The sequence below is a fragment of the Bacillus cereus group sp. N11 genome (assembly GCF_016483605.1).
Classification (GTDB): domain Bacteria; phylum Bacillota; class Bacilli; order Bacillales; family Bacillaceae_G; genus Bacillus_A; species Bacillus_A toyonensis.
In genome coordinates, this window is sequence record NZ_JAEHBN010000001.1 from 230,687 (window position 1) to 288,357 (window position 57,671).

A 57,671-nucleotide genomic window follows, 5' to 3' on the forward strand; every position below is an offset into this window, starting at 1 on the left:
AATTACTAGAAAGAAAATTAAATGATGAACTACTAAATTGTTGGATAAGTAATTTTTAAATCACTCTATGTATAGTAAATACGTCCTTCGAAAGGATATTAAGAAAATAGGCTAAAAAACAAGGTACACCACCTAGTGTAAGTTCATATTTTGTTGATGTACGTATTTAGTCTGTAGCTTTGTTTCTATTTGGTTTACAAAAATATATAAACTTTTTACATTTGGGCGGAATTACTTATAAATGGAGGGGTTCGTAATGAATCAGTTTCAACAAGAACTACAATCATTAAACCTTAATGATTATCAATCTGGTAATGTAGTTTACTGGGATCAACAACAAAATCAATATCCATACTATTATATTCAAGACGATGGACGTCGTTGCGGTGGCTGCGGAGGTTGTGGTGGACGCTGTGGTGGATGTGGCGGCAGATGCGGTGGTTGTGCAGGACGTTGCGGCGGATGTGTAGGTTGCGCAGGATGTTTCAGCTGCTTTAATTGCTGGAACTGGTGGATTATTTAAGTATAGAAAATCAATAATATTTCACATGAAAGAAAGGTGTTTATAGTAATACTTTTCTTTCATGTTGTGATTTTTTATAAGTATTAGGGGGGATTTATTTGTATACATACGATAAGTTGATTTCTTGGGTAGAGAGTATAAAAAAGAAAAACGATAGTTCTGCTACAGCGCTATGTATTATAAAGGATAACAAAATTGTACTAGAGCATTATAGTGGATATCATTCAAATACATCTACTAGTAAAAAAGTAACAGCATCTTCACAGTTCAACGTCGCTTCTGCGAGAAAAAGTTATTTAGGATTCATGGTAGCGTATGCGCTTTATGATGGGAAAATAAACTCTATTGATGATGAAGCGATAAAGTATTTTAAAGACTTTGATCCTACATTACTTGATAAAACAACGATTAGGCATTTAGTAACTCATTCACACGGTCTAGGAGAAACGGATGACGGGACAATTTTCCGTGAATTTCAAGCTGGACAAGATTGGGCGTATAGAGATATTAATGTAAGAATGGTGACGCATCTCATTTATCGGCTTTATAATAAAAGTTTTCCTGAATTGTTAAAGGAGCGTGTATTTACTCCTGCTAATTTCCAAGAAACAGGATGGAGAATACAGCAAAATGAAAATTTAGTTAACGTTGTTAATAATCCAAATGAAGACGCGATCAGTGAGGTCGGTACAGTAAATGACGGTACCGAAAAAAATCTGTTTGTCTCAGCTAGAGAGTTTGCTTATTGGGGCAACCTTCATTTAAATCAAGGCATGATAAATGGTAAACAAGTTGTTCCAAAAGAAGTTATAAAAATTGCTACTAGCTTGCAGAGTCCAGCTTATAAAAATAATGAACTACCACAAAACGGGTTGTTTTGGTTCGTTCAAAATGAACCAAAACAATTAAGTGAACTTGGTGAACGTGTTCCAAAAGGTTCGTATCAAATATTAGGAATTACTGGACCAACCATTTTAGTAATTCCTGAGTATAATGTAGTTGTTGCGAAAATGTACAATAAAAGATATAACTACGGCGGTGATAATTACTTATATTATTTACGTGAATTTAGCAATTTAGTCGCCGATACATTTACTAGCTGTAATAGGGCATAATTACTCCTATAACAAAAAGGAGTGAAAGAATTTGAAAGATAAAGTGAGTAAAGATAAAAAGCAAAATATTAAAGATGTAAATACAGAGCAAAATGCGATTTTTAGCGATCCGAAAGATGCAGCTAACATGCAAACTGTACCGCAACCGAAAGATTTTGATGAAATCGAATATTAATTTCTTATCCGACTATATGACGAATAAAAAATACGTCTTAAGTCCCATCACATGTAAGAAAATATTTGATAACATATATACATAAGCACTTGAAAATGGCTTATCTTAACAAAGCTTTCTTTAAATGTATCTGATATAACCTGCGAAAAGACACTTCATAATGAAGTGTCTTTTTGTGTACATAAACTTAATTTCCATTTTCCGTACAGTATCTTGTATTTTTCAATGGATATACTAACTGTGAAAATTCATGTCAAGGTAAAAGAAGGGGACAGTTAGTATGAAACAAACTTCTATAAATCCGCTATTAATTGTTCTAGGTACAATCATTGTTCAAATTGGCCTTGGAACAATTTATACATGGAGTTTATTTAATCAACCCCTTGTAAGTAAGTTCGGATGGAATCTCAATTCAGTTGCGATAACTTTCTCCATAACAAGCTTTTCTTTATCATTTTCAACCTTGTTTGCAGCAAAGTTGCAGCGAAAATTAGGACTTCGTAAACTTATCGCTACTGCAGGAATTGTTCTAGGACTCGGTTTAATACTTAGTTCACAAGTTTCTTCCTTACCATTACTATATTTATTAGCTGGTGTTGTTGTTGGATATGCGGATGGAACAGCTTATATTACGTCACTATCTAATTTAATTAAATGGTTTCCAAATCGAAAAGGACTTATTTCTGGAATATCTGTTTCAGCATATGGAATGGGCAGTTTAATTTTTAGATATATAAACGGAAATCTTATCGATAGCCTTGGTGTATCACAAGCATTTTTGTATTGGGGCATTATCGTCTTACTTTTAGTATTAATCGGATCGTTCTTCTTACGTGAAGCGATTGTAAGTAATACGGTAACAGAAACATTTCACAATGACTATACGCCACGTGAAATGATGAGAACGAAACAAGTATATCTGTTGTTTTTCATGTTATTCACATCGTGTATGGGTGGTCTGTACTTAATTGGTATGGTAAAAGATATCGGCGTACAACTCGTTGGACTTAGTGCAGCAACCGCCGCTAACGCCGTCGCAATGATTGCAGTCTTTAATACAGTAGGTAGAATCATTCTTGGAACGTTATCAGATAAAATTGGTAGAATGAAAATTGTCTCTGCAACATTTATTATTATTGGAGTGTCCGTCTTTACTCTTAGTTTCATTCCATTAAATTACGGGGTTTATTTTGCTTGTGTAGCAAGTGTCGCCTTTTGCTTCGGCGGTAATATTACAATATTCCCAGCTATTGTCGGAGATTTCTTCGGTTTAAAAAATCATAGTACAAATTACGGGATTGTATATCAAGGTTTCGGATTTGGTGCACTTGCAGGTTCATTCATTGGAGCATTACTTGGTGGATTTCAACCAACCTTTATTACAATAGGTGTTTTATGTGCGATTTCTTTCATTATTTCTATATTAATTCGTCCACCAAATATAGAGAAGAAAAAAGAAATCAAGCAGTTACATCGAAAAATAGCTTAGTTTTAAAAAGAGTCCTTATGGTAGGGCTCTTTTTCATTACAACGTTAACTATGCTCCTTTCATTGTTTAGTAAAGACAGGACAATACAATCATGAAATGGAATAGATAAAATAAAAGGAGCGTGATATGTAAAATGAAGATAGTAAAACAATGGGTTCAAGAAGATAGTAATTACATACGAGAAAAAGTAATTGAATATAATCAAAAACATCTTTCAAATGAAGAGAAAGCTCCTTCAGAAAAGGTTAGTTTTATAGTGAAAAATGAAAAAGAGGAAATAGTAGGAGGTATAACAGCTATAACATTTTGGCACCATGTACATGTTGATTTCCTATGGGTTTCTGAAGAATGCAGACACGAAGGATACGGAAGTAAATTAATAAAACTTATCGAAGAATTTGCAATTGAAAAAGGATGTAGGCTAATCAACTTAGATACGTTTAGCTTTCAAGCTCCGGATTTTTATAAAAAACATGGATTTAAAGTAATTGGAGTGAGTGAAGATCATCCAAAAGGACATAATCATTATTATTTAGAGAAAAGGTTATAAAGTGTATGGAATTAATTAATCTCAATATATAAAATTTAATGAATTGAAAAGAACGTATTTTGAATCATCTATATCAAAATACGTTCTTTTTAATTTGTATGTATCTGGTAAAATGAAATAGAGACAGAAAATTCTTATTAATAAAGGGGTAAATATGAAAAAGGTTAATGTTACATACGCGCTTTTGTACGATAAAACGAACGAAAAAATCTTAATGGTAAAAAACAAAGGGAAAAATGGATCTTATTACACATTACCAGGTGGCGCAGTTAAATTTGGGGAAACGTTAGAAGAGGCAGTCATTCGGGAAGTAAAAGAAGAAACAGGGCTACATATAACTGTAAAGGGGATTTGTTCCATAAGCGAAGCCTTTTTCGAGGAGAGAGGCCATCATGCCATTTTCTTTAATTTTTTAGGTGAAATAATCGGCGGAGAGACATATATATCCCGTCCAAAAGAAATCGAAGAGATTACTTGGATGGAATTACATATAGCAGCACCGTATTTACGTATACCTGAACAGTTACTAGATTTTTTACAAAGGAAAGAAACAGTACCTTACTTTTTTAACGGAACAATCGTTCATCAATCTTTATAAATAAATCATTTCATTTAAGGCGGGGAAAAACATGGAGTTTATCGTTAATCACAAACATATCACTCAAGCACTTTCAGAAGTAAGTAAAGCTATATCTACAAAAGTTTTAATTCCTATATTATCTGGTATCAAAATAACAGCCGATCAATCTGGAATTACTTTAATCGCAAGTAACTCGAATGTTTTTATTAAAAAATTTATACCTAATTCAATCGAAGACGAACAGATTGCAACTATATTACAAGCAGGATCTATTGTTGTACCTGCAAAATATTTCATTGAAATTATAAAGAAAATGCCAAGTGATATAGTAATAAAAAGTAAGAATGAACAAATCATTACGATACAATCAGAAGAAATTACATTAAACTTAAATGGACTTCCAGCAAATGAGTTTCCGAATGTACCACTTATAGAGGATCATGCAGAAATACAAGTAGAAACAGAACAATTGATTGAAGTGTTTAAACAAACTGTCTTTGCAGTAGCTAAAAACGAATCCAGACCTGTTCTCACCGGAGTACATATAGAGTTAGATCATAATAAGTTAGTTTGCGCTGCTACTGACTCGCATAGACTAGCTATACGTGAAACGCTAATTTCTTCAGATGCGAAAGCAAATTGTATCGTACCAAGCGCAACCATTAGTGAACTTCTAAAATTAATGAACAGTCATACGGAATTCGTATACATATACCTTTCAGACAGTCACGTTATTTTTACATTCGGAACAACTACGTTATATTCAAGACTCATTGAAGGGAAATATCCTAATATATCTAATCTCATTCCAAATGAATTTCAAACGGTTATTAACGTAGAAAGAAAAAAGATTTTACAAGGTGTAGATCGATCGAGCTTATTAGCAAGTGAATGGGCAAATAACAACGTCAACTTAGAAATCATCAATGAATCCACAATTAAAATTTCTTCTAACGCTTCTCAGATTGGTAAAATAGCTGAAACACAACAAGTAGATGCGATTCAAGGTGAAAAACAATTAAATATATCTTTCGACGGACGATTTATGGTAGATGCTTTAAGGGCAATAACAGAAGAAATGGTTACTTTAAGTTTTGGTGGTTCAATGAGACCGATATTAATCGAAGCAGGAGAGCAAACTGCCGCAGTACATCTTATATCGCCAGTAAGAGCTTATTAGGAACAAAGGAAGGACTTACATTATGCACAAGCACACTTTATGCTTTATAAAAAGAAATGAAGAAATACTGATGCTAAATAGAGAATATGACCCTGTAAAAGGATTATGGAACGGGGTAGGAGGGAAGATAGAACCGGGAGAAACACCTTTAGCAAGTGCAATTCGTGAAATAAAAGAAGAGACTGATATAGATGTTAAGCAAAATCAAATTCAATTTAAAGGAATTGTTAAGTGGGAAGACTTTTCATACTCTGGTGGCATGTATGTTTATGTGGTAGAACTACAAAATGAAGTTACATATGATACACCTAAAAAAGTATCCGAAGGGATTTTAGATTGGAAAAGTGTGTCTTGGATATTAAGCGACTATAATTACGGTGTAGGAGAGATGTTACCTAAATTATTACCTGAAGTACTTCATAATGAATTCATATTAGAGCACAATTTTGTATTATCTAATCATAAATTAATAGATTATAGGAATGAAGAATTGGTTATGTTGGACAGCAAATTTAATAGGAAGAAGCAGATGTAATTATTTAAGAAATATTTTTAAAGAAGTAAATCTTTTAACATAAAAGAGCGGATAATTTTTAACTAATAGGTGCGCTTAAATGCAAAGAAACCTAATTACAAAAAGAGCGAATCCCTTATAAAAAGGTTCGCTCTTTTTTACATATACAATTAAACTTCGCGCCACCAAGTTGATGAAAGATAGTTTGTAGATTTTAATGTAATTGATTCACCAATTTGTGGCGTTGCAACTGTAACTCCTAAACGTTTTGCTTCTTTCGTAACGCGTTCAATTGGATCGCTCCATTCATGCAACGCTAATGTAAAAGCACCCCAATGAATCGGAAGTAGTAATTCTCCTTTAACGTCAATATGAGCTTGTACCGTCTCTTCTGGCAACATATGAATAGCAGACCAACGTGTATCATATTGCCCGCATTCCATTAAAGTAAGATCAAATGGACCGTATTTATCACCAATTTCTTTAAAGTGAGGAGCATATCCGCTATCACCACTAAAGAAGACTTTAGTTTCTTGACCAAGAATAAGCCATGAACACCATAACGAACGATCTCTATCTGTCATACTTCGTCCAGAGAAATGTCTTGCAGGAGCGCATACTAACTTAATAGTATCAAACGTAATTTCATCCCACCATTTATGCTCACTAATCTTACTAGGTGAAACACCCCATTTAATAAGATATTGTGCAACTCCCGTCGGAACGTAAAAATGCTTCGTACGATCTTTTAACTCCATAATACTTTTATAATTTAAGTGGTCATAGTGATTATGTGAAATGATAATCGCATCAATTTCTTGAAGGTCTTCACGTTCTAAAGAAAACACACCACTATACCGCTTACTATTAAAAATAGGAAATGGAGAAGATGCATCACCAAGCATAGGATCTAATAACAGCTTTTTACCTTCTACTTTTAAAAGAGACGCAGAATGGCCAAACCATGTAACACTCTCTAAAGATTCATCGTCTTTATTTGATAAAACGATAGGTAAATCCTTTATAGGACGCAGCTTTGATTTCATTTTAAAATAATCCGTCATTAAACCTATAATATCTTTCGGTTTAAAACTCATATCAGTATGAATTTGATTTGTATATTTCTTATTCATTGGTTCTCCTTTTTACGTTTAACAATATACGTATGTTGTTATTGTAGCTATTTGTATTTTAAACTATATCATTTTACCTTTCATCTTACATGCAGTACATTTCATAAATTCGTCAAATTCATTATTCGTATATATAAAATAGAATTTATTCAGCAGCAGATAAAACTAATATGAAGTAAATGTAAATTATTTTAATTTAGTAAAATTCCTCTTATAAGAATCCGAGAACATATGTTCCGTTGTATGTTATAGAAGAGAATATGTCTCTAATGAACAATAGGAAGGAGAGGATGTAGATGCAAATAGAGAGAAAAAAGAAGTCAAAATGTAAACTATCAAAATCTGAAATCATCCAGCTGTATGCAGAAGGGAAGAGTACCTCAGAAATTGCTATGCTTGCTAATGTGTCTGCAAGGTATATTCGTATGGTTCTAACAGACAACAACGTTCCTAGGCGCGCTATAGGGAGCTGGAGGAGAAAGTATGACATAATAGAAGATTATTTTAAAACGTGGTCAAATAACATGGCTTATATTTTAGGGTTTATAGCAGCAGATGGTGTAATCCAAAAAGAAAACCAATGTGTCAGTATCTCACAAAAAGAAAGTGACATTTTAGAAGATATTAAAAAAGAACTAAACACAAACCAGCCACTTTACCAAAATAAAAAAACTGGCGTATATATGCTAAACATTAATAGTAAAACAATAAAAGACGACATTATGAACATACACGGAATCATGCCGTGTAAATCATGTAACATCGAATTTCCTTTTGTACCAGAAGAATATTTACATCATTTTGTTCGTGGGTATTTTGATGGGGATGGACATGTAAACTCTCATAAATACTTTGTTAGCTTCGTTGGTGGATCATATAATTTTATGAATTCTTTTAAAGGTATACTTGAGAATAATAAATTCCAATTGAGTTTTGTTGACAAAGTAAAACAATATCGCATATACCTTAGTGGTAAAGAAAATGTTAATAAATTTTCAAAGTGGATTTATAAAGATAAAGGATTGTATTTAGAGCGTAAATACACTATTTTTCAGCAAAAAGAAGAATAATATACTAATAAGTAAGAATTCTTTTATGATATAACATATTAGAAGATTGTTTATTGCAAAAGAAATTTTTGAATCCAGAAACGATGCCAGCCACTTTTGGATATTCACATATAGTCGAGGTTAGCAACACCAAACGGACCGTATATATCTGGAAAAATCGCTATAAATACTGATGGTCGAATAGTTGGAATTAACGATTTAAGTTTACAAATAAGACAAGTATTTGAAAATATAAAGACTACTTTTGAATCTTCCGGATTAAACTTTAATGAGGTTATAAAATTAACATTTTTTCTAACAGTCATTTCAAAAATGGCGATAGATAGAGAAATATGTGATCAGTATATCAATACAAACAATCCACCAGCAAGTTCAGCTGTAGAAGTTAACAAACTAATTCACGACGAATTAGTAATTGAAATCGAAGCAATTGCTGTAGCAAACTAATAAATAAACATATATTAATCATTCTCAAAGCAACTTGTTCTTTAATTAAAAAGCATTTTCAAGAACATATAAATTATAAATGCAAAGTCAAACAAATTGCACTGATTTAAAAGTAACGAACTAATCAATCACGTACAAACAAAGAAAAGGGGAGTATAAAAAAATAATACTAATATTTAATAAGTTTATTACTTTTTATTAGTTGACATAATATATATTATAGGCAGTTATAGAAACAAAGTAATATCAGGTATCAAAAACCAAGTAAACTATACTTAATGAGACGAGACAGAGATTTTCAGTGAGATTCACATAAAATCGTATCTAAACGCATTTTTGCAGTTTTTATTGTTTATGTTGCTATAAATCCATCACAGCAAATCCTAATCAATAATTGCTTAAGATTTAACGAATCCAAATCATTTTTAATCGACAAGAAATTTTTCTGCATAAAAATTATTTCTATACAAAATATAAATTAATAATTTTATTTTATGTTTTACTTATTCAATTTATTGCTATTTACACACGTTTTACAGCTTTACTTTATTTGTTGTTATTTCTATCATTTATGCTTGACTTTTAATGCGCTTATTGTTCTATACGCTAGTTAACATAACGTTTATTTGTAACATAAAAAAATCTTCCTCACCTTCAGGAAGATTTTTTAACTTGCTATTAGATTATATATATCTTTTTAGTAGCAATCCCAATTGTAAATAACATTGGAAAAATCTAGATTTAACAAATCATCTTTCTTTATAAAGAAATTAGCAACACCAGAATCTCCCCACATAATATGTAATGAGTCGTCTGTATCGATTTGCAGCAATAAAACATCATGCTGTTTGTATTTTTCTTGCCATTTTCTTGGATCTGTCTGTGTAAAAAATGGATAACCACCAATTTTATGCCCTTGATCTTCGCATAAATCATCATACAGTTCGCCTAATTCTGTATTGTTTTCTTTATCAACGATTTCTTCCCAATCAATGTTATCGTTAAAAATCATTTCAAATCGATAATCTCTAGATGTTACTGGTTGATAATTCAATTCAAACTTTAGTTTTGCTGCTTCAGGTATGATAAAATCCTCTGAATCTAAAGTGTTTAAATAACTGAAATCAGTAATAACCTTAGTTAAATCTTCTGTAATTGTAGAATGATACATAATTCGAAAGTCTTTTTGGTCAGTTGGATGATCAAAATCTGCTCCAAAAAGCTCATCATCAGCACTTACGAAAAACTGTAACATACCATTTTGAGGCATATATTCAATATGAGGCATTTCTTCAAAGTTTAATTGAGCAAGTAGCATCATCGGTTGCCCATTTGAGTCTTTAGGATGCTCTTGATCTATAGGTAAATACGGATGACCACCAAACTTACTCTCAAAAAGAGTTGTCTCTGCTAATGTTCCAGAAACTTTAACATACGGTTTCACACTTTCTTCTAAAATACTACGATACTGTTCTAGTTCTTTCGGAATTTGAAGTTGATACGTATTCTTCATCACATTTGCCTCCCTTTAATAATGAATTGAAAATGCCTTACTTAATTATATAGTAAGAGATAGCTTCATTGAAAATTGTTAAAAGTCCGTTTTCATCCTCGTTTTTTGCGCACTTGGTGGACAAAGTAGATTATGTTCTAAAACCTTTTTATTAATAGTTCGAATTAAATCCGCTGCTTCTGCAGTATTTGTAGTTTCTTTTAGCCTTTCTTTTAAATCATCAATTTCCTTTGAAAGCTCAATCCACCTAGGTAAAACATGATTATTTTTCAAAGTTCTATACAGTTGTTTTTCAGGATTATACGAAAGATCTTTATCTAGATTTAGAGGTTTCCCTTTACCTGGCAAATTATCAAAAGACCCTTTCTTTTCTGCTTCTTTAACGATAGAACTAATATGATCCTCATACGTATAGGACCAAACTTTCTCATCTTTTACTAAAATCTCTTGCTTTTTTAGTTTTTTATCTAGTTCTTCTTGATTCATAAAATCTCTCCCTTTTATATTTTATAGTAGCGTTTTTGTAGGTTTTAATGCTTTCAACCCATCAAATAACTTTTCTCGCCACCAAACACCGTCATGACCGCCTTGAAACTCTTCATAAGTAATTTGGTATCCTTTTTCTTTTAAAGCTTTATACAGGCGTCTATTAGCTGTTAAAAGAGGTTTGTTTTCAAGTTCTCCTGCTGCTATGTAAAAATGAGGTTGACTCGTATTGAAATCTATAGATGAAATTTGATTTTCAGTCCAAGGAATTTGATTTTCATAACCATCCTTTTTCCAATGCACGGATTCAGACATTGACAACACGTTTCCGAAAACATGTGGATTTTGAAGCGCTGCATAAAAAGCTGCTAAGCCACCAAGACTGAAACCGGCAATTGTTGTATGTTTCGCTTCTTGATGCACACGATACTTAGCGTGAATCCACGAAAGTAATTCCTCCGTTAAAAATGCATTCATTTTATCGTTATAAGTTAGCTCTTCTAGTCGATCAACTGGTTCTATAGCAACAGCAATACAAGATGGGATTTCTTTTTCGTATATTAAATAATTAAGTGTTCTTGTGATTGAAAGGTTATTAACGAAAGAATTCCCATCAAACACAATGAGAAGTTCTTGAAGATGTGAAGTGTGAGAATAATCATGAGGCGTATAAATATGAATTTTACGTGTGTTATTTAAAATTGAACTATGAAAAGAATATGTTTCAATTTTTCTAGATGGATAATGGATTAAAGGAAAACGGTATCTAAGCGCCTCTCCCTCCCTTACATCATTCTATATGTACTTCTTTCTTCGTATTAGAATCCCTATATAAACAAGGTATTAAAATTGTATTTTTTATGAAAAAAAAAACGCACAAGCAGCATAATTTGTACGTTTTAATTTTTATTCAGTAAGATAATATAGTAATAGTTTTCGCGCTTTCTCATATTTCATGAAATCTCTATACAAAACGGGATACTTCACAATTTCTGTTTCTATAGAACGATATTGCGGAAACCATTCGAAAAATGATTTTCTCAGCCACTTTATTTGCTCAAACGAAATCTCCTTTTCGTTTTCATTAAGTACGTAACTCAAAGTCCCTGCTGTATGCATCCAATAATAATTTAAATCAGCGCTTATACAATCATCTTCTGTGAACATATTTTTATAATCTTTCCGTATTTTTTGAATGTCACAATTCGGAAATGGTTTATATAGAGGACTATGCATTTTTTGCAATTCATTAAACATAACTTGTTTTCCTAACTTCAAATACCCACTCCTTTATTTCTCTATCCAATTTAATAAGTTTTCATAGTGATATTGAGCATCGATATACCCAAGATTATATAGATTAACAAGCTTTTCCTTATTTCTTTCTATTCCGCTTATAGGAAGTTGTACGCTAGGCTGAATAACATAAAAATTTTCTTTTTGTTCTTTTTGATTCATATAAGATATCGTCTCATTATAAAAACGATAATGCTCTACTAAAGTCTCTGCGATTTTCGGATATTTTCTATATAAAATTTTAGCCAGGCCAGAAAATTTATTTCGCTGCTTCTCATATCCTTCTGGTTTTGTCATAATAACAACATTCTTTTCATAACCATCATTTTGCGCTTTCAAAATTGGTACAGGATCTATAATTCCTCCATCTAACAATTTTCGATTATCATATTCTACAGCAGGTGCTATAAACGGTACAGAGCTTGATGCACGAATGATTTTTAAAATATCATTTCCATGTTCCTTTTTATTATAATAAACAGCCTGTCCTGAATCGCAATCGGTCGTTCCAATTACAAACTGTTCATTTGAATGTAGGAAAGTTTGAAAATCAAAAGGTACAATCTTGTTTGGTACTTCGTCAAATAGAAAATCCATACCAAATAATTCACGTTTTCGGATTAAATTTCGATAAGATATATATCTGTGATCTGCTACTAGCTCTGTATTTACTTTCTTATTCCTTCCTTTTTGACGTGACAAATAGGTTGCTCCCATACACGCTCCAGCAGATACACCGACTACATACGGAAAGAATAAGTTTTGTTCCATGAAATATTCGAGTACTCCTGCAGTATATAAACCTTTCATTCCTCCGCCCTCTAATACTAAACCAATATTCTTCATGCTATATCCCTCTACTCCTTTTTTCTTACTTACATATTAGCACAAGATTTTAAGATGAGGTTATATAATTGAATTGCAACAATAACCAGAAACTACTAAAGTAATGTCATAATTTCTTAGTAAGTAGCATGGTACAATATAAGTAACACATCCCACATATATTAAAGGAGGAATTTCATATGGGCTTATTTAGCGGTATTTTAGGAAATGCATCGAATGCGAGTACAGAAAGTGTAGAACGTGATTTAGAGAAGATTATGCTAGACGATGAGAAAGTTGAGCATGCTTATAAATTAATTCGCGATTTAATCGTATTTACAAATCGTCGTCTTATTTTAGTAGATAAACAAGGAATATCAGGTAAAAAAACAGAGTATCATTCTATTCCTTATAAAAGTATTACACAATTTAGCATTGAAACAGCTGGGCATTTTGATTTAGATGCAGAGCTTAAAATTTGGGTGTCTAGTATGGATGATCCAATTGCAAAAGAATTTAAAGGTGACGATAGTATTTTAAGCATTCAAAAAGCGTTAGTAATATATACGACAAAATAGTTATTTTGTATTTTTATTCATTTATGAAATTACTAACCCGAATATTTTGGAAGTATATACAATATTTTTGTATATTTAATCTCTATTAACATAAAAAGGTAAAGCGTACTTCTAATGCTTTACCTTTCTTTTTTGTAATAAATAAGTGTAGCTTTATCATTTAATTTCTTTATAACTTCTGTTCTTTTATAACCTATCTTTTCATATAAAAAACAATTTCTCTCTTCTTCTAAAATAGTAGCAAGTTCCCAACTCATCGCTTCAGGAAACATCTCCTCAATTAATAATAATATTTTTTGAGCAATTCCGTTTCCTTGAAACTCTGGATGTATGAACATAGGACTTATCCAAAATTGATTTGTTTTTTCTTTATGATATATACACATTGCCCCAACAAACTGACCATCTACTATAATTTTATAAAATCCACCATTTGGGTATTTTATTCTTGTCATCGTTCGTTGAATCGGCTCATTTGCTGGACTCGTCTCATAATCTTGATACTTCTCTAATAACGGATAAAATGATGTAATTTGCATTGTAAATATGTCCAGTGCATCTTTCTCAGTTGCTCTTTTTAGTATAATATTCATCTTACCAATCTAGACGCTTTCTTAATGAAGTAATATGAGCTGTATGATGACGACCGTGCCATGCGTATAGTCCAATTGCAACAGCCAGTTTTGTTTCACCAGATTCAGGATGATTAAATGTCTTTTCTAAATCAGTAGGTTCTAATGAATATAAAAGGTTAACCCATCTTTTATGTAATGAATCTAGCATTACTAGTGAAACATCTACAGGTAGTTTCGAATCTGGTAATTCTGCCCATTTTTCTTCTTTATACGGTTTAATAGTTGGATTCTTTTCTGTTAGTGCTAATTTAAAGCGTATGTAACTATTCATATGGCTATCAACAACGTGATGAACAACTTGACGAACTGTCCATCCACCAACGCGATACGGTGTGTCTAACTGCTTCTGATCTAAATCTTTAATTGCCTTTGCTAAATCAGTAGGTACATCCTCAATTTCTTGAATCCATTTATCAATCATTTCCTCAGTAATAGGACGCTTGTATGTAAATTGGCCAATTGGATATCGTAAATCATTCATGAATAAGTCCCCCCTATTATTTTGAACACGAAGTAGTTCTGCAAATATAATGTACAAAATTTACACGTTCTCCGTTTAAGTCTACAGAAGTTGTATCTGCTTCATTTTTAAAAGAAAATCCGCTTTTTTCTAGTACAATTTGTGATGCAAGATTATTAGTCGTTGTTTTAGCATGAACCTCATTAATTTCATTATTTTTCGCTACGTCTAAAATTAATTTTACAGCTGCTGTTGCAACTCCTTTTTTAGTGAATTTTTCTCCGACTCGATAACCTAACGAACTGATTCGAGTTTCGGTATCTATATTTACTAAGTTAATTCGTCCTACAATTTCTTTTTCTTCATTACGAATTAAATAAAAATAAGAACTTCCATCTGCCTGTTCTATTAATAAATCGTCTAATAGTTTTTGAAAATATTCAAAATCGAAATATTGCGAACCACGATTTGGTACCATCGTTTCAAAAAAAGATTTATTCGTAAGTTCAAATGTAAATAAATCCGCAGCATCTTGTTTTTTTAGTTGCTCTATGTATATTTCCATCCCGTATTCTCCTTCTTGATTTACTAACTGTTATACATTCTTTTTTAATCAATTATATTCCTGCTATTTCTTTCGATTAAGTAATACAGCTAGTAGCACTTTCGGATGAAAAAGGTGAAATGGACTACGAATTAAATTCATCACTCGTACTAACCGAATATAAACATCAGAATCACTTGCGGAAAGTCGATATATTTGTTTCGTATACCATAGCTGAAATTTTTGTTTCGTAGTTAATTCTCTCTTTAGCTGCGGGTGACGTGATATTTCCGTTGTTGTCATATCCCAAGGGATTTCTATTATGTCAGCTGTCTTTTTATAAAATTGTTGTGTAAATGTTTTATCGAGCTGTTTTCTACTTTGCAAAAGTAATTGCAATTGGTGAGCTTCCATAGCAGCAACTGAAACACCTTGACCGAAAACAGGATCAAAACGACATTGTGCATCTCCAACTACTAACAACCCTTCTGGTACATTGTTAACTAAATCAAATCGCCGGCGTACTTGATAGGGAATTTTGTATGTCTTTATATCAGTAATTCCCTCAGCCTTGTTTAGGAAGTCTGTAACATTAGAAATTGATAGGTTTTCAGCAAAATCATAAAACTCATCATCTGTTTGTGGTGCTTTCTCATTTGCGTATCCACTGAAAGTAACAAAATAACGATTATCTTCAATCGTTTGAATAAGAACGCCATAAGGGTTTTCAGGGAAACTCGGAGACATTAGCATATTACAACAGTCTAACTCCTCATTTTCTTTAAGTTGGAACATTTTTGTTGCGTAAAATAAATCGATACGAACTTTCTCTTCTTGTACTTCAATTTCGTATTCTCGTAGCCACTCCATACTTTTTGAGCCAAATCCACTTGCATCAATTACAATATCTGCATGAACTTCTTCTTGCATGCCTGTCTCTAAATATTTAACTTTTACTCCACACACTTTGTTAAGCTTCCCATCTACTAATAACCCATTAACTAATGTTTTATATGTAATAGTAATATTTGAAATTTGATCAATTCGTTTTTGAATATGCCATTCTAATAAAGGACGACTTTGTTGAATCATATGAACTTCCCCTATGAATGGTTGTTTCCATAGACCAAATTGATGCCATTTCAAATCACGCGTAAAGTTATTTATAATACTGCCCGCTTTTATTAATTCATTCGTAATAGTAGGAAACAATTCTTCAATTGCTTTTTCTCCACCTTTTAATAACACGTGAGGATGATCGCTTTGTGGAACTCTTTTTCTTGAAGCTTTTCCATCCCATTTGTCACCGACTTCTAAAATGATTACTTCTTTAAAAGAAGTTGATAATGCCTTTGCTGCAAACTTTCCCGCCATACTTCCACCAATAACAATAGCCTTATTAAACATATTCTCCCCCTTAATAAAAAGAGATCCTGTCGTGTATAAATGAAACAGGACCTTAATTACATTGCTTCTTTATCATTATAATTAAAATACATGAGTAAATTGCAACGTTAAAATTAAAATACCTAATCCCCATACGTAATACGCGAATACTTTTAAGGAATGACGTTTTAAATATTGAATCATCCATGAAACTGCTATGTAACCAAAGAAAGCTGCTGATAACGTTCCGACAATTAATGATGTACTAGAAATAGATTCTGCTTTCCCTTGAAAAACATCTATAAATTGCAAGATGATTGCTCCGACTATTGCTGGCGTAGATAATAAAAAAGAAAAGTATGCTGCTGTTTCACGGTCTAGTTTTCTCCATAAAGCAGCGACAATCGTCATTCCAGAGCGAGAAATTGCCGGGAAAATAGCAGCCGCTTGAAATGAACCAATGATAAATGCATCTTTATATGTAATGTCGTCCATTTTTTTACGACCATCCTTTTGTTTATCGGCCATATATAGAAAGAAACCTGTCACTAAAAACTCCCAACCGATGGTAATGCCTGTTTTTGAAATATCTTCAAAGAAGTCTTTAAATAATAAACCGATTACAACCGCAGGTATCGTCCCAACGATAAGTAATAACATAAGCTTTGAAAATGGATTTTTCATTAAATATATAAATTCTTTTTTGTAATAAATAAACACGGCAAGCAAAGTCCCAATATGCAGCGTCGTATCTAAAAACAATCCCGCTTCATCTAATTGAAACAAATGCCGTCCTAAATAAAGGTGCCCTGTACTACTAATCGGTAAAAACTCTGTTAACCCTTGAATTATACCTAAAATAAATGCTTCTAACCAATTCATGATGGTCTCCTTTCTCGTTTGCTTGTACCAATATATGAAGGTTAAATTTTCGATATGAAAAAAACTATATTTCTCTATGAATTTACTTTTAAATTATGGATATATATGTAAAGAGAGTCGAGGTGGGTTAATATGTGGAGGCACACAAAATTCGGCAATGTATTACTTTGGGTGGGACCTATCCTTGTGTTTTTAGGATTATGTATGACTAATGTTATTTCAGACATTCCTTTCTTTGAAGGAAAACATAAAACGCTCGGAATAATAATTTTATTTATAGGGGTTTTCTGTTTAATTGCTGCTAATTATTTTAAAAAAGGAGAAAGAAATGAAGAATAAAGCTAAATAAAAAAACAATCCCAGTATAAATGCTAGGATTGTTTTTCGTTTATGTTGCTTATTTATAGAATACTTTATCAACGTTATATTTTGCTTTGTATTCATTAATGATATATGTTTCGTAAATTTCTCTTTCTGTTGGATCTTCTACGATACATGCATCAATACGGTATACTTCGTCACGATGATTTTTAATTGGTGAAACATTGTCTTCAAAGTGTTTTTTAATACGTTGTCTAATTTTACGAGCTTTACCTACGAAAAGCAGTTCGTCATTAATATTGTAAAACATAAAAATGCCGCCTTTATCTCTAGGGAACAAGTGGAAATCGATAAAACCATTAATTGGAGTAATGATTGCCTCGTCTCCTTTAATAACTTGTTTACGTTCAGTAATTGAAACATCAGCTTCAGGAATATTAATTTTAATCAAGTTCATTCACGTCCTCTTTTATTATAAAGATAAATAATAGCATACATACGTAAGAAAAGCTATGTCCAGAGGCATATTTCATTTTATAATTCAAATATTATAGGTGTATCATGTAAACTCTTCTTCCAAATCATATGATCACTTGATTTTCCCCAATAATCCTTCAGTACATAACTAGGTTCTCCAAACTTCTTTGTCCATATACTTTGTGCTTTTTTGTATCCACTATCTAAACAGTATTCTGCTATTCCTCTGCTAAGTAATGTAAGATGCATTGCATGTAATAGTAAACTCCCTATACCCTTTCTTTGATACTCAGGAAGTATAAATACAGTTCCTATTTCATACAAATCCTTAAGTACACCGCCTGTACAACTAGTAATCAATGTACTTGCTGGACCAATTTCAATTGTTCCAATCATTTTATCGTTATTTGTATCTATCGCTAATAAAAAGTAACGATTTTCTCCATTACTATCAAAATCATCTTTTAAATATTGCTTTTTCGAGTTAATTTCATTTTCTATGTCATCCAATAATTGTGATAATCCTTCATTTTTATATGTATCCGTAATAACTATACGGAAAAACAAGTGAAGTTCCTCTAAATCATCCAAATTCGGCCTTCTAATCGCAACGTTAGTCATGAATGAATTCTCCAATCTATGAAAATATACGAGAACAGCTTATATTGTAAATGTATTTTGGTGTTAAACAATAACTTTATCATGTGAATTGCTTCTTTTTGAATTTATATATCATCACAACATATATTCGTCTAAAACTATTATATGACATGATTAATACAATACTTTATATACTCTATTCAATATTATTCTACAAAAACCTGCATAGATCCAGCAGTAAAGAAAGCTCAGTACAAAGATTGATAAAATAATTTTTATGTCTAAAGTTGTATGAACAGTAGGGCCAAGTACTGGAAAACGGAAAATATCGAGAATGATCATAATACCTATAAGTAGGCATATCGCAGAAAAGGAAACAACCCATATTCTCCTCCTTAATCTTGAAAAGGATACTCCTAACGCTATACCTAATAAGCCAGTAGTAAAAGGGAAAACAAATAGTTCGCTTGGTTGAATAATAAATAATAGAAAAATAGTTAGAACATAAGAAAGTATTCCCTCACGAATAGAATAACAAATAGCAAAGAAAATAGGTAACGTCGCAAATGGACTAATGAGTAATCCTATACCAGGAATTAAGTTCCCAGCTACTTGAAACATGGTGGCCAATGCGCTCATTAAAGCTGTCATTGCTAACTTATTTACAAGGGACAACTTTCTTTTATGAACAAAGTTCGCGTCATGCTCTATCATCAGTTGATACCAATAACGTACAAACCGATTCATCAAAATACCCCCTAAAGATACCTCATTCATCACTTTCTATATTATTCATACACTTTTTGTTTATGTGTTACTTTCTGCCTGGTTATGACTCACTATCCAGGAGTCATTTATTCATAGTAGTATTTTTAGGGAGACGACAGGTCGTGCATTTTGAAGAATGTAGACTGAGAGTTTATATCATATCAAGGAACAATCTCATAAATAGTACCTTTGTTAAAATCAGATACTTTCATAGAACCGTAAACACCTAAATATAATTTAGTTTGATCCAAATTTGCTCCTAAACTCATATAATAAGCTGCTTGCGTACCAAAATCATAATTGGTTTCAATAACATGAAAGTCATTATGTTTACCGTCTGTACCGGCTCTAGTATATGCTAAAACACCTTTAACTGGAGGACGAGAATCTTCTTTCTTAGCGAGGTCAGTAAATACGACACTACCTGTTAAATTTGGAATTGCAGTCCCCATATATGGCTGAACTCCTGTAAGTGAAGTTCCTCCAAATTTATCCGGTCTAGAGTCTTTATGGAAATAACTAATAAGAGGCTGAATACGCTTCACTGATGTTTGGATTGTTTCATCATAATAAGCCATTATCCTCTCATCCAAAGTAGGATTCTCAGAACAGTGTCTTATAAAAGAGGTTGGTAAATCTCCTTCCCATCCTCGCCAACCAAAATTAAGAAATCCTTCTTGATTAGGAGTAGAACTCATTAAATACGTTTGAACAAGTTCTGTAACCGGAATTGATTTATAATGAACAAACGAGAAAATCGACTCTACGATATCCTGTCCGACATTTCCAGCGTATTTGATATATAGATTATAAAACCTTTGGAATGTAATACCGGTTATATTTCGAACACCTTTCGCAATTACTGTAAGGGTTTCTTGTATAGATAAAGGAAGTTCATTAAAGCGCGTTACTACTGGAGGATTATGTATGATTGTATTTTTACTTACATCGATTTCAATGATTTTACCTGCTATTTCTAAATCATCTTGGCTTAAATTAAATGGGTCATAACCTGATCCACCATCTCCATTTGTAAAAACAAGTTTTCCAGTCTCCGGTGAAAAATTTAAACTATTAACGCCGTTATGATTGAAAAATGGCCTTCTTATATTAAGTAATGTTCTTCGTTTTTCAGGTTGACCGTTTGATTGTAAAATCCATTCCTCAATTGCATCAATATGGTCATATTGAGCATCTCTATTTACCCACTTTAAGTTTAAAGATTTAGGGTCACAAGGATTCGGTTTAAATTGTTCTGAAAGCGCACCAGCCCCTTGAGTTCCAGCTACTGAATAATGAAGGTAAAATAAACCGTTATGATTAAATTGTGGATGAAACGCTAGTCCTAGTAACCCTCGCTCATCATAGCCACTACTAGAAACGCCTTCTTCAGATGTGCCTAATTTAATAATCCGATTACGAATATTTAAAAATGTCTTTATCGCTCCGTCTCCTATGTAAAAAATCTCTCCTAATTGAGTTGCGACAAATAGTCTTTCAGTTGAATCACCCGGAAGTATAGTGGTTTTCATCACAGTCGGTAAATTTATATTATGAACAATGGGCCGTAAACTAACTTGAATTTTTGTCAATTAACTTTACACCCCTTTTGCTTCTTTTTATAGAAGAATATGATAAGAGTAGTTCTATTAGTATTAAATAAACGATATTCCTTTTTATTACAATTTTGCATATAATATAAGTATATACAATCTAGGGGGACCAACGATGACAATCGTACTACAAATCATCTTACCACTAATTTTCGCAGTGTATTTATTTATCCTCTATCGTAATGAGAAGTTTGGATCAGCTTCATTCCTTTTAGCGGTCATAATTGGGATTTTCGGTTAAGAGAATATTTTTCAATATGCTAGTTTAACAGATCATGCTGTTTATCCATATTGGGGCAGTTTGAAAGCTGTTGTTATCATTTTATCAGTCGTATTTCTATTTAAAAAAGGAGGTCTGACAGGAAAATACTAATTTGTAACGCTGTACATATTTTCTTATCCTATTGCTTTTATTTTACAAAAGAAGAAATGTCCATGTAAAAACAAGAAGGAGTGTGTTACATATGTCTATAAATATTATTTCTATAGTTTCTATAATAATATGGATTGTGTTGATTACAGAACTTATAAAACCTTCAAAAGAACAGAATGGACGAAAAATAGTAACTTTATTAACGGCCGGTTCCGCATCAACAATTATTTTGACGGTTTCATTTATTCAAAATATCCCGTTTTGGAATTGATAGTGATATAATTACAAAAAATATTTATAAATAAAAAAGATTAGGATTCGCTCCTAATCTTTTTTATTATTCAATTGCACCAGCAACGTCATAATCATTTAAATCTAATTCAATTGGTTGTCCTAGCGCTAGTTTAGCTAATTCAGATCCTAAATATGGACCAGCCGTTAAACCTGAAGCTCCTAATCCATTCGCAACGAGAATACCTTCAAAGTTAGGTAGTGGGCCAATAACAGGTAAGAATCCAGGCGTGAATGGTCTGAATCCAACTCTTGTTTCAAGCATTGTAGCATTTTCTAAACCAGGTGCAACTGCTAATGCTTTATGGAATACTTCATGTAAACCACCTGCTGTTACACGATGATCAAAACCAGTGTCGTTTTCATGTGTCGCACCAATTACGACATGACCATTATCAAATGTTAAAATGTATTGATCGTTTGGCGGCATAACAACTGGCATATTTTCTGTTGCTGTATTTTCCATTTGCAGGTGAACAATTTGTCCTTTTTGGAACGTAACTAAGAAATTAATTCCTAATGGGTTTAATATTTCATTCGCCCATGCACCTGCAGTTACAATAACTTTTTCTGCTAAAATTGTTTCATCATTTACTTTAACACCCGTAATATGATTCCCTTCACGGACTAATACTGCATCGCCTTTTAAAAAAGTTGCACCATGTTTTTTCGCAGCGCTTATTAATGCGTTGCGTAATAATCTTCCGTTTACTCTTGCAGCACCACTAATATGAACAGAACTATATTCTTCTGATAATGCCGGGAATAATTTTTTCGTTTCTTCAGCTGATAAACGCGTAATTTCACCAATCTCTGGTGCATCTTCACGTCGTTTATAAGCTCGCTCTTCCATTTGATCTAGTTTTTTCTCGTCAGTATGTAAACTAATTGCACCTACACGGTTGTATCCTGTATCCGTTTCACCGTCTTCTTCTAATTGTTGAATTAACGACGAATAGTAACGCGCACCGCCTTTAACGATTTTATACCACGCTTTATTACGACGTTGTGAAAGCCATGGACATACTATACCTGCTGCTGCATCAGTGGCTTGCCCTAATTGTTGGCGATCCACGATAGTAACATTCGCACCAGCCTTAGCCAGATGATAAGCAGTAGACGCTCCTAAAATTCCAGATCCAACTACAATATACGATTTCATTTCAAACACCTTTTCTCTTTGCTAATTATATAAATATAAGAACATTCTTAAGTATAATAGAAGGAATCCTTTTTTCAATGTACTCATCGCAATTAATTATTTCACCATTGTGACTTTCCTAATCGTTATTTCTTCTGCTTACGGAATAATTCAATTGTTTTATAGCCTTGTGAAAGGATTTCAATCATTTTCTCAAGGCGTTTTTCACGTGTTTTTTCTTGTTTCACTGAAAATAAATTACGTGCCCAATCTTTTTGATATCCAGGAGTTAAACTTTGATAAAACTTAAGTTCATTTGGATGATTAGCTAATAAAGCTTCAACATCTTTAATTCGACCTGCATAATCGGCAACACATTGACTCATAGCAGGCGTTTTCGTCGCTTTTTTCTTTTCACGCTTTAAGCCTACAACAGTAAAGACGTCATCCATACTTACCATTCGAGCAAATTTAATTTCGCTTTCTCCTACATAGCCATCTTCTCCAACGCTTAATGCTGGAAACATCTCATCGCGGTGAATAAACGTACTGTAACGAGCATTACCTTTTTTCGGATATGCGAAAAAGATATAACCTTTTTCAAGTAATAATGCTTCATTACTAATAATAAAATTCGTTTGTTTCACCATTTCATCAAGCGTTTCAACAAAAATAAAAATAGCATCGTGTTCTTTTGAATATGCAGTTTCTTTACCTGTGAAAATGTCATAATCACTTGGTTCGTTAATAACAACCATATTCGTATACTTATTAAGTTTCAATTTATCGATAACTGACATAATAATCTTCCTTTACATTCGAAATTCATTGTACATACTTTTTTATACTGTTCTAGTGTATTATATCTATTTAGAAAATCAAACTTTAAATAGTATTATTCTGTTTCAAAAGAACAAAAATCTTTATTTGAAGAACTGGTTTTACAAGAGGATGATGGAAAGGAACCAGTTTTTAATTCATATGAAGAGGCTGCAGAAACATTAAAAACATTAGAAGAAAACCTTTTAAACCAAAAATTATACAAATAGCCGATTCCGAATAAGAACAGGCTATTTGTACAATCACAACTCAATAGTAAATAAAGTATATAAAAGCTCTCTATATTGATCTTCTGTAATTTCACGCTTAGTTTTTGCTCCATACATCATTTTAGTTAAACTAGAATTCGTTAAAGAGATATGGCCAGCGTTCGTCAACTTTACTGCAATTGATCCTTTATTGAAAATAGACTTTTCATCTTCTACCACTCTTCTTTGAACATCGTTTACTACTGTCTCGTCAATAATATGAGTATAAAAAGCATGACAAACTTTCCATTCTCCAGCAACATCTATTCTTTCTAGAACATAATTGCCTTTACTCGTATCTTTTCGTCTTACCCGGTACGAACCGTTTTTTGAAGAAACAGACTCACCAGTAAAAGGTACAGGAACGAGGGGTACTAACGAAGCTATACCTACATCAATTAAATACTGTACGTTATCTTTATTTAAAATAATTGTTATATGTCCGTCCTCAAGTGCCCAAGCGTTTATATCATTTTTATATACAGTACCTAGTGCGAGTTGTACATCATAACCACTATCTTTTAAAAAATAATAAAAAAGAGTATTTAATTCATAACAAAGCCCACCGCGGGAACTAGTTAAAATTTTCTCTTGTAAGTTTTTCATAGAAATTGCATTTATATTACCTGCTATAACATCTAAATTCTCAAACGGTATTGTGTGAGCAAATGCAAAGAGTATTGTACTTAATTCTTCAAATTTTATTTCAGTACGTTTTTCAAGGTTTAATCTTGTAAAGAGTTGGTCTTGTAACTTTGTCATATTCAGCACCCCTTAATAAGTTATAAGTTTAAATAATATATGCTGATTGTATATGTGATGAGGTACTGTAACAATGTACATTTCGTTTAACTGTACCGGTACAAAAATTCTAATTCACAAGATTGCCTAATATAAGAATTAAAATAAGAGGCATCATTAAAATGCCTCTTATTTACTCTGGGATGTTACGAATATAAATGTAATAGTTTGTCTATGGATACATTATTAATATTACTTAAATCAATAAAATATTGAAGTTGCCACATTTGGCTCTTTTTAGCTTGATTACTAACAGGTTTATCCCATATAGGATAAACTCTCATAGCCATCTTTCCTTTTTGACTTTGAGTTTTTAATATTTTTTCTTCAAGAAGAATCTCTTTTGGGAAAATAAATTGTCCTAGTTTATGATCGTTAATACAAGTGATAACTAATAAGTCAGGAGCAGCGTCATAAGAAAACGCTTGATTTTGCATGTTTTCATTTTTCTCCCAAAAAGAAACAAATTGACCAATTTTGTTAGGAGTAATTTTTGATACTCTAAAACGTATCGTTTTGTTATTTAAGTGAAATAACGCCCCAGCATACTCTGAGTTTTGTCTTTCTTCTTTTAGATTAGTGATTATTAAGTTATTAGGTTTATATACTATGTTATTTAAATTTTGAATGATATCATTAAAGTTGTTCAAGTAAACGCCCCCTTTATCCATCTTTTAGTTTATCACAAACGTTAGTTCTTATATATCATATAGATAACATATAGTAATAACGACGTGAAAAAGAGGGGTATTTTAGTGGAACATGATTATGCAGGTTGACTAGATTATTTCAATGTACTCAATTTTTCAATTGCTTGTTGTTCAGTTGCTAAGTAAAAAATATCTTTCCCTTTATTACATTCATAAATAAAATCCTTTAAGCTTTTACTAGTATACATAGAGAAATCTCCAACAATAGCAATCTTTACCTTGTAGTTTATAAACTTTTGAAGGATATCGCCCGCAAGCCGTGTTTTTAGATCAAAGAAATCTTCACTTATTAAAGATTTATGGATAATAATATGTTTCGCATCTACCTCATATTGAACTGTTGCCATAGTATCTAATGCAGACTGAACATCCGATATTAATACCTTATCGTTTCTAATGACCGCAATATTGATTCCATCGATTATTACTTTCTTTATTTCCATAGTCCCACCCCTTTATAATTTACACAGTATGAGTAAAATTGTTTTACAAAACTTCGTATTAATCATAGATTAAATTAGCCGCAGCTATTAAAATCGCCTCTATTTTTTATTACTAATACGGTCAATGAAATTAATGGATAGTTTCTCTTTTTTATATTTTTGAATATATATATGAAATTGCTTTTACTTGTTATACAAATATTGTGGAGTAACATAACTTAACAAACTATCCAAAGTGTTAATCTCGGCATATGGTTGTATTTTGGTAGTATTCTTGATTTTCTGAGGGTTAAACCACACACCTTTTATATTTGCATTTTGAGGACCAGCAATATCCTTTTCTAAGTCATCCCCAACAAATAAAGTATTTTCCGGCTGTAAATCTAGCTTTTTTAATGCTAGTTCGAATATACGTTTATCAGGTTTACTAAATCCCACTTCTTCAGAAATAATGATTGTTTCAAAATACCTATTTAAATTCGTGTTAAATATTTTAGCTTTTTGCCTCTGAGTTGAGCCATTTGTTATAATTCCAACTTTAAAGTGCTTCTTTATTTGATTTAAGAAATGAATAGTATTTTGGTCTATTGAAAAACATCTAGGGAAATTATTATTCCAAAAATCTTGGATGTAATTGCGTGGCAATCTATAACTCGGCGTGAATTCATCAAACAATGATTCTAAAACCGTCGTTTTATTACTTATGCCATATTCTCTTTTATCGTATTCTTTGAATTTCTGTAACATGTTGCTTTTAGCCGCACCATCTACATTTTCATAACACTTTTCTAAAACAATTAAAAATAATGCCTCTACTGCTGTATCCCTATCAAGTAATGTATCATCTAAATCAAACAGCATCGCTTTATAACCCATCAAATAATTTCACAACCTTTCTCGCATGATTTAAATAATCCTTAGTTCACACCTTAAGTGTTTACTAAATTAGCAAAAAAACTCTAAAGTTTGTGACGTACACTCTATAATTTCGCTAGCTTTTTTTATATTGAAATTCATTTCCGTTTCCCCTTCTAGTAAGTAGCGAAAGTATATGTTCACACAGTTTAAGAAATCACATGTAATTCCCAATATTATACATTAGTTTTTTGGAAATATAAATCGTTCAGCTTTTCATACGATAAGTTTTTTCAAGCATACAATTATTTTTTCATAAAACGGAATATGGCTAATAATATTTTTTTGGAGAATACACATTCTTGAAAATGGAGCTAATACGTTAAACGTCCTATGAAGTTCCTATTGTATCTCCACATAAACTCCAGATAGTACGGCTATAATGACTACCAGAGGTGATATTATGAAAAACTATCATATTCTCGTGGTAGAGGATGATCAAGAAATTCAGGAATTAATTAAACAATTTTTAATGACACAGCATTATACAGTGGTAGTCGCTTCAGATGGACTAGAGGGTATGACACAATTTAATAAGCAATCATTTGATTTAGTTCTTCTAGATGTCATGATGCCCAATCTTAATGGGTTTGAAGTTTCTAAAATGATTCGAAGTCAGTCAAACGTACCAATTATTATGCTAACTGCGTTAGAAGAAGAAGAAGATCAAATGAAAGGATTCGACCTTGGGATCGATGATTATATAACAAAGCCCTTTTCATTTCATGTTTTGATTAGACGAGTCGAAGCTGTACTTAGAAGAAGTTATGATAAAAATGTAAATAATCATTTGATATTTAAAGAAGTGCGTATTGATGTGGATGCATATAGAGTATATGTAAATGACGTTGAAATTATATTAACGACAAAAGAGTTTGAAATTCTACAACTACTATTTCAAAATGAGAGAAAAGTACTTACAAGAGAAAATATCGTAGAAAAGGTTTGGGGTTACGATTATTTTGGAGAAACACGAATAATCGATACACATATTAAAAACCTACGCAAAAAATTAGCTATCCCTTATATTAAAACAATAAAGGGTATTGGATATAAAATTGATGAATAGTATTGTGAAACTCATGAAAATGAAGCAAATTACTTATAAACTCTTTATGACTACATCTCTCATTTTATTATCCTTTGCAATATTGATTTATTTAACTTTATACTTCTTTCTTCCGACGTTTTATGAGCAATATAAAACAGATCAACTTCAAACAGGGATAAACGAAATCATTGATAAATCTAAAAATCTTACGTTTCAAGATGCGATACCACTTTTTGATGAATACGCCAAAAAAAATAATGCGATGCTTTATCTTCAAAATAAAGAAGGAATAATGATTTACTCTCCTTCATTTTCTTTTATTCAAAGTGGTACGCAAAAAACAGTAGTTACTAAAGCAACACGATTCGAGAATGCAAGTACCCTTAGCAATTCATATAACGTTACGAAACCAATTCAATTTCAAGATGGTAGTTTAACGCTTGTAGTGTTTGCTACATTTCAACCGATTGATGAAGCTTCACAGGTTTTAGTACGCTTTCTCCCCTATATTAGTATCATTGTGCTCGTTATTGGTATAGGGAGTGCTTATTTTTATTCCAGGTTTATTACAAAGCCACTTATTTATATTAATGAAGGTGCACAAAAGATGGCAAATTTAGATTTCTCCGAAAAAATTGAGGTTCGCTCTACAGATGAGTTAGGAGAATTATCTAATAGTTTGAATGACATGTCTATTAACTTGCAACAAGCTATGTTTGATTTAAAAAAAGCAAATGAACAATTAAAAAATGATATTGAAAAAGAAAGAGAAATAGAAACAAAACGCAGAGAGTTTTTTGCGATTGTAGCACATGAATTAAAGTCCCCTCTTACTGTAATGAAAGGATACTTAGAAGGAATGATATACAATATTGGCCCTTATCAAAATCGCGATCAATATTTAAAGAAGAATCATCAAATTATTGAAAGTATGGAACAATTAGTTCGTGAAATTTTAAGCGTATCGAAATTAGAACAACACACCTTTAAACTAAAAGTAGAAAAAGTTAATCTTTCAAAGTTAATAAATACAATTACAAAAGATCTCGAATTTTTCGCTTCACAAAAAAACATCCAAATAATAAAAGAAATTGATTCTGATCTTTCCGTTTATACAGATTATGTTCTTTTAGAAAAAGCATGTAAAAATATTATCCATAATGCGGTTATGTATTCACCACATAATGAAAAAGTTTATATACAGTTAAGTAAGGATCCTAAACAAGGTCAAATTAAAATACAAATTATGAATACAGGTGTCAATATTAAAGAAGAAGATATACAACAAATTTTCAAACCGTTTTATCGAATTGAAAAATCAAGGAATCGAAATACTGGAGGAAGCGGTTTAGGACTGTATATTGTGAAACAAATTCTTGAAACGCTAGATATAAAGTATTCTATAAAAAATATGGAACATAGTGTGCAATTTTGTATGAACATTCCATTATCTAAACAAAAAACAAATAAACTCCCCTCTTAGTAGGACGAGTTTATTTGTTTTTGTAGTAAGTATAAACTTATGATGAAATCATTGTAGTGGAAATAGATTATGAAATTGATTCAAGTTTAGGATAGTTCATTTTATAATTTGATTTTGGAGTTAGCATAACAATTATATATATAAAATCCTTAAATAGATTTGATCACTAGTTGGTTTTAGAAAACCTATAGTTATTACCATTGATGTTGAGGCACAGACCGCAAATCAGAAAAAACCCACACTAAGAAAAATAAAAGCCTTGCTGCATTTGAAGTATGGCAAGGCTTTTTTAAATTGCTCAATTCTTGTTCCACTAACGTCTTTGTTAGCTAAAAATTTAATTGTTTTAATAGCCTTTTGTTTAATTCCCACAATGCTGTTTTGTTGCTATCCCATTTCAAAAGCGTTACTGCTTCCTCAAAGCATAACCATTTATAATTGAAGTGTTCCTTAGATAATGAAATATTTTTTGTAGGAACTTTAACTCCAAAAGAAAATTCTTTTATTACATAAACATCTTCTCCCCAAAGGAATCCTCCAACTACATCCTCTACTGGTAATGAAGACACAGAATCTAATGTTATATATGGACATTCTCTTATAATACCAGCCTCTTCAAACGCTTCCCGTTTTGCTGATTCAATAGGAGTCTCACCATCTTCTCCACCACCAGCTATTCCTTGCCAATAACCATAATCACTTCGGTTAAAAATGGCATATTGAATGGAATCGTCAGTTTTTATATAAGGAAAAATCAATACTTGATATGGTGCTCTCATTGTTTAACCTCCTCCCGAAAATAAACTTTAAATAAATATGAACAATTTATTCACTAACTTGCCATTTTAGTGAATAAAGAGCCGACATCACAATTCTACATTAATAATGCAGGTTTATGGTCGCGGCTCTCCATTTTTAAAGAATTTTATTTTTCATAAACGGGGGTCACGATACATTTCCATCATCTCAAGAGGTTTTAATACCCTCAAAAGCGTTATCTTTTCTAAGCAAGATAAATTAGAAAGGATGACGTTTTCTTATAAATCCCTCGATTCAAGATGAACTACTACCATTTGCAGAAGAATTACAACAATATCACACGTACGGTTTCCGAATCCATCATATCCATACGCATTGATCGTTCCATCTGCCAATGTTTCTTTCTTTAATTGATTAATAGAATCGTATTCATAGGAAACAGTTCGTAAAGATTCGTCCCTATATTTCTAACGTATTAAGATTTATAAAAGTTTTTTACAATTTTATATTTGATTTTTTAGTAACTCAACATATCATATCGTTAGGACTGAGTTACATATTTTGAAATCATCATCAGGAAAATCTGCAGATGTGCGGGTTCTTTTTTATAACATAGCGTCAGATAGTAGAGGCGAAACGAATGGGAACTTTAAAGTCTTGAAAACGTGATACATATCTTTTTATTGCGATGTTAATTTATTTTTCTAGCATCTTCATCTCAATACTTATTATGGACAGTACATTTAACTGGTTAAGCTTTATACTTGCACTGCTATCCTTATGTGCCTTAGCCTTAGCCTTCACCATACAAGACATTAAAAATAAGAATTACAGAATAAAATAAAAAAGCATCTGATTCAGATGCTTAACTCTCAATTTTATAGAATATTGACGCCCATGACCATACAGCTACCAAATACAATACATAGTAAACCTAACAGGATTAAAAACTCTGGTAGATCAAAGTGGTCTAGTAGCGCACCTATTAATAATCCAAAGGGATAGAATACAATTTCGATCCAGGTTACGCCCCCTGCTTTTTTTATTTCTCGGTAAGATACAATGCTAACAATTAAAATGCCTAACACAATCAATCCTATCCCTAACATCATTCATCAATTCACCCTTTTTAAAATTTAAAAATCTAGCTTTTCACTTTCATATACTGCTCTTTTACACGTGCCAGTAAGTCCCGCAGCTTATTTTCTACAGGATGTTCTTGATTTTCTGGTACTTCTCTTCCATTTGATGAAAAGCTTTGTGAGCATGCACTTTGTGTAACTTCAAATTTTGCATATGGGAAAGTGTGCTCATTTTCTTCACCAACGTTTTCAGTAGTGCTTCCATTTGAACCAGCGCGTATGCAGTTCTCGTCAAGTTTTGTGCGCTTCCCTTCCTTGTTTACCGTGTAATAGGTATCGTTGACCGTACCATATTTCATATCGGCTGTAGATGTTACTGCGGTTCCGTCTGCGGTGAATGTAACTACACGAAAACTATCTTCTTCTGGCAACAATTCCGCTCCAGGTACATTGTATAGTACCACTAAATCTCCTTCGTACGCTTCAGGAATGAGATAAATCGTATTTGTGGTGTCTTTTCCAAATCGGATACAACCGCTTAATACAATCATAAAAAAGATTCCGAAATAAATTATTACTTTTCTCATAGAGTCTCTCCCGCTATTTGTAAGAATGGTATAGTATTTATTATATAATGCAATATATTTCCTTGGATAGAATAAGTTTCTGGTTTAAAGACAACCTTCCTTAGCTTGATGGTGATGTGGTATTCCCTAAAAAGAAAGACTAAGGAAGGTCCCATAAACTAAAGCTCTCCTTTAGTTGAAAAAAAGGAATCCTCTCATTGTTTCTCACTTTGTAAATCTTATTGTTTACTAAAGATAAAGTGGTCTTCAGGCTTCCAAACGTGCAGATGGTCAGGAATGTATCTGCGTAGCCACAACATGACATTAATTCGTCTAGGATAAAAGCCATTTGAAAAATCATCGTCTTTAGATAATATTTCCAATGATATTGTGATGAAGCTTGTTGTTTTTGTGATTTTTATAAATAAAATTAATGGATATATTAAAAACCGTACTCATAAATGGAACAAATGTGTTACTTAGATTGTCTATTACGTATAAAAAGGTGTTCTTGGTAGTTCTCTCCTTTTGTAATGCAAGAAATACAAGATGAGTCCTATCCTGTACATTTGTTAATTGTATTGGTATGTAAAATACCAATACAAAATCCATAAATTCTTGAAAGAGGTTGAAAATGTATGATCGTTCCAAAGAAGTTTTTTCACATTTCGCATTATAAAAAGATGCTACCTGTAGTATTACTTTCATGTGTAACGCTTATAGGCTGTTCCAATAGTAATATTCAATCCGAACCTCCGAAACAAACAAAACAAGAAAATACAAGTAATCATTCTTTTGTTAAACTTGAAAAAGAATATGATGCTAAACTTGGTATTTATGCATTGGACACAAGTACGAATCAAACTGTTACTTATCGTTCAGATGAACGTTTTGCATACGCATCTACCCACAAAGCACTTGCTGTTGGAGCACTGTTACAAAAGAAATCAATAGAAGATTTAGAACAAAGAATTAAGTATACTAGCAAAGATCTTGTGAATTACAATCCAATTACTGAAAAATATGTAGATACAGGTATGACTTTGAAAGAACTTGCGGATGCTTCCATTCGATATAGCGATAATACTGCACAAAATCTTATTCTTAAGCAATTAGGTGGGCCAAGTGAATTCAAAAAATCACTGAGAGAAATAGGAGATACTGTCACAAATCCTGAACGTTTTGAACCAGAATTAAACGAAGTGCAGCCAGGAGACACTCGTGACACTAGTACCCCAAAGGCATTAGCTACTAGTCTTCAAGCTTATGCGCTAGGCGATATACTTTCAATTGAGAATCGGAACTTTTTAATAGATTTGATGAAAAGAAATACTACGGGGGACAACTTAATTCGTGCTGGAGTTCCAGGAGAATGGGAAGTAGCCGATAAGACTGGCTCTGGATCTTATGGAACAAGGAATGATATCGCAATCATTTGGCCACCAAATAAGAAGCCAATTATTCTTGCGATACTTTCTAATCATGCGAAAGAGGATGCGAAGTACGATGATAAGCTTATTGCAGATGCAACGAAAATAGTGTTAGATGTTTTAAAAGTAACGAATAAATAATAATAGTCATGAATGTAAGCTGCTCCTACTTTACGGTACATATCGTTTGAAAGACATTTACGTATATAAACGCTAAGAAGTATCATTGAATGTATTTAAATTATTCAATACCAAATAATAAGCATCTCTTGTTAAAAGGGTGATTATGTTTTAAATGAGCAAATACTTTATATATAGCTTTTGAGTAATCCAATTTTAGTTTTTTGAAATTTAGTATGCAGCACTGGAATACACATTTATTCACTATAGTTGTCGAATATTCTGTGCTTAATTATCTCCAGACTGATATACTATAAACACAATTGTTCTTGAAGGGTGATGATATTATGTATGAACAACAAAATAATAGGGATAGAGATCAAAAAATGATGTTTTCTATGCAAGGAATTCCCACAAATAAAGTTAACATGAATCAATTACCTAAATGGATTAGAATTTTCGGCTATTGTGCGTTTGGTTGGATGATAGTATTTAGTTTCATTATGATTGTAGGTTTAATTCTTCAATAACTATACAGATAAACAATTAAACAGGACGGTATTTAGATCATATATCTAGGTAATGTCCTGTTTTTCATATATAATTCCTCATTGATATAGTTAACCGGTCATAACAAAAAGAACCTGTAGAATATTCTACAAGTTCTTTTTTTAATATTGTTAAAAAAGGAACAACAAACTATCTTAACATTCAATACAGGGAGACCATTTTGATTATGGCTTGGTTTTATTGTATATCAATTATTAATATTTGAAGAAATATTTTTTTAATATTATGTGAATTAAAAACCTAGAGTGTTTATTTTAAATTTCATTTACTACTAACTTCTTCTTACTTAAATAAACTGCACGATCAGATTTTTTAGCAACTTCCTGTGAGTGCGTCACAACAATAATACATTTATTTTCTTTATGTGCAAGTTCTTGAAACAGTTCTATTATATCCATTGCCGTTTCTTCGTCGAGGTTTCCTGTTGGCTCATCCGCAATCAGTAAATCAACATTACAAGATAATGCTCGAGCAATTGCTACACGCTGTTGTTGCCCGCCACTTAGTTGCAGAACGTTACGTTTCGCTTCTACTTCTGTGAGTCCTACCTTTTCTAATAATTCTAATGCCCTTGCAGTTTTATTTTGCACTTTAACACCTGTAATTTCCATTGCTGTTAGGACATTTTGAAGAGCAGTCATATAGGTAATCAAATTATAAGATTGGAAAATTACAGATACATGTTGATTGCGGTATCGATCCAAACCAATTTTTCGAATATCTTTTCCATTATACAGGACATAACCATTTTTAGGGACATCCAGTCCGCAACCTAAGCTCAGAGTTGTGGTTTTACCAGATCCAGATGGTCCTAAAATTGTGTAGAAATGCCCTTTTTGAAAAGAAAAATTAACATTATCTAGTATCGCTACATTTTTCCCATTACTTTCATAATAATAATCCAAATTTTTAAATTGTAAAATCGTTTCCATATCGATCCTCCTTATTCATCTTTTAAAAGAATTTGTTTTGGATTTAAACGTAGAATTGATAATGCTGGAAGAAGCGTTGCTAATATAGCAATAGCTAGTCCTATCCCTCCCATTTTGCCTACATCTTCTCCTGTTATACTTACATCAATTTTATCAATCGGATCCTCTTTTTGATTTTGTACAGTTCCACCAGGTCCAGACATCATTACAGTCCCATTTTGCGGGTTGTTTGTTTCTTCGCTTGCTGTAGCAACTTCACTTGAAAGTAAATTATCCCCTATATATTGAGAAACTTTAGCTCCTGTTGTTATGGATAATCCAAAAGATAAAATAGCAATACATACTACTTCTACTACGAACTGCGCCATCAGCTTCCACTTTTTTTCTCCAATGGACAATAGAATCCCCATTTCTTTACGACGTCCTTTAATCGATAACATAATGATTAATCCTAATATAATCGCACCTGCAATTGATACAATATAAATAATCATTTGAGAAGTAGATGAGATATTTTCGATAGGCCCAATCATTTGTTTGTACAATGAATCATGTGCATCTAATTTATAGTAATTAAAATTAATCTTAGATTTTTTTGCTTCTTTTTTAAATGCTTCAATGTTTTGTGGGTCTTTCAAGAAATACACGACTTGAATGCTACTTATACCTTGATCTACTTCAAATTTTTTCATAGTTGAATGCGGCATATATAGTTTATTAGCTGGATCCATTATAGGAGGGGCCTGTTGACCCATTGCTTGCTCATTCGTTTCGTAAATACCGATAATTTCAACCTCGAGGGTTTCCTTCTTATCCCCTGATTGCACTTTAACTTTGTCTCCTACTTTCAAATTGTTTAATTCCGCTAATCGTTTTTCCATTAAAGCTACATTCTGATCTTTCATCTGTTCTGTAATTGGTTTCCCATCAATGATTTTACTTTTTCCGTTCTTAAAGCTTTCTTGTAATGCAGTCTTGCGAACTCCCTCAATCATAAAGGAAGCATTCATATCTATTTCTGTACCGGAGCTTGAACCGCCTCGTACAGCCGCCATTCCCACTTTACCCTTTCCTTCTTCTTCTTCTTCTGAAGCTCCTACTAGTTTAAGTCCATCCGAGATTCCGAATGTATTGCTTATGTAATTATAGTCTTTTACATACTTTGACTTCGCTAATTGATCTGCTTCTTTCGTGTTGAGCTTCGGTGGATTAGGCATCTCTCCAGTTTCCTGAGCCTGTTGACCTAATTTGTCAAAATCAAGACTTAAAGTAACATCTGCACCTAGTTTTTTTCTTGCTGCATCCGCAGCTTTTTTTGATGCATTTTGGATTGTAAATCCTGCCAACACTAAATTTGTAACAATTAGGAAGACTGCCATCAAAATTAATGATGTTCCTACTCTTTTTTTCATACTGAGAATTGCTCTTTTCATAAAGTTCATTTTTTTCTTACCTCCTTGATAACTTATATTCTATATAGGTTATCTAGAGTCTATATGGAGCTAATCGGTAGTTTATCTAGAGATATAAGGAGTTTATGTGTAGTTATGCAATGACTTAGTCAAGAACTATTGGTAAGGAGGTAGTCTTATTGGTTAAGATTCATTGAATGAGAGCATAAAAATCTATGCTTATTATGTAATTTCTATAGAGCAAATTAAAAGCACCCTATTTGAATGGTTATATGTGTGTTTGTTAAATATGAAAATCTATTAATGAGTTGGTCGGATTTTTTAATAATAATATTGTGTTAAAAAGCCTAACATATCATTTTATAAGTTAGGCTTTTATGTTATCTATAAGAAAAAGTTATAGAGACTCATAATATTTTATAATTTAACCTATTGTATTTAAACAAGTAAAATAAAAGTAACAAGTGCATACATTAAGGAGGTTTTTTAATAGTGACAGAAACTATAACATTTAGGATTGCTACGGCAGATGATTTAGATGATATTGTAAAAATGCTTGCTGATGATGTTTTAGGCAATAAAAGAGAGCGCTATGAAACACCACTCCCTGATAGTTATATAAGAGCATTTCATGCTATTGATTGTGATCCAAATAATGAGTTGATTGTAGCGTGTGATGGGACGGAGATTGTTGGTCTTCAACAAATTACATTTACGCCTTACATTGCACGTCAAGGGGGTTGGAGAGCTACTATTGAGGGGGTACGGACAGTCTCATCAAAACGTGGTAAAGGTATAGGAACTAAACTTATTAAATGGGCTATTCAACGTGCTACATTGCGGGGATGTCATTTAGTACAGTTAACAACAGATAAAGAACGACAGGAAGCGTTGCAATTTTATAAGAAATTAGGATTTAAAGATTCTCATGAAGGATTAAAACTTTTTCTTTAATGAATATTGTTATTTATATAGCAAAAAGACGCATATTGTAAGGTTCATTGACTATCGGCTTCGAAAACTATAGTAACTATCACTGTATAAAATATACAAATTGACACATTGTTTATCATATAAATTACATCACTTCAAACGGTGTATCTTTTGATACGTAAATAAGCAAGTTAATGTTCTCTCATATGAATGAGAATATTAATTTGTTTTTTAAATTGTAGTATAAATTATTTATGGTTTTATTATATTATTAGTTTTATAATATACAAATTCATCACCTGGTTTTATACTTCAAGCACGTAATATTAGGTAAAAAGAATATCTTTAATTTAATATACAGCATAAATAAAACATAAATTTTGTCCATGTTTTAAATAATATGTATTTTGGAGGAAGTTAATTTGATTCTTTCAAAACTCATTGATCGATACGCCTTGTATGATTTGCACAAAAAAAGAAGTGGAGAGTTTCAATATACTTCTCTTTCTAACACCGCACTAGATATAAAGGACATAGAATTTTTTTATAAAGTACAACCATCTAATATTCATTTTAACATTAAGCATGCAAAGCAAGAAAAGGAATACATGGTTGGACAGTTCAAATATAAAAGCTCGGTTCAATCTGGTGATTCACGCAACGATTCTGTAACTGGGGAATTATTTTTACATGAAAACGAAGATGCACCTCATGTCATCTTCGTTCACGGTTGGAGAATGGATTCTAACGAACGTGTAAAAAAAATATTTCACGACCATATGACTAACTTGAAGTGGAATATGTATTATTTTACTCTACCCTATCATTTTGAAAGAAAACCCAACCAATCCCTATTCAGTGGAGAGTACATGGTAAGTGCTAATATTGAACGAACTGTACAAGCCACTAGACAAGCGGTAGCTGATTTACGAACTTTGATTAAATGGATTAAAGCAAATAAAAATGGTCCCTTGATTTTAATAGGAATCAGTTTAGGTGGGGTTATTACAAACCTAACAGCTCTTGTTGAATCAGACATTGATGTATTGGCATCCATTTTCTACGCGAATCGACTTTCATATTCAATTTGGAAGACAAATCCAGGTAAATTCATTAGAAAAGATTTGGAACATCATGGTGTAACGTATAATGATTTAATAGATTATTGGAAAATCACTGAACCGAGTCAAGCATTACCAAAAGTGAAAAAAGAAAATATTTTATTAATTTCAGGCAAGCACGATCTATATGTGCACCGTGAGGATACGGACTACTTGTGGGCATCTTGGGAAAAACCTACTCGATATATTTATACATGTGGGCATGCTGGGATTGTTCTTAAACGTAAAAAAATTGCAGCTGATACTATCAATTTTATTCAGAATCAATTGAACTCCCCACACTTTCCCAATGTGATGCTTTAAAGTAAGAGATTACTAAGTACAGGATTTTATACTTATAATGTTTTATTTTATACTGAGCTCATTTTTAAATCTTTCTATTGTCATCTCCCTTAACCTTGCATGATTGGAAAATGATATAGAATTTAGGAAGTAACTATGAAATAACTCGCCATATGGAAAAGCGCTACTTATTCACCAGATATTATTGTTTACCCTGTTTATGCAATATTACATATAAAAAAGAGAAGAACACTGGTGAGTTCTTCTCTTTTTGTTTATCTTTTTTATTAAATTGTAATATAATTACAGTATGTGAAATTATACTAATTTAACTTTAAAAGCGAAGTGAGCATAATCGTCACTTCGCTTTTTGCATGTACAATCCTTATTACATGTACTAAATTCAGTATATACTTCCACATGACTTGCTTTTATTTAATCGGTTTCGCTGTTTTTAAAACGAATGAACTTAATGCAGGAACTTTAATTTTATTATTATGGACAACATAAATTGTTTTACTACCTGCCTGCTTACCATCTGCTAGTACTTTCCAAGGACCTTTCGATGGAAGCGTTATGTCAACAGCCTCTCTATTTGCATTGTGTGCCACCATAAAGTTTTCATTTTTATTCCCATTGCCCTTTCCATCTATTGAATAAGCCACAACATTTTTGGGAGCATCTATAAATGATATATGCTTTTTAATTTGCTCAGTAGATGTCATTCGAAAAGCTGGGTACTTTTTGCGTAAATCTATTAAGCCCTTCATATAATCTACTTCATTATTATATGCTGCACGGCGTAACCAATCCATCTGGTTAATTGAATCAGGAGATTTGTAACTGTTATGATCACCATATTTCGTGCGCATAAACTCTTGCCCTGCATGTAAAAATGGAATTCCTTGTGATGTTAATAAAATTGAAGAAGACAATTTGTGCATTTGTTTTCGCACTTCTGCACTGTCACCTGGATTAGTTAACTCAAGTTTATCCCATAATGTATGATTGTCATGTGCTTCCACATAAGTTAATACCTGTTCCGGATCTTGATAGGTAGACGAATTTGTATCGTAGTCAATACCTGCCGTAATACCTTTTTTAATACGATCTTCCATGTTTTCCTTTCCATTTATAAAACCATTTTCCTTTTCCTCAAATACACTACCTTTCAATCCATCACGTATATTATCGTTAAAATGAGCAATCCCTTTCATTTTTTCTGCATTTTTTTGATTTGCTTTCAATTTAGCTGCAAGAGGTGTATTTAAATCCCAACCTTCCCCATGCAGAATAATAGAAGGGTCAATTTGATTAACAGCTTTACGTATTTCATTCATCGTTTCATAATCATGAATGCCCATTAAATCAAAACGGAATCCATCTAAATTGTATTCTTTTGCCCAGTATGTTACAGAATCAACCATAAATTTCCTCATCATTTTTCGTTCTGAAGCAGTATCGTTTCCTACTCCAGTTCCATTTGCAAATGTTCCATCTTCATTGTAACGATAATAATAACCTGGAACTAACTTATGAAAATTAGATTCAGCAGCACTATACATATGGTTATATACTACATCCATCACCACACGAAGATTATTATCATGCAGTGTTTGAACCATTTGCTTTAATTCAGTTATTCGAACAGTCGGCTCATAAGGATTTGTAGAATAGGAGCCCTCTGGAACGTTGAAATTTTTCGGGTCATATCCCCAGTTGTATTGCGGTTCATTTAAAGTTTCTTCATTTACAGAAGCAAAATCAAATATCGGTAAAAACTGAACGTGAGTAACACCTAGATCCTTTATATGATCAAGTCCTGTTTTTACACCTTCTGGCCCTTTTGTTCCTTTTTCTGTTACACCTAAATACTTCCCTTTCTGTTTAATATCACTTTCAGGTTGGATGGAAAGATCGCGTACATGTAACTCATAAATAATAGCATCTTCCGGATTTTTAAATTTTGGCTTTTTGTTTGCTTTCCATTTTTTCGGATTTGTTTCTTCTAAATTAACAACCGCACCTTTATCCCCATTTACAGAAGCAGCACGCACATACGGATCAACTGCTTCAGTCCACTTATCACCAATTTTGACTTTATACGTATAAAAGAGCCCTTTTTGGTTCCCCTTTAGTTCTGCAGTCCAAGTTCCTTTGTCACTTTGCTGCATGTTTATTTCAGCACCTATTTTATCGTTCCAGTTTTTATATGTAACTAACTTCGCTTCGCTTACAGTAGGAGCCCATAAACGGAACTTTGTATGTTGCGCGGTATATGTATTCCCTAAATCGTTACCACTATAATAAAATAAATTATCAAATTCCTCGCTACGAATGACTTTACCAATTTCAGTATTCGTATCAGCTAAGTTTTCTATTTTAACTTTGTATGTTTGTTTTAAATCAATTTTCTGTTCCGTAATTATTTTAACCTTATTAGTAATATCTCCACTGTTTATATCATAAGGACTAATATTCTTAATTTTAATGCCTTTAATTTCAATTTTCTTTTCCTTAATATTAAACGGGACATTAGTCGTTACAGTAATTTCATGGAAACTATCAATAGTTGCTTTTTGAATTGAGAGATCCGATGAAGGCTTAGAGTTATATACTTTTTCATCACCCGAAAGAATCCATACTTCAGCACGACCGTCCTTTATATTTTCAATCCAACGATCCCCACCATCTTTTTCCCATTCATTTGTTCGAACTATAAATCCTACACGATTATAGTCACCGTCTATTTTTATCTTAGCGTATTTTCCAAATTCATCTTCACCAGTAAATTCATAAGATGTACCATTCGCATTTTCTCCCCATAACCAAAGATTCCAGTCTTTTGTATTTCCAAGCTTTTCTTTGTAATGAATGATAATTTCAGTTGTTTTTGAATTTGAAACTGCCTTCACACTCTGAAAAGGGAAAACAGATGATAACATAACGATTATAGTAAGGAATAAAACTGATTTGTTAATTAATCTTTTTGTCATTTGCACCACATACACCCTTTCTTTAAATAGTACGAGCGATTTATTATGCGCGTCTAAATTACACTGCTTAAATTAATTTAGAAATCTCTTGTACTTCACCCCCATATTGGCTATTTTCACGTCTGTATTTCAATGATCTTTTAATACGAAAACGTTTGCATTAAAACTTAAAAAAATAGATTTCTTTATGCCTTCATATATTTGTAAATACTAAAAGATCAGGGAAATCATTTTAAAGCAATCGTTTGTTATCGCTTTCATTCTATAGCACTTTCTATTAAGAGGTCAATATATTATTAATTTTCTGTTTTTATATACTTTTAACCTTATATATTTTTCGCAACGTATTGAAGATAGACAGCCTAATTATCGCTTAGTAAGTTTATGTTCAATAATGCATTGCTGCATAATAAAACAGCTAATATCCTTAAAATGATATTAGCTGTTTTTCATAATGTATTAATATACGAATGATAACTATATTTCTAAATTACTTAATTTTTGCTGCATCAAATGCTTTTTGAACTGCTTGAACTTCAGCTGTATTCGCACCATATTTATTAGTTGCCACTCGAATACATGCAGACTTCAATTCTTTGAAATTAGAAGTCATGTTTAACTCATCTGTATTTGCATAATAGAAAATATCAAACATTTTATCTTCACCAATTCCTTTAACAGTTACTCCGTTATGAGTTCCGCCTTTTGCAATGAGATACGCAACTTTATTAATAATGCTTGAATTAAAATGAACGCCGCCTTGATCCCAGCCATTAAAATCGTTAAATTCACTGTAATCATCTGGATAAGGTACTCCAAGTGAAGATGGCACAGAAGCTGGGTTTTCCATATCACGGAAAACAGATCCGGTTTGTTCTCCCATTGTCCAGTTAAATGTTCCGTTATTTACGTATTTCTCAATAGATGTTCCCATAATATCAGATAGCGCCTCATTAATCGCGCCAGATTCACCGTAATATTCAAGATTAGATTCGCTAGAAGTAACAGCATGTGTAAATTCATGTCCAGCTACGTCATATGCTTTAACGATAGGATCGCCATATACAAGCATACTTCCATTATTAGCACTTAATGCATTCTGCCAATTTTTCGGATCATTCGTATCTTCAGAATCCCAAGCATGTACAACTGAAACTACCTTTTGTCCCTTATTATCAAAACTATTACGCTTGTATTTATCTTTATAAAAATCAAATACCTTTGTTGCTAAGTAATGAGCACTTACTGCTTTTGGATCGTTAAATGTTGTTGAAGTACTAGTTGCTAATGTACCAGGATAATAGCTTTCTTCTTTAGTAATATCTTTGTAATTCACATCATAAGTTTCAATTCCTTGCCCTCTTGTATAATCAGCAAGCGCATATTTGCCATTACTTTGTTTAGAAATACCAAATGAACGAGAAATACCTAAATCATCTTTTCCTGTTCCAGTTAATGATGTAAGACTGCTTTTTTTACTTTCCTTTAAGGCTCCAACTAGTTTTTCACTTGCTTTTAAGTTAGATTCTTGTACCATATTTTTTAACATATCGCCATTTTGCGCATTTACTAAATAAGTTCCAGAAACATAGTTTGGTGTTGCAGCTTCAAATGTAACTTGGTATGCATTGCTAGCTTGTCCATTATTTTCATCAACAAAAATAACTTCCTTAATTTCTGGTTCAGAAATAAACTTGATATCGTTCCCGTACTTCGTAAAAATATATTGTTTTGCTTCATCTTTTGATAGATTAATAGGTTTTTTCAATTCTTCTTGTTTTAAATTTTGCGCGCTATCACCTGAAACACTTTTAATAACCCCTTTATTATCTACGTGTGCAGTTAATTGATGGCCATATACTTCTTTTCCTTCATATGTTTGCTGCATACGTACAAGTGTAGTTCCATCATACGAACCACGTTTTTGAAGGACTTTATAATCTACTCCTGCTTCTCCATTGACTTGTTTTTGGGACAGAGCTTGCTCTGTTTTCTCCTTAAGTGCATCCTTTACTACATTTTCTGGTGTCTTTTGTGACGGTTGTGTCAGTTCACCCGAACGGAACGATTCTTCCTGAATTTGAACTTGTAGTTGATCTGTTTCCTCTGCATGACCTATTCCATATGGTGCCACAGCTGTTAAAGCTAATCCTGTTGTTAATGCTACCTTAGTTAATGTCTTTGTGTTTTTCATTTTTTCACCTCGTATAATTTTTGAAATAGAAAGCTTGTACAAAGTATACTGTCTATTCATGTCGAAAAAAAGAGAAAATACAAAATTTATGTAATATTATGCAAAATTACATAAATTGTGGTCAATATTGTAAATAATGAACGGAACACATATGTACATTAATTTGAATAAAAAAAGAGTCCTTTTTGGCAGCGCTCATCCAATTGGTTAGTTATTAATTACCTATATTTATTCTAATAAAAGTACACTTACATCTAAATAACAACATAAAAACCCACTCTTTACTATTGTAAGAGTGGGTTTAATGCTATTAAAATAACAATTACTATAAGAAACCTTATAATTTATATTTTTTAGTAATCCTACTAAGTTTTTTATAAAGTTCACCTTTTGTCTTTGTATGATTAAACTGATTTGGATTAATATTAGCTTTTTGTGAGAGTGCTACAATCTCTTCTTTAGTAATTGAATCTTTAGTATTTATAGATGCTATATTTGTATATTTTCCATCTTCTGTTTTTGGGATTTCTAAAATCCCTTTATTTACAAGATCAACTACAGCTTTATGCTCTGAAGAATGTGTATCTACACCAGTAATTTTCCAATTACGCATAACTTTTGGCGTGTATACACCGTTCTTTACCTCTTTTAAATATGTAATAGCAAGGTTACGAATGGTTCCACCTGTTTCTCCGAATGCATTCTCTTGTTTAGATGACCAAGTTTGTTCAAATTTACGTCCCTCTAAAGCTCCCCCTTTTGCCTGTAGAGCCTCCATTCTATACGCATTCATTCCTAGCGTCATAACATCGCTCATTTTGATTGGTTTATTTGTACGAATAGAGCGCAAATTTGTAATTCTACTTCCATATGGTTTTGTTAAGTCAATTTCGTATTTTACGCCTCCAAAGAAATCGTTCGTACTGTATTTAGACGCGCGACGGTTTTTATCAAAGCTAACTGTTACATCTCCAGCACGAGATGAGTTAAAATATCCTGCTGCCCATTCCATATAGTCTTTTAAATCTTTTCCAGTTATCTTGTAAACTGTAATTTCTCCCAAAGCATATTGATAATTATACGCAATATCTTTCTTCTTTATAGGCCCTATATCCAAACGGGCAGAATCATTATCAATTTGATGGGCTACTACATCCGCTTTACTGTAATGGAGCATAACTTCATGAAAGAAATCTGATAAAGGTGTCTCTTGAATCTGCACACTTGGAATACCCTTTATTTCATTTTCAGGAACAAGGTTTCTCCCCTTTAATTGAGCAACTACAACATTTGCATCTCCTCTTGCATACTCATGAAAAGGTGTTAATGTTTCTTCAAGTGCAGAATCAGATAATACTGTTGTTCCATCAGCATTTTTTACAGGTATAGCGGTAGCTGTTTTATCTTTTAAAACAAGCTTTCCATCTTGCTTTGTAAAAGTAAGGTCAATACGTGAAATATGCGTTCCATATTTATCTGGTTCTGTAATAATTACGCCATTTACAACTTCTTTTTTTACAAGTTTATGCATATGAGCCGCAAAAATAGCGCTTAGTTCCGGACAAGCATTCGCAATATCTTGAACACCAGTACCTGGGATTCCATTCTCATTTTCTAGTCCCATATGCATAACCCCTACCATTACATCTACTTTACCTTCTAATTCTTTAATTGCCTTTTTTGTCTCTTCTACTGGATTTTTCACTACTAAACCATCCAAATGATCTGTCCCTTTTTCAAAATCACTAATCATTGGTGTATTCATACCAATAATCCCCACTTTAATTCCACCTTTTTCAACAATCGTATATGCAGGAAGAAAACGCTCTCCATTTTCCTTATAAATATTTCCTGCTAACGTCTTTCCTTTATATTGCTCACTAACTTTTTTCAATGTATCTAATCCAAAGTTGAATTCATGATTTCCAAATGCCCAGGCGTCATATCCCATTGTATTCATCGCTACCATCATTGGCGATTGTGGCTTATCGTTGAATAATTCTACTGAGTTTCCTTGAATTGTATCCCCGGCATCTACTAATATGGTATTTGGATTTTCTTGACGTACCTTCTTTATAACGGTATAAAGCTGCGTCAAACTTCCACTCATATTTGCTCCATCAAGCGCATAATCCCAAGGCATAAATCTACCATGAATATCTGCAGTACCTAACAATGTAATGTTAACATCAGATTCCTCAGCCTTAGAAATAGCTGGTTTGACTGTTACTGCTGTTACAAGAAGCATAAGAATAATAAAATAGCATACATAGTTCTTCCATTTCATTTTTTGCATAATAACAATATTTCTCCCCTTTTTGTACTGGCATAAAGTTGCTTGAACTTTAAAAATGTAACTTATTATTCGGAAAAATTCAACTACAAAAGATAATTTTGGAGGTGGTTTTACTGTGAAAATATAGAGAATCAAATGCATATTTCCCCTAACAGAATAGTATGTTATCGTTTTCTAACAAAATACTTCTTCCTCCAACGTGTGAAGAGCGCTAAACCAACGGTAGATGTATATGTGCTTTCAAAATTTTGGACATATAACTCATTTTCGGATTTCATTACCAATTTACTTCCTTCTATATGAAAATACTGAGATCACTTCCAAAAATAATAACCCCGCTCTTCATTTAAGACGGGGTTCCACTTATACAGCAAATCGGATTCAGTTTTTTTTCGAATGTTCGTTTCCTCTTCAGGAGTAAGATCTGCTAGTTTCGTATTTTCTTCTGCTTATTAGTTGCGTTCAACTACATTCATCATAATTTTAATCAGGATTTGAATTTTATCACTCGAACCCTTGATACTATCCCAAATCGCCCAATAAAAAGATAATGATTTTTACTTTTCAACTTCACAAAGCAATTTTATCTCTTTAATTTGTTCTATATGACGCTGTTCATGCAAATAGATCAGTTCTATCCACTGATCTAGAAGTAATTCTCCAAGAGCTGGATGCATCACTGATTTTTTCGCTAATATAGATTCATCTTCTATTGTACGCAGGAAACGCATTAATTCTTTTCTAGCGTTGTTTAACAAATCAATCATTTGCTGTACTTCAAATGTTTCTATACTTGGTTCAATCATTTCTGGAGCTATAAATTTTATCGATCTATCTAATACAATAGCGTGAATTTCTTTACGCTCATTTTGGATACTATCCATCTTTTTTAATCCTGACGAAATAACTGTTATAACTCTCTCGTCTAATAAAACTAAGTGATGACAAACTTGTGCTATACTCCATTTATCCTGATCTGGTTTTCTATTAAATTGAGCATCACTTAACAAAGTAATTTCCTCAAATAATTGCTTTCTCGTTTCATCAAACTTGTCATTTACAAATGTATTCATGTGAATTCTCCTTTCATTAGAACCTACATACTTAGATTCCTACGTTAGAAATATTCTCTATAGAAAAAAGATTTTCCTTCACTACTATTTCAATCAAATCTTTTCTTGCTTTAATAGTTTCTCTAATTCACGACGAAATATATGCGTTTTCTCAAAATCCTTGAGGTTTTCATGTGCTACAGCTACACCATAATACTTTCCACTGAATCCTTTCGATACAACTACGTAAAACGTTCCTAATTATCAATCTAGCATTAAGTAAATGTAAAAAATCACCCTATTTATTCATTTTTCATGCGTATGTATGTACATTTGTTAATTTATTCGATATATTATGGGTATTGAATGATTACGAAAAGATAATAGGTCGCTCGTATAACACCTTATATTTTTATATCCGTGAAAACTGCAAAATGTATGAAATTCCATTTGTCAAATGAATTTAATGCGGAAGGAGGTTTGTGGTTACTTCATCGGGATATAATAATCAGTTTTGAACTGATAAAAATATAGGAGGCGACATAATGTTTCGTACGATTTCAAATTTCATGAGAGTAGCTGAGATAAGAAACAAAATTCTTTTTACACTAGCGATGCTAATTGTTTTTCGAATTGGCACATTTATTCCAGTTCCTCATACTAACGCAGAGGTATTAAAGGTACAAGATCAAGCCAACGTTTTAGGTATGCTAAACGTATTTGGTGGAGGAGCATTGCAACACTTCTCGATCTTCGCTGTAGGTATTACACCATATATTACAGCTTCCATCATAGTACAATTACTACAAATGGACGTTATACCTAAATTTTCGGAATGGGCAAAGCAAGGTGAAATGGGCCGTAAGAAGTCAGCTCAATTTACTCGATACTTTACAATCATTCTTGCATTCATACAATCCATTGGGATGTCTTATGGTTTTAATAATATAGCAGGTGGGCAATTAATAACAGATCAAAGCTGGACTACATACTTATTTATTGCGACAGTTTTAACAGCAGGTACTGCATTTTTACTTTGGTTAGGTGAACAAATTACCGCTAATGGTGTTGGTAATGGGATTTCAATGATTATCTTCGCAGGACTTGTTGCGGCAATTCCGAATGTTGCTAATCAAATTTACTTGCAACAATTTCAAAATGCAGGCGATCAATTATTCATGCACATAATAAAAATGGTTTTAATTGGACTCGTAATTTTAGCGATTGTTGTTGGTGTCATTTACATTCAACAAGCTGTTCGTAAAATACCCATTCAATACGCTAAAGCTGTATCAGGAAACAATCCATATCAAGGAGCAAAAAACACTCATTTACCACTTAAAGTAAATAGTGCTGGTGTAATTCCAGTAATCTTTGCTTCAGCCTTTTTAATGACGCCGCGTACAATTGCGCAGCTCTTCCCTGATTCAGGCGTATCCAAATGGTTAGTCGCAAACCTTGATTTTGCACATCCAATTGGAATGACGCTTTATGTCGGTCTTATCGTTGCTTTCACATACTTCTACGCATTTATTCAAGTAAATCCTGAACAAATGGCTGAGAATTTGAAAAAGCAAAACGGTTATGTTCCTGGTATTCGTCCTGGTAAAGCGACAGAGCAATATGTAACCAAAATTTTATACCGTTTAACATTTATCGGTGCAATTTTCTTAGGTGCAATTTCAATATTACCACTCGTATTTACGAAAATTGCTACGTTACCACCTTCTGCTCAAATTGGTGGTACAAGCTTACTTATTATCGTCGGTGTAGCACTAGAAACGATGAAGACGTTAGAAAGTCAACTTGTGAAACGTCATTACAAAGGGTTTATTAAAAAAGTGAATTAATTATAAAAACACAGTTGGTTATTTTCCCAGCTGTGTTTTTGATTTTACTAGCCCGGTAATATACAGGGCCGTTACATTATCCAACTACATTTCCTTCTCTAATAACCGTCCTTGTTTGAAATAAGTCCGTAGTGTTGAACGATTGGCCAAAAATACACCTATCAATATGAAACAAGCACCTATACCCATTGCAGGATTTAATGGTTCTCCTAATACAATATATCCTACAATAATTGCTATTAATGGTGATACATATAACCACGTCGATGGGAATACAGGATTTGTTTTTGATAAAAGCCAGTAATATAATCCGTGCCCACCAATTGATCCGATAAATATGAGGTATAAAATAGGCCACTGTACGCTCCATGAGGTTAATACAGTTACATTCGGCTGCTCTACTATGTATGATACGATTAGTAGCAAAATCCCTCCATAAAACATTTGAATACCATTAATAAGAAATGGTGATACACTTCGTAAATCCGAAAGTATTTCTTTTGAGCGAATAGAACCTATTCCGTAAAATAACTCCCCTACTACTAAAATAATACAAGCAATACTCCATATGAAACTTACTTCTTGATGTATTCCTGGTAAAGAAACAAAAACAACACCTATTAACGCAATAATTAAAGCGAAAAATTGCTCCTTTTGCAATTTTTTCTTATTTCTTCTTGCTTGTAATAATAAAATCATCATAGGACCTGTTGCAGAAAGTACAGCAGCTAACCCAGAAGAAATATATTGTTCAGCCCAGTACAAAGATGCGAATGTCATGAACGTTAAACAAAAGCCAGCATACATAATACGTTTTGAAAATACATGCGGCATAATTTCTTTTCGCTTCAACTTAAATATAAACATCAAGATTACTCCTGCTAAAAAGAAACGAATTCCTGCTGAAAATAATGGAGGCGCTCCTGCTTCAATTCCGATTTTTATCGTTAAAAATGTTGTGCCGAAAATAATGCATACTAAAATATAATTAAAAATGACCATTTTTCTTCCTCCTTTTTACTCTTAACATGAGTATAGAGGGTTTCGTGTATAACAGTGTATCTATGCTTATAACAGTTACATCAAATTGTAGTTGATTCTCTTTATTTTTTTCGCTTTAATTAAATAAAAAAGAAACAAGGTGAAGCCATGAAGATTGTAATACGGAAAGAATCCAACATACCGTATTATCAACAAATATATATGCAAATTGTTGAAAGAGTACAAAGTGGCATGCTTTCATATGGTGACTCCCTTCCATCATTACGTTGTATGGCCGAAGATTTACAAATTAGCTTATTGACTGTTCGTAAGGCGTATAAGCAGCTAGAAACGAAAGGATATATACGCATCGAGCAAGGAAAAGGCGCTTATATATATAAACGTGTAAAGAAAGAGTTCAAAACTATTCCTTATAAATGGCAACAAACGAAAACTATTAATGTTATGCGTTCTCAATATGCAATGAATCAACACCGAAAATATTATGATTTTTCACAAGCGATTTTATATCCACGTCTATTACCAAATCCATTTCTAGCAGACGAAATGCACAAATTGCTGGATAAAAATCCGATGTTACTAGCAACTTATGGACCTATTCAAGGCGATTATGAACTTCGAGTTGAAATAGTTAATTATCTAAAAGAACATCAGAAATTAGTGACAGACCCCTCTCAATTATTAATTACAAGTGGTGCCCAGCAAGGAATTGATTTGATCGCTCAAACATTATTAAAACCTGGAGATATAGTATTAGTAGAAAGCCCTTGTTATGGCGCAGCACTTGATGTTTTTCTCAACAAAGGAGTGCAGATTATACCTATTAGTCTTGATAAAAACGGCATTCGCTCAGATTTAATAGATGACCTTTGTCAAAGAAAGAATCCTGTTTTGTTATATGTGAATCCTACTTTTCAAAACCCAACAGGTACAGTAATGAGTAAAGAACGGAGATTGGAACTTATAGAACTAGCGGAGTTATATGAGTTTTTTATAATTGAAGATGATTCTTTCGGAGAAATATATTTTGAGGATGCTATAGTTCCTCCTCCAATCAAAAGTTTTGATACGAATGGTCATGTAATATATTTAAAAGGTTTTAGTAAAACGTTAGCACCTGGACTACGTATCGCTGCACTTATAGCCGATGGGCCTATTTTTGAATGGTTATATGCTGTGAAGGGTTCGATGGATATCGGTAGCCCGTTATTAACGCAAAAAGCACTACTTCCTTTCTTACGTGCAGAACGTATGAAAAATCATTTAGAAAAATTACGCACCGCTTTACAAATTAGACGCGATTTAACAATCGCTATATTATCGCCACTAAAAGAAATGCACTTTAAAATACCAAATGGCGGCTTTAATTTATGGATTACACTTCCTAATACAATTGATCCTTTTAACTTATTACAAAAAGCAAATGAAGCAGATGTCTCTTTTTTACCTGGAACAGCTTGTCTATTAAATAACGATACAAATAATAACCAATTAAGAATTAGCTATTCCATGTTAAATGAAAAAGATATGGCGATTGGATTAGAGAAATTACATGATACAATACGAAACTTTAATTTTTAAAAGTATGTTCACTAGCCCATCAAACTAAGAAAAGCTAATACCCCAAAATAAAAGTACTTTGGGGTATTATAAAATTATGGAGTACTCCAATTTATCTTTATTCACTACAAGTCAATATACAGCGGCTATCATCATTCCACTTTAATTACAATCTTACCTCTAACATGTTGCCCTTCACTCAAAATATGAGCTTCTCTAACCCCTTCTTCATTAAGTGACACAACTTTACTTATGATCGGTTTGATTTTTCCATGTACAATTAAATTTGATAACTCTTCTAATTGTTTTCCACTTGGTTTTAGCCATAAAAATCCTGATTTTATCCCTTTCACTTTATAATTTGGTTCATGAACAATCGAAACTAGAACACCGCCAGGTTTAATAATTTGAAAACTTTTTTCTTGTACTTCGCCACCGATTGTATCTAATATAATATCAAAATCTGATTGTAGCTCTTCAAATTTATCTTTTTTATAATCAATAACGAGATCCGCTCCTAAATCCTTTAAAAATTCTTCATTTTTACTACTTGCAGTAGTTGCAACAAAAGCTCCAAATGATTTTGCAATTTGGATTGCCAAACTTCCGACACCACCAGCTCCAGCGCGAATAAATACTCGGTCATTTTCTTTTATTTTTGCGTAATCTACAAGACTTTGCCAAGCAGTAAGTCCTGCGAGTGGAATAGAAGCTGCCTCTTCAAAACTTAGGTTAGTAGGCATATAAGTTACTAAATCTGATTTTACCGCAATGAATTCAGAATAAGATCCCTTCCCTATATTTTCAGGTTTCGTAAACACTTTATCTCCTATTTTGAAACCTTCTACCTCTTCTCCAATCTCTTCGATAACTCCAGCTACATCTAACCCTAAAGTAATTGGAAATGAAAATTGCAATTGTTGTTGTAAGTCTCCTTTTCTAGTTTTCCAATCAACTGGATTAACAGATGTTGCGAGAATGCGTATTAATACCTCGTTATATGTAACAACTGGTTTTAAAATTTGTCTTTCTTTTAGTTCTTCAACACTACCATATTGATCAATAACAATTGCTTTCATTTCCTCTCCTCCTTGCTGTTTATTTTAATAACTTACAATTATTTTTCAAAATTTTTTGCTTTGAATGACAATAAACATGTTTAGAGGTGGTATTTATGCTACGCTATTAATTAATGTGAGTTCCAAATTCAATTTTGTGTACATCTTAGAATCATACAGAGTTTTATTTTCTATGTTTATAATTAAATCCAAAAGAAATGGAGATAACACTATGACCGAAAAGATGATTAAAACAAACGGGACTGATATTTGTACAGAAAGCTTTGGAAATCCTAATAATCCAGCAATTTTATTAATTATGGGAGCTACGTGTTCAATGGTTTATTGGGATGAAGAATTTTGTGAACAGTTAGCTAACACAGGGAAATTTGTCATTCGCTTTGATAACCGTGATGTAGGACGCTCTGTTACATACGAACCTGGAACTTCCAATTATACGGTAACAACTATGGCTGAAGATGCAATTGGAGTGCTGGATGCCTATCATATTGATAAAGCGCACTTATTTGGTATGTCATTAGGTGGCATGATTGCTCAAATTGCCGCTGTAAAACATCCTGAAAGAATTTTAACGTTAACTTTACTAGCAACAAGTGTTATAGGCTCAGATAACAACACTCGCGATTTACCTCCGATGGATGAAAGAATTTTAATACATCACGCAAATGGTGCAAATTTAGATTGGTCAAATCAAAACGCTGTGACAGAGTATTTAGTTACAGGCTCTCGTCTATTGTGCGGCTCAAAACGTTCATTTGATGAAAACAGAGTTTATACACAAGTAAAACTCGAAATAGAAAGGGCTAACAATCTATTAAGTATGTTTAATCACGCTTTACTTCAAGGTGATGATGCTTATGAAGGTGTACTTAGCTCCATACAAGCACCCACATTAGTAATTCACGGAACTGACGATACAGCACTACCATTTGAACATGGTCTCGCACTTATTGATGAAATTCCAAACTCAGCACTTTTAACTCTTGAAGGAGCAGGACATGAAAATCATCCTGATGACTGGAAAAACATTATTCAAGCAGTAACAGAACATACATCTAAAATATAGATAAATAATAAATAGAAGGGGCACAAATTTGTATTGTGCCCCTTCTATTTATTGGACTAGTGGTACACTAACAAAAACCCATCACCGTATCCATATGTATAGTGATGGGCTTACATATATTTTTCTATGTTTAAAAAAATGGACAATCTAATTGATCAACAGATTCCCATGATTTTTTTTTTACACTTTCGGTGGATTTATTCGCTTCTAGTGGTACGTTTTTAAAAGGATTTACTTCGACTTTTAATAAGGATGAGGGCTCCATATATAATGAGAAAACATGGCTACTTGGTAAAGTTTTTGACACATCAATATCTCCTACTTGTTTAAATAATTGCTGTGCTGCAAAGAAAAAGAAATTAGTTGGGTTTGATTGTTTATTAAGCCATGCAAGCATTTCAGGTGATACTGATTTATGAATATTGATTTTCACTCGATCACCACGTTTATATCGCCTAGATCGCATGTTTCCACCAACTAACTTATCGTTAAGTTTGTAAACCCTAACTCTTTTTGTTTATGTTCTCTATACTTTGGCGAACAAGTGTAGACTAATAATCCTCTTGCATTTGTAAATAGTGGATTATCTACAAAGATAACATTTGTTAAACGCCCTTTTTGTTTTAAAATCATTTTCAAGCTATTTTTAATGATAACTGCGCCCCCACCATAAATAAACACGTATGGATCGTCTTTCATATCATCAATTTTATTAATAATATCAGTTGCGACGCGCGCAGCTAAACCTAATAATGCTGGTTGTGATTCCTCAACTAATAATGCATTCCTAGGATGTTTATCATTTAAATAAATTTGATTGAATTCTGTAATACTATCAATCGTCTTTGTTGGATACTTCCGGTTCCATCTCGTAATAATTTGTAGTAACGTTTCTTTTACACCGTACGATAATCCTTTACTTAATTGCGGACGGAAATTTACCCCTAACGAAACAACTTCTTCTGTTGTCCCCGCACCAATATCAAAAGACAATAAAGTTTTATCAACAAAATCAATTTCTGAAACTTGATTTTGTTCACATTCTATTTTATGTTTCACAACATTTCCTTCTTCATCATATACAATGCCCCACGTCCCAGAAGCGCCCTCAGGCAGGCATTTACAAAACTCAATAGAAACATTAATAGTAACATCACGACCGTTCGGATAATGGAAAACAACCTTGTGATTTCCCATATAACGTTTTGCATTTTCGGCAGCTATTTCTTGTGTAATAAGCTGCATAGGAAGAGCGACAGATAAATCATATCGAATGTTAATATGACTAGAAGTTGGACTTTGACGCATAGCACTTACTGCTAAACCCGATAGTATTGTAATAACCATTAGCTCATCCGTCGACTTATTCGATTTCTTCTCCACTTCAGTACCTTTTAATTGATCTTGAATCACTTTTTCTCCAACGATGTAACGTACATTATTTAACATTAGCGATGGAGAACTAATGGTCACATCGATATGATTTTCTAATTCAGATAATGACACATCTCCCTCATCTAACAATCCTGTAGGCTCACCTATATATAAAGAATAAATACTCGGAATAAAAATAGGGTCTTGCCCTTTCACCATTAACTTCAAACCGTTATTTCCTGCATCTGCACCAGCTTTTAAAAGTATAGACATAACTACCCCCTAAATTAATCTGACATCCCTTCCAAATATATGCGAGCCTATTCTTTTACATTCAAATGTAATGTAATTTTTTATTTATCATTAAAACAAAATACTATATACATTTGCCTTGCTTGTAAAAAGTATTTGACATGAACCTTTTCCAATTTTATACTATAAATGTAAAGAATTTTTTACAATCGTGGGGGTGTTGTTCTAATATGAATCGTAAAAAATTCATTTTAATAACAATTGTTTTATCATTAGTCGGAGTACTTATACACGGAGCTTATAAATACATCAATGGAGGTGTAATTTTAGGTGGAACAATTTTTACAAGCGCTTTAATACTTAGCTACCTCATCAATCATATTACATGGGGAGATCCCCACGGTGTATCAGAAGAAAGTCAGGATGAAATGGGACAGCAAATTACATATAAAAGCTTTAAAATTGCGTATTTTGTACTTGTAGTTGTATTGTTCCTTCTATTACTCTTCTCGGAAGGTTTTTCTATGGGTTCCAATTTAGATGGAGTTAAAAACCTACCACTGTTTATCGCACTTTGTTCTTCATTCTTTATTTATCCTATTGTCGAACTCATAGTTGCAAAACAATATAAATAAAAGATGAGGTTTTCTATATATAGAAAACCTCATCTTTTTATATTTACATACCCTCTACAATTACTTTTAATTTATTAACAGTTCGCCAATTCCTGACTGTAGCTGGTTTATGTAACTTCTGAAATTGGTTCATTAATTTAGAATTCCGAATGCTATTTTTGAAATACAAATATACAACCTTCTCATCTATATAGCAATCTTCAAGTTCACTTTTGTACATAAGTAACTGCTTCCTCTCATCTTCAGAAAATGGATGAGCTAAAAATGCAACGTGTATACTTTCTCCTTCTAACAAAGCATCCGCCTTATAAGGGGAATATTTTATAGTGTTTATAAATTCTTCATTTGTTTTTAGGATGACTGGAACATCAAAATTAAATTCCCTTTTAATTTCAAATTCAATTTTTACTTTTAGAGCGTTTATATCTTCCTCAGATTCAAACACGATATTACCGCTTTGAATATATGTTTTCACTTGTTTTAATCCTATTGATTCAAACAATCGTTTTAAATCTGCCATTTTGATTATTTTATGTCCACCTACATTGATTCCCCTTAGTAACGCAATATAAATTGTCATATCATTACTCCTCGCATATTCATTGACCTTTCAACTATATATGTTGAAACCTTTATCTTTTTTGGATACCTACTTTCGTTTTTACTAACATAACACAAAATAAAAAAAACTTACTACATGAATGTTCAAGAGTAAGTTTTCTATCCCGTTATTTTATTATAGGTAAATGCATTATTATTTGTTGACCAATCGGTCCCATTCTTCTAAAGCCTCTATCTTCGAAGCCAACTTTTTCATATAACTTTTGTGCTGGCATATTTTTTTCATTTACAGCAAGTACAACTTCATTTTTTATTGGAAAATAACGTTTTACAAAATCTTGTAATAATGCCAATGATTTTTTAGTGTATCCTCTTCTTTGTTTATTATAATTTATAGAAAATGATGTTAAAAGTAAATCATCTTCATTCTCTGTGAACTCTTGTACTCTTTCGCCTGTTTGTAATGCGAAAAGACCAACAGGTACCCCGTTGTAATCTAAAATAACAATTACATTTTTTGTGCGATCGCTTTTTGCTTTTTTCAATAATTCGCCTGGATCTGATGTGAATTGAACTTGTTCACTTGGTAAAGTAAATGATTGTATAATTTCTTTATACGTCTCCTTATACGGAACTAATTGTATTTCCCCAGTATGTATGTTCATGCTATACTCTCCCATTTTTATCAAATTAACTTAAACCTTGCTGTGATTTAGAATGCACTTTTCCATCCAAAAATGTAATTTCAACAAATGAATTTGGATTATTCCCCTTCCAAGCAAAAATTTGTTTAATTTGTGTAGAATGTTCTACCCCTTCTTCTATAAGTAAATTTCCTTCAAAACCGATTAAATCTTTCACTTCTGTATAAGTCATTCCTTCATCTATTTTTGAGAAATGATTTATATTGATAAATTCTTTCTTCTGACTTTCCATCACAGTAGAAGAAGTCGCTGTTTGCTTTTTCACTTCTTTCTTTTGTTCACACGCTGTCATACTGAAACTTAGGCAGAAACCACATAAAATAAATGCACTTTTTTTCATCATACCAGTTGTCCCTCCCACAATAATTAAACCATATATTCCCTTAA

59 protein-coding genes and 3 pseudogenes (1 of these 62 cut by a window edge) are annotated in these 57,671 nt (G+C 32.4%); 25 read left to right on the plus strand and 37 right to left on the minus strand.

Going from position 1 to position 57,671, the window contains the following annotated elements:
• The 9 genes from JDS98_RS01155 to JDS98_RS01195 form a co-directional block, all read left to right on the plus strand.
• A protein-coding gene (locus JDS98_RS01155; protein ID WP_097958624.1) for an NUDIX domain-containing protein crosses the window boundary here: on the plus strand, positions 1 to 59 show its 3' portion. It extends 388 nt beyond the left edge of the window; 59 of the gene's 447 nt are visible here — the last part of the coding sequence; its start codon lies beyond the left edge, outside the window; the stop codon is at positions 57 to 59.
• 197 nt (positions 60 to 256) lie between these two features.
• Complete coding sequence (locus tag JDS98_RS01160; protein ID WP_001071378.1) at positions 257 to 523, plus strand: heterocycloanthracin/sonorensin family bacteriocin; 267 nt, start codon at positions 257 to 259, stop codon at positions 521 to 523.
• 98 nt (positions 524 to 621) lie between these two features.
• Entirely contained in the window at positions 622 to 1,638 is a 1,017-nt protein-coding gene (locus tag JDS98_RS01165; protein ID WP_199633456.1) for a serine hydrolase domain-containing protein, read from the plus strand.
• Positions 1,639 to 1,669: 31 nt separating this feature from the next.
• Positions 1,670 to 1,813 carry a hypothetical protein gene (locus JDS98_RS01170; protein WP_000653682.1) on the plus strand — a complete coding sequence of 48 codons (144 nt, stop codon included), beginning with the start codon at positions 1,670 to 1,672 and terminating at the stop codon, positions 1,811 to 1,813.
• Positions 1,814 to 2,093: 280 nt separating this feature from the next.
• Positions 2,094 to 3,302: an L-lactate MFS transporter gene (locus JDS98_RS01175; protein WP_199633457.1), complete on the plus strand. Its 1,209-nt coding sequence runs from the start codon at positions 2,094 to 2,096 to the stop codon at positions 3,300 to 3,302.
• Between the two features lie 133 nt (positions 3,303 to 3,435).
• Positions 3,436 to 3,852, plus strand: coding sequence for a GNAT family N-acetyltransferase (locus JDS98_RS01180; protein ID WP_000706730.1), 417 nt, complete (start codon positions 3,436 to 3,438; stop codon positions 3,850 to 3,852).
• 154 nt (positions 3,853 to 4,006) lie between these two features.
• On the plus strand, positions 4,007 to 4,450 hold the full coding sequence (locus JDS98_RS01185) for an NUDIX hydrolase (protein WP_000757632.1): 444 nt from the start codon (positions 4,007 to 4,009) through the stop codon (positions 4,448 to 4,450).
• Positions 4,451 to 4,481: 31 nt separating this feature from the next.
• Entirely contained in the window at positions 4,482 to 5,612 is a 1,131-nt protein-coding gene (dnaN, locus tag JDS98_RS01190) for a DNA polymerase III subunit beta (protein WP_199633458.1), read from the plus strand.
• A 22-nt stretch (positions 5,613 to 5,634) separates the two neighbouring features.
• Positions 5,635 to 6,147, plus strand: a complete 513-nt coding sequence (locus tag JDS98_RS01195; RefSeq protein ID WP_097958630.1) for an NUDIX hydrolase — start codon at positions 5,635 to 5,637, stop codon at positions 6,145 to 6,147.
• A gap of 149 nt (positions 6,148 to 6,296) precedes the next feature.
• Here the strand turns inward: JDS98_RS01195 and JDS98_RS01200 are convergent, their stop codons facing one another.
• Positions 6,297 to 7,259, minus strand: a complete 963-nt coding sequence (locus tag JDS98_RS01200; RefSeq protein WP_098001112.1) for an MBL fold metallo-hydrolase — start codon at positions 7,257 to 7,259, stop codon at positions 6,297 to 6,299.
• A 296-nt stretch (positions 7,260 to 7,555) separates the two neighbouring features.
• Here JDS98_RS01200 and JDS98_RS01205 point away from each other — a divergent pair, with 296 nt between their 5' ends.
• On the plus strand, positions 7,556 to 8,329 hold the full coding sequence (locus JDS98_RS01205; RefSeq protein WP_199633459.1) for an LAGLIDADG family homing endonuclease: 774 nt from the start codon (positions 7,556 to 7,558) through the stop codon (positions 8,327 to 8,329).
• A 53-nt stretch (positions 8,330 to 8,382) separates the two neighbouring features.
• Positions 8,383 to 8,776 (plus strand): annotated as a pseudogene (locus tag JDS98_RS01210) (RidA family protein).
• 697 nt (positions 8,777 to 9,473) lie between these two features.
• Here the strand turns inward: JDS98_RS01210 and JDS98_RS01215 are convergent.
• The 5 genes and pseudogenes from JDS98_RS01215 to JDS98_RS01230 all read right to left on the minus strand — a co-directional run bounded on the left by JDS98_RS01215 (position 9,474) and on the right by JDS98_RS01230 (position 12,917).
• A complete protein-coding gene (locus tag JDS98_RS01215; protein ID WP_199633460.1) occupies positions 9,474 to 10,289 on the minus strand; it encodes a YwqG family protein in 816 nt (271 codons plus the stop codon).
• A gap of 78 nt (positions 10,290 to 10,367) precedes the next feature.
• Entirely contained in the window at positions 10,368 to 10,775 is a 408-nt protein-coding gene (locus tag JDS98_RS30050) for a DnaJ family domain-containing protein (RefSeq protein ID WP_001070918.1), read from the minus strand.
• 21 nt (positions 10,776 to 10,796) lie between these two features.
• Positions 10,797 to 11,537: pseudogene (locus JDS98_RS30055) on the minus strand (alpha/beta hydrolase); the annotation flags it as partial.
• Between the two features lie 144 nt (positions 11,538 to 11,681).
• Positions 11,682 to 12,053, minus strand: a complete 372-nt coding sequence (locus JDS98_RS01225) for a YxiJ-like family protein (RefSeq protein WP_199633461.1) — start codon at positions 12,051 to 12,053, stop codon at positions 11,682 to 11,684.
• A 12-nt stretch (positions 12,054 to 12,065) separates the two neighbouring features.
• A complete protein-coding gene (locus JDS98_RS01230) occupies positions 12,066 to 12,917 on the minus strand; it encodes a patatin-like phospholipase family protein (protein WP_097958634.1) in 852 nt (283 codons plus the stop codon).
• 179 nt (positions 12,918 to 13,096) lie between these two features.
• Between JDS98_RS01230 and JDS98_RS01235 the strand changes: the two genes are divergently transcribed.
• Positions 13,097 to 13,474: a PH domain-containing protein gene (locus JDS98_RS01235; RefSeq protein ID WP_000522466.1), complete on the plus strand. Its 378-nt coding sequence runs from the start codon at positions 13,097 to 13,099 to the stop codon at positions 13,472 to 13,474.
• Positions 13,475 to 13,593: 119 nt separating this feature from the next.
• Here the strand turns inward: JDS98_RS01235 and JDS98_RS01240 are convergent, their stop codons facing one another.
• The 5 genes from JDS98_RS01240 to JDS98_RS01260 form a co-directional block, all read right to left on the minus strand.
• Positions 13,594 to 14,067 carry a GNAT family N-acetyltransferase gene (locus JDS98_RS01240; protein ID WP_199633462.1) on the minus strand — a complete coding sequence of 158 codons (474 nt, stop codon included), beginning with the start codon at positions 14,065 to 14,067 and terminating at the stop codon, positions 13,594 to 13,596.
• A 1-nt stretch (position 14,068) separates the two neighbouring features.
• Positions 14,069 to 14,590, minus strand: a complete 522-nt coding sequence (locus tag JDS98_RS01245; RefSeq protein ID WP_000999060.1) for a YfiT family bacillithiol transferase — start codon at positions 14,588 to 14,590, stop codon at positions 14,069 to 14,071.
• 16 nt (positions 14,591 to 14,606) lie between these two features.
• Positions 14,607 to 15,134 (minus strand): GNAT family N-acetyltransferase, encoded by a 528-nt coding sequence (locus tag JDS98_RS01250; RefSeq protein WP_000409230.1) that lies wholly within the window; start codon positions 15,132 to 15,134, stop codon positions 14,607 to 14,609.
• A gap of 63 nt (positions 15,135 to 15,197) precedes the next feature.
• Positions 15,198 to 16,520, minus strand: a complete 1,323-nt coding sequence (locus JDS98_RS01255; RefSeq protein WP_000482067.1) for an NAD(P)/FAD-dependent oxidoreductase — start codon at positions 16,518 to 16,520, stop codon at positions 15,198 to 15,200.
• Positions 16,521 to 16,601: 81 nt separating this feature from the next.
• A complete protein-coding gene (locus JDS98_RS01260; RefSeq protein WP_001104286.1) occupies positions 16,602 to 17,381 on the minus strand; it encodes an undecaprenyl-diphosphate phosphatase in 780 nt (259 codons plus the stop codon).
• A 132-nt stretch (positions 17,382 to 17,513) separates the two neighbouring features.
• On the opposite strand from JDS98_RS01260, the gene JDS98_RS01265 reads away from it, so the two are divergent.
• Entirely contained in the window at positions 17,514 to 17,720 is a 207-nt protein-coding gene (locus JDS98_RS01265) for a hypothetical protein (RefSeq protein ID WP_000269008.1), read from the plus strand.
• Positions 17,721 to 17,778: 58 nt separating this feature from the next.
• Here the strand turns inward: JDS98_RS01265 and JDS98_RS01270 are convergent, their stop codons facing one another.
• The 4 genes from JDS98_RS01270 to JDS98_RS01285 form a co-directional block, all read right to left on the minus strand.
• Entirely contained in the window at positions 17,779 to 18,159 is a 381-nt protein-coding gene (locus JDS98_RS01270) for a nucleotide excision repair endonuclease (protein ID WP_001048938.1), read from the minus strand.
• 77 nt (positions 18,160 to 18,236) lie between these two features.
• Positions 18,237 to 18,800: a GNAT family N-acetyltransferase gene (locus JDS98_RS01275; protein WP_199633463.1), complete on the minus strand. Its 564-nt coding sequence runs from the start codon at positions 18,798 to 18,800 to the stop codon at positions 18,237 to 18,239.
• 153 nt (positions 18,801 to 18,953) lie between these two features.
• Entirely contained in the window at positions 18,954 to 19,526 is a 573-nt protein-coding gene (locus JDS98_RS01280; RefSeq protein ID WP_097958639.1) for a YybS family protein, read from the minus strand.
• 182 nt (positions 19,527 to 19,708) lie between these two features.
• Complete coding sequence (locus JDS98_RS01285; protein ID WP_097958640.1) at positions 19,709 to 21,139, minus strand: PQQ-dependent sugar dehydrogenase; 1,431 nt, start codon at positions 21,137 to 21,139, stop codon at positions 19,709 to 19,711.
• Between the two features lie 136 nt (positions 21,140 to 21,275).
• Here JDS98_RS01285 and JDS98_RS01290 point away from each other — a divergent pair.
• Both JDS98_RS01290 and JDS98_RS01295 read left to right on the plus strand, forming a co-directional pair.
• Positions 21,276 to 21,533, plus strand: a pseudogene (locus tag JDS98_RS01290) (hypothetical protein).
• A 91-nt stretch (positions 21,534 to 21,624) separates the two neighbouring features.
• Entirely contained in the window at positions 21,625 to 21,804 is a 180-nt protein-coding gene (locus tag JDS98_RS01295) for a hypothetical protein (RefSeq protein ID WP_140158463.1), read from the plus strand.
• 66 nt (positions 21,805 to 21,870) lie between these two features.
• Here the strand turns inward: JDS98_RS01295 and JDS98_RS01300 are convergent, their stop codons facing one another.
• From JDS98_RS01300 to JDS98_RS01325, 6 genes are all read right to left on the minus strand, one after another.
• A complete protein-coding gene (locus JDS98_RS01300) occupies positions 21,871 to 22,986 on the minus strand; it encodes an NAD(P)/FAD-dependent oxidoreductase (RefSeq protein ID WP_033663300.1) in 1,116 nt (371 codons plus the stop codon).
• 125 nt (positions 22,987 to 23,111) lie between these two features.
• Entirely contained in the window at positions 23,112 to 23,765 is a 654-nt protein-coding gene (locus JDS98_RS01305; RefSeq protein ID WP_000110851.1) for a YdeI/OmpD-associated family protein, read from the minus strand.
• Positions 23,766 to 24,047: 282 nt separating this feature from the next.
• Positions 24,048 to 24,815, minus strand: a complete 768-nt coding sequence (locus JDS98_RS01310; protein WP_000164015.1) for an arylamine N-acetyltransferase family protein — start codon at positions 24,813 to 24,815, stop codon at positions 24,048 to 24,050.
• Between the two features lie 185 nt (positions 24,816 to 25,000).
• Entirely contained in the window at positions 25,001 to 25,504 is a 504-nt protein-coding gene (locus JDS98_RS01315) for a MepB family protein (protein WP_001058759.1), read from the minus strand.
• Positions 25,505 to 25,638: 134 nt separating this feature from the next.
• Positions 25,639 to 26,007: a DUF4180 domain-containing protein gene (locus JDS98_RS01320; protein WP_097958643.1), complete on the minus strand. Its 369-nt coding sequence runs from the start codon at positions 26,005 to 26,007 to the stop codon at positions 25,639 to 25,641.
• 183 nt (positions 26,008 to 26,190) lie between these two features.
• On the minus strand, positions 26,191 to 26,883 hold the full coding sequence (locus JDS98_RS01325) for an HAD family hydrolase (protein ID WP_141555914.1): 693 nt from the start codon (positions 26,881 to 26,883) through the stop codon (positions 26,191 to 26,193).
• A gap of 442 nt (positions 26,884 to 27,325) precedes the next feature.
• Here JDS98_RS01325 and JDS98_RS01330 point away from each other — a divergent pair, with 442 nt between their 5' ends.
• Entirely contained in the window at positions 27,326 to 27,991 is a 666-nt protein-coding gene (locus JDS98_RS01330) for a response regulator transcription factor (RefSeq protein WP_000800728.1), read from the plus strand.
• Complete coding sequence (locus JDS98_RS01335; RefSeq protein ID WP_097952574.1) at positions 27,984 to 29,456, plus strand: sensor histidine kinase; 1,473 nt, start codon at positions 27,984 to 27,986, stop codon at positions 29,454 to 29,456. The genes JDS98_RS01330 and JDS98_RS01335 overlap by 8 nt, the downstream gene beginning before the upstream one ends.
• Positions 29,457 to 29,785: 329 nt before the next feature.
• Here JDS98_RS01335 and JDS98_RS01340 read toward each other — a convergent pair whose 3' ends face one another.
• From JDS98_RS01340 to JDS98_RS01355, 3 genes are all read right to left on the minus strand, one after another.
• Positions 29,786 to 30,235, minus strand: coding sequence for an NUDIX hydrolase (locus JDS98_RS01340; RefSeq protein WP_001202610.1), 450 nt, complete (start codon positions 30,233 to 30,235; stop codon positions 29,786 to 29,788).
• 858 nt (positions 30,236 to 31,093) lie between these two features.
• The gene (locus JDS98_RS01350; RefSeq protein WP_000979111.1) at positions 31,094 to 31,327 is read right to left on the minus strand and encodes a hypothetical protein; all 234 of its coding nucleotides are present in this window, start codon (positions 31,325 to 31,327) and stop codon (positions 31,094 to 31,096) included.
• Between the two features lie 32 nt (positions 31,328 to 31,359).
• Entirely contained in the window at positions 31,360 to 31,884 is a 525-nt protein-coding gene (locus tag JDS98_RS01355; protein ID WP_097958647.1) for a DUF6843 domain-containing protein, read from the minus strand.
• Positions 31,885 to 32,501: 617 nt separating this feature from the next.
• Between JDS98_RS01355 and bla the strand changes: the two genes are divergently transcribed.
• Positions 32,502 to 33,434 (plus strand): class A beta-lactamase, encoded by a 933-nt coding sequence (bla, locus tag JDS98_RS01360; RefSeq protein WP_097958649.1) that lies wholly within the window; start codon positions 32,502 to 32,504, stop codon positions 33,432 to 33,434.
• 326 nt (positions 33,435 to 33,760) lie between these two features.
• Complete coding sequence (locus tag JDS98_RS01365) at positions 33,761 to 33,943, plus strand: hypothetical protein (protein WP_000273228.1); 183 nt, start codon at positions 33,761 to 33,763, stop codon at positions 33,941 to 33,943.
• 294 nt (positions 33,944 to 34,237) lie between these two features.
• Here the strand turns inward: JDS98_RS01365 and JDS98_RS01370 are convergent, their stop codons facing one another.
• Both JDS98_RS01370 and JDS98_RS01375 read right to left on the minus strand, forming a co-directional pair.
• Positions 34,238 to 34,915, minus strand: coding sequence for an ABC transporter ATP-binding protein (locus JDS98_RS01370; protein WP_000447845.1), 678 nt, complete (start codon positions 34,913 to 34,915; stop codon positions 34,238 to 34,240).
• An 11-nt stretch (positions 34,916 to 34,926) separates the two neighbouring features.
• Positions 34,927 to 36,357: an ABC transporter permease gene (locus JDS98_RS01375; protein WP_199633464.1), complete on the minus strand. Its 1,431-nt coding sequence runs from the start codon at positions 36,355 to 36,357 to the stop codon at positions 34,927 to 34,929.
• Between the two features lie 462 nt (positions 36,358 to 36,819).
• On the opposite strand from JDS98_RS01375, the gene JDS98_RS01380 reads away from it, so the two are divergent.
• Together JDS98_RS01380 and JDS98_RS01385 are read left to right on the plus strand one after the other, a co-directional pair.
• Positions 36,820 to 37,281: a GNAT family N-acetyltransferase gene (locus JDS98_RS01380; RefSeq protein WP_000140903.1), complete on the plus strand. Its 462-nt coding sequence runs from the start codon at positions 36,820 to 36,822 to the stop codon at positions 37,279 to 37,281.
• A 401-nt stretch (positions 37,282 to 37,682) separates the two neighbouring features.
• Positions 37,683 to 38,684, plus strand: coding sequence for an alpha/beta hydrolase (locus JDS98_RS01385; RefSeq protein ID WP_199633465.1), 1,002 nt, complete (start codon positions 37,683 to 37,685; stop codon positions 38,682 to 38,684).
• A gap of 410 nt (positions 38,685 to 39,094) precedes the next feature.
• Here the strand turns inward: JDS98_RS01385 and pulA are convergent, their stop codons facing one another.
• From pulA to JDS98_RS01405, 4 genes are all read right to left on the minus strand, one after another.
• Entirely contained in the window at positions 39,095 to 41,665 is a 2,571-nt protein-coding gene (pulA, locus tag JDS98_RS01390) for a type I pullulanase (RefSeq protein WP_199633466.1), read from the minus strand.
• Between the two features lie 484 nt (positions 41,666 to 42,149).
• The gene (locus JDS98_RS01395; protein WP_097958944.1) at positions 42,150 to 43,853 is read right to left on the minus strand and encodes a M4 family metallopeptidase; all 1,704 of its coding nucleotides are present in this window, start codon (positions 43,851 to 43,853) and stop codon (positions 42,150 to 42,152) included.
• 337 nt (positions 43,854 to 44,190) lie between these two features.
• Complete coding sequence (locus JDS98_RS01400) at positions 44,191 to 46,149, minus strand: bifunctional metallophosphatase/5'-nucleotidase (protein WP_098711362.1); 1,959 nt, start codon at positions 46,147 to 46,149, stop codon at positions 44,191 to 44,193.
• Between the two features lie 557 nt (positions 46,150 to 46,706).
• On the minus strand, positions 46,707 to 47,222 hold the full coding sequence (locus JDS98_RS01405; RefSeq protein ID WP_001091625.1) for a DinB family protein: 516 nt from the start codon (positions 47,220 to 47,222) through the stop codon (positions 46,707 to 46,709).
• Positions 47,223 to 47,746: 524 nt separating this feature from the next.
• On the opposite strand from JDS98_RS01405, the gene secY reads away from it, so the two are divergent.
• Positions 47,747 to 49,051 carry a preprotein translocase subunit SecY gene (gene secY / locus JDS98_RS01410; protein ID WP_000490108.1) on the plus strand — a complete coding sequence of 435 codons (1,305 nt, stop codon included), beginning with the start codon at positions 47,747 to 47,749 and terminating at the stop codon, positions 49,049 to 49,051.
• Positions 49,052 to 49,135: 84 nt separating this feature from the next.
• Here secY and JDS98_RS01415 read toward each other — a convergent pair whose 3' ends face one another.
• The gene (locus tag JDS98_RS01415) at positions 49,136 to 50,053 is read right to left on the minus strand and encodes a DMT family transporter (protein ID WP_199633467.1); all 918 of its coding nucleotides are present in this window, start codon (positions 50,051 to 50,053) and stop codon (positions 49,136 to 49,138) included.
• Between the two features lie 147 nt (positions 50,054 to 50,200).
• Here JDS98_RS01415 and pdxR point away from each other — a divergent pair, with 147 nt between their 5' ends.
• Complete coding sequence (gene pdxR / locus JDS98_RS01420; protein ID WP_199633468.1) at positions 50,201 to 51,634, plus strand: MocR-like pyridoxine biosynthesis transcription factor PdxR; 1,434 nt, start codon at positions 50,201 to 50,203, stop codon at positions 51,632 to 51,634.
• A gap of 131 nt (positions 51,635 to 51,765) precedes the next feature.
• On the opposite strand, the gene JDS98_RS01425 is transcribed toward pdxR, so the two are convergent.
• Complete coding sequence (locus tag JDS98_RS01425; protein WP_199631640.1) at positions 51,766 to 52,692, minus strand: NADP-dependent oxidoreductase; 927 nt, start codon at positions 52,690 to 52,692, stop codon at positions 51,766 to 51,768.
• 211 nt (positions 52,693 to 52,903) lie between these two features.
• Between JDS98_RS01425 and mle the strand changes: the two genes are divergently transcribed.
• A complete protein-coding gene (gene mle, locus JDS98_RS01430) occupies positions 52,904 to 53,758 on the plus strand; it encodes a BCA family alpha/beta fold macrolide esterase (protein WP_000136872.1) in 855 nt (284 codons plus the stop codon).
• Between the two features lie 130 nt (positions 53,759 to 53,888).
• Here mle and JDS98_RS01435 read toward each other — a convergent pair whose 3' ends face one another.
• Both JDS98_RS01435 and JDS98_RS01440 read right to left on the minus strand, forming a co-directional pair.
• Positions 53,889 to 54,224, minus strand: coding sequence for a hypothetical protein (locus JDS98_RS01435; protein ID WP_001257766.1), 336 nt, complete (start codon positions 54,222 to 54,224; stop codon positions 53,889 to 53,891).
• Between the two features lie 11 nt (positions 54,225 to 54,235).
• Positions 54,236 to 55,405, minus strand: coding sequence for a ParM/StbA family protein (locus JDS98_RS01440; protein WP_000025613.1), 1,170 nt, complete (start codon positions 55,403 to 55,405; stop codon positions 54,236 to 54,238).
• Positions 55,406 to 55,614: 209 nt separating this feature from the next.
• Here JDS98_RS01440 and JDS98_RS01445 point away from each other — a divergent pair, with 209 nt between their 5' ends.
• Positions 55,615 to 56,019: a DUF2178 domain-containing protein gene (locus tag JDS98_RS01445; protein WP_001080326.1), complete on the plus strand. Its 405-nt coding sequence runs from the start codon at positions 55,615 to 55,617 to the stop codon at positions 56,017 to 56,019.
• A gap of 43 nt (positions 56,020 to 56,062) precedes the next feature.
• Here JDS98_RS01445 and JDS98_RS01450 read toward each other — a convergent pair whose 3' ends face one another.
• From JDS98_RS01450 to JDS98_RS01460, 3 genes are all read right to left on the minus strand, one after another.
• Complete coding sequence (locus JDS98_RS01450) at positions 56,063 to 56,599, minus strand: DUF1697 domain-containing protein (RefSeq protein WP_098711317.1); 537 nt, start codon at positions 56,597 to 56,599, stop codon at positions 56,063 to 56,065.
• A gap of 148 nt (positions 56,600 to 56,747) precedes the next feature.
• Positions 56,748 to 57,245 carry a GNAT family N-acetyltransferase gene (locus tag JDS98_RS01455; RefSeq protein WP_199633469.1) on the minus strand — a complete coding sequence of 166 codons (498 nt, stop codon included), beginning with the start codon at positions 57,243 to 57,245 and terminating at the stop codon, positions 56,748 to 56,750.
• 25 nt (positions 57,246 to 57,270) lie between these two features.
• Positions 57,271 to 57,627, minus strand: a complete 357-nt coding sequence (locus tag JDS98_RS01460) for a hypothetical protein (RefSeq protein WP_000976449.1) — start codon at positions 57,625 to 57,627, stop codon at positions 57,271 to 57,273.
• Between the last annotated feature and the right edge of the window lie 44 nt (positions 57,628 to 57,671).

Excerpts from the sequence above, each read along its gene's own strand:
- JDS98_RS01160 (WP_001071378.1), top strand. The coding sequence starts at position 257 with ATGAATCAGTTTCAACAAGAACTACAATCATTAAACCTTAATGATTAT.
- JDS98_RS01175 (WP_199633457.1), top strand. The coding sequence starts at position 2,094 with ATGAAACAAACTTCTATAAATCCGCTATTAATTGTTCTAGGTACAATC.
- JDS98_RS01180 (WP_000706730.1), top strand. The coding sequence starts at position 3,436 with ATGAAGATAGTAAAACAATGGGTTCAAGAAGATAGTAATTACATACGA.
- JDS98_RS01185 (WP_000757632.1), top strand. The coding sequence starts at position 4,007 with ATGAAAAAGGTTAATGTTACATACGCGCTTTTGTACGATAAAACGAAC.
- dnaN (WP_199633458.1), top strand. The coding sequence starts at position 4,482 with ATGGAGTTTATCGTTAATCACAAACATATCACTCAAGCACTTTCAGAA.
- JDS98_RS01195 (WP_097958630.1), top strand. The coding sequence starts at position 5,635 with ATGCACAAGCACACTTTATGCTTTATAAAAAGAAATGAAGAAATACTG.
- JDS98_RS01200 (WP_098001112.1), bottom strand. The coding sequence starts at position 7,259 with ATGAATAAGAAATATACAAATCAAATTCATACTGATATGAGTTTTAAA.
- JDS98_RS01205 (WP_199633459.1), top strand. The coding sequence starts at position 7,556 with ATGCAAATAGAGAGAAAAAAGAAGTCAAAATGTAAACTATCAAAATCT.
- JDS98_RS01215 (WP_199633460.1), bottom strand. The coding sequence starts at position 10,289 with ATGAAGAATACGTATCAACTTCAAATTCCGAAAGAACTAGAACAGTAT.
- JDS98_RS30050 (WP_001070918.1), bottom strand. The coding sequence starts at position 10,775 with ATGAATCAAGAAGAACTAGATAAAAAACTAAAAAAGCAAGAGATTTTA.
- JDS98_RS01230 (WP_097958634.1), bottom strand. The coding sequence starts at position 12,917 with ATGAAGAATATTGGTTTAGTATTAGAGGGCGGAGGAATGAAAGGTTTA.
- JDS98_RS01235 (WP_000522466.1), top strand. The coding sequence starts at position 13,097 with ATGGGCTTATTTAGCGGTATTTTAGGAAATGCATCGAATGCGAGTACA.
- JDS98_RS01240 (WP_199633462.1), bottom strand. The coding sequence starts at position 14,067 with ATGAATATTATACTAAAAAGAGCAACTGAGAAAGATGCACTGGACATA.
- JDS98_RS01245 (WP_000999060.1), bottom strand. The coding sequence starts at position 14,590 with ATGAATGATTTACGATATCCAATTGGCCAATTTACATACAAGCGTCCT.
- JDS98_RS01250 (WP_000409230.1), bottom strand. The coding sequence starts at position 15,134 with ATGGAAATATACATAGAGCAACTAAAAAAACAAGATGCTGCGGATTTA.
- JDS98_RS01255 (WP_000482067.1), bottom strand. The coding sequence starts at position 16,520 with ATGTTTAATAAGGCTATTGTTATTGGTGGAAGTATGGCGGGAAAGTTT.
- JDS98_RS01260 (WP_001104286.1), bottom strand. The coding sequence starts at position 17,381 with ATGAATTGGTTAGAAGCATTTATTTTAGGTATAATTCAAGGGTTAACA.
- JDS98_RS01265 (WP_000269008.1), top strand. The coding sequence starts at position 17,514 with ATGTGGAGGCACACAAAATTCGGCAATGTATTACTTTGGGTGGGACCT.
- JDS98_RS01270 (WP_001048938.1), bottom strand. The coding sequence starts at position 18,159 with ATGAACTTGATTAAAATTAATATTCCTGAAGCTGATGTTTCAATTACT.
- JDS98_RS01275 (WP_199633463.1), bottom strand. The coding sequence starts at position 18,800 with ATGACTAACGTTGCGATTAGAAGGCCGAATTTGGATGATTTAGAGGAA.
- JDS98_RS01280 (WP_097958639.1), bottom strand. The coding sequence starts at position 19,526 with ATGAATCGGTTTGTACGTTATTGGTATCAACTGATGATAGAGCATGAC.
- JDS98_RS01295 (WP_140158463.1), top strand. The coding sequence starts at position 21,625 with ATGTCTATAAATATTATTTCTATAGTTTCTATAATAATATGGATTGTG.
- JDS98_RS01300 (WP_033663300.1), bottom strand. The coding sequence starts at position 22,986 with ATGAAATCGTATATTGTAGTTGGATCTGGAATTTTAGGAGCGTCTACT.
- JDS98_RS01305 (WP_000110851.1), bottom strand. The coding sequence starts at position 23,765 with ATGTCAGTTATCGATAAATTGAAACTTAATAAGTATACGAATATGGTT.
- JDS98_RS01310 (WP_000164015.1), bottom strand. The coding sequence starts at position 24,815 with ATGACAAAGTTACAAGACCAACTCTTTACAAGATTAAACCTTGAAAAA.
- JDS98_RS01320 (WP_097958643.1), bottom strand. The coding sequence starts at position 26,007 with ATGGAAATAAAGAAAGTAATAATCGATGGAATCAATATTGCGGTCATT.
- JDS98_RS01325 (WP_141555914.1), bottom strand. The coding sequence starts at position 26,883 with ATGGGTTATAAAGCGATGCTGTTTGATTTAGATGATACATTACTTGAT.
- JDS98_RS01330 (WP_000800728.1), top strand. The coding sequence starts at position 27,326 with ATGAAAAACTATCATATTCTCGTGGTAGAGGATGATCAAGAAATTCAG.
- JDS98_RS01335 (WP_097952574.1), top strand. The coding sequence starts at position 27,984 with ATGAATAGTATTGTGAAACTCATGAAAATGAAGCAAATTACTTATAAA.
- JDS98_RS01340 (WP_001202610.1), bottom strand. The coding sequence starts at position 30,235 with ATGAGAGCACCATATCAAGTATTGATTTTTCCTTATATAAAAACTGAC.
- JDS98_RS01350 (WP_000979111.1), bottom strand. The coding sequence starts at position 31,327 with ATGATGTTAGGGATAGGATTGATTGTGTTAGGCATTTTAATTGTTAGC.
- JDS98_RS01355 (WP_097958647.1), bottom strand. The coding sequence starts at position 31,884 with ATGAGAAAAGTAATAATTTATTTCGGAATCTTTTTTATGATTGTATTA.
- bla (WP_097958649.1), top strand. The coding sequence starts at position 32,502 with ATGATCGTTCCAAAGAAGTTTTTTCACATTTCGCATTATAAAAAGATG.
- JDS98_RS01365 (WP_000273228.1), top strand. The coding sequence starts at position 33,761 with ATGTATGAACAACAAAATAATAGGGATAGAGATCAAAAAATGATGTTT.
- JDS98_RS01370 (WP_000447845.1), bottom strand. The coding sequence starts at position 34,915 with ATGGAAACGATTTTACAATTTAAAAATTTGGATTATTATTATGAAAGT.
- JDS98_RS01375 (WP_199633464.1), bottom strand. The coding sequence starts at position 36,357 with ATGAACTTTATGAAAAGAGCAATTCTCAGTATGAAAAAAAGAGTAGGA.
- JDS98_RS01395 (WP_097958944.1), bottom strand. The coding sequence starts at position 43,853 with ATGAAAAACACAAAGACATTAACTAAGGTAGCATTAACAACAGGATTA.
- JDS98_RS01400 (WP_098711362.1), bottom strand. The coding sequence starts at position 46,149 with ATGCAAAAAATGAAATGGAAGAACTATGTATGCTATTTTATTATTCTT.
- JDS98_RS01405 (WP_001091625.1), bottom strand. The coding sequence starts at position 47,222 with ATGAATACATTTGTAAATGACAAGTTTGATGAAACGAGAAAGCAATTA.
- secY (WP_000490108.1), top strand. The coding sequence starts at position 47,747 with ATGTTTCGTACGATTTCAAATTTCATGAGAGTAGCTGAGATAAGAAAC.
- JDS98_RS01415 (WP_199633467.1), bottom strand. The coding sequence starts at position 50,053 with ATGGTCATTTTTAATTATATTTTAGTATGCATTATTTTCGGCACAACA.
- pdxR (WP_199633468.1), top strand. The coding sequence starts at position 50,201 with ATGAAGATTGTAATACGGAAAGAATCCAACATACCGTATTATCAACAA.
- JDS98_RS01425 (WP_199631640.1), bottom strand. The coding sequence starts at position 52,692 with ATGAAAGCAATTGTTATTGATCAATATGGTAGTGTTGAAGAACTAAAA.
- mle (WP_000136872.1), top strand. The coding sequence starts at position 52,904 with ATGACCGAAAAGATGATTAAAACAAACGGGACTGATATTTGTACAGAA.
- JDS98_RS01435 (WP_001257766.1), bottom strand. The coding sequence starts at position 54,224 with ATGCGATCTAGGCGATATAAACGTGGTGATCGAGTGAAAATCAATATT.
- JDS98_RS01440 (WP_000025613.1), bottom strand. The coding sequence starts at position 55,405 with ATGTCTATACTTTTAAAAGCTGGTGCAGATGCAGGAAATAACGGTTTG.
- JDS98_RS01445 (WP_001080326.1), top strand. The coding sequence starts at position 55,615 with ATGAATCGTAAAAAATTCATTTTAATAACAATTGTTTTATCATTAGTC.
- JDS98_RS01450 (WP_098711317.1), bottom strand. The coding sequence starts at position 56,599 with ATGACAATTTATATTGCGTTACTAAGGGGAATCAATGTAGGTGGACAT.
- JDS98_RS01455 (WP_199633469.1), bottom strand. The coding sequence starts at position 57,245 with ATGAACATACATACTGGGGAAATACAATTAGTTCCGTATAAGGAGACG.
- JDS98_RS01460 (WP_000976449.1), bottom strand. The coding sequence starts at position 57,627 with ATGATGAAAAAAAGTGCATTTATTTTATGTGGTTTCTGCCTAAGTTTC.